This is a genomic window from Aeromonas bivalvium (genome assembly GCF_046078285.1).
GTDB classification, from domain to species: Bacteria; Pseudomonadota; Gammaproteobacteria; order Enterobacterales; family Aeromonadaceae; genus Aeromonas; species Aeromonas bivalvium.
Genome location: NZ_JBGXBV010000005.1, coordinates 111442 through 165896 on the forward strand (window position 1 = coordinate 111442; position 54455 = coordinate 165896).

Annotated in this window: 61 protein-coding genes (2 of these 61 only partly in view); 35 read left to right on the top strand and 26 right to left on the bottom strand. The window is 61.9% G+C overall.

Translation table 11 applies throughout. The annotated features are described in order from the left end of the window. On the bottom strand, positions 1-761 hold the 5' portion of the coding sequence (gene mepM, locus ACEUCR_RS13125) for a murein DD-endopeptidase MepM (protein WP_042002008.1). 577 nt of this gene lie to the left of the window's left edge; 761 of the gene's 1338 nt are visible here — the first part of the coding sequence; the start codon lies at positions 759-761; its stop codon lies off the left edge, out of view. A 259-nt stretch (positions 762-1020) separates the two neighbouring features. Here mepM and ACEUCR_RS13130 point away from each other — a divergent pair, with 259 nt between their 5' ends. Together ACEUCR_RS13130 and ACEUCR_RS13135 are read left to right on the top strand one after the other, a co-directional pair. Beyond that, on the top strand, positions 1021-2322 hold the full coding sequence (locus tag ACEUCR_RS13130; protein WP_408790685.1) for a LapD/MoxY N-terminal periplasmic domain-containing protein: 1302 nt from the start codon (positions 1021-1023) through the stop codon (positions 2320-2322). Then, entirely contained in the window at positions 2319-3260 is a 942-nt protein-coding gene (locus ACEUCR_RS13135; RefSeq protein WP_408790689.1) for a TAXI family TRAP transporter solute-binding subunit, read from the top strand. The genes ACEUCR_RS13130 and ACEUCR_RS13135 overlap by 4 nt, the downstream gene beginning before the upstream one ends. Here ACEUCR_RS13135 and ACEUCR_RS13140 read toward each other — a convergent pair. Both ACEUCR_RS13140 and znuA read right to left on the bottom strand, forming a co-directional pair. Continuing rightward, positions 3255-3929 (bottom strand): transglutaminase-like cysteine peptidase, encoded by a 675-nt coding sequence (locus tag ACEUCR_RS13140; RefSeq protein WP_408790691.1) that lies wholly within the window; start codon positions 3927-3929, stop codon positions 3255-3257. The genes ACEUCR_RS13135 and ACEUCR_RS13140 overlap by 6 nt on opposite strands. A 47-nt stretch (positions 3930-3976) precedes the next feature. Then, entirely contained in the window at positions 3977-4918 is a 942-nt protein-coding gene (znuA, locus tag ACEUCR_RS13145; protein WP_408790694.1) for a zinc ABC transporter substrate-binding protein ZnuA, read from the bottom strand. 93 nt (positions 4919-5011) lie between these two features. Here znuA and znuC point away from each other — a divergent pair, with 93 nt between their 5' ends. After that, positions 5012-5776: a zinc ABC transporter ATP-binding protein ZnuC gene (gene znuC, locus ACEUCR_RS13150; RefSeq protein WP_408790697.1), complete on the top strand. Its 765-nt coding sequence runs from the start codon at positions 5012-5014 to the stop codon at positions 5774-5776. A 20-nt stretch (positions 5777-5796) separates the two neighbouring features. Further along, positions 5797-6576, top strand: coding sequence for a zinc ABC transporter permease subunit ZnuB (gene znuB, locus ACEUCR_RS13155; RefSeq protein WP_042001991.1), 780 nt, complete (start codon positions 5797-5799; stop codon positions 6574-6576). Between the two features lie 118 nt (positions 6577-6694). Here znuB and ACEUCR_RS13160 read toward each other — a convergent pair whose 3' ends face one another. Then, positions 6695-7588: a LysR substrate-binding domain-containing protein gene (locus ACEUCR_RS13160; RefSeq protein WP_042001988.1), complete on the bottom strand. Its 894-nt coding sequence runs from the start codon at positions 7586-7588 to the stop codon at positions 6695-6697. Between the two features lie 90 nt (positions 7589-7678). Between ACEUCR_RS13160 and ACEUCR_RS13165 the strand changes: the two genes are divergently transcribed. Next, the gene (locus ACEUCR_RS13165) at positions 7679-8536 is read left to right on the top strand and encodes a DMT family transporter (RefSeq protein WP_408790701.1); all 858 of its coding nucleotides are present in this window, start codon (positions 7679-7681) and stop codon (positions 8534-8536) included. Here the strand turns inward: ACEUCR_RS13165 and ACEUCR_RS13170 are convergent. Further along, positions 8533-9123, bottom strand: coding sequence for a uracil-DNA glycosylase family protein (locus ACEUCR_RS13170; RefSeq protein WP_408790704.1), 591 nt, complete (start codon positions 9121-9123; stop codon positions 8533-8535). The genes ACEUCR_RS13165 and ACEUCR_RS13170 overlap by 4 nt on opposite strands. A 101-nt stretch (positions 9124-9224) precedes the next feature. Here ACEUCR_RS13170 and rarD point away from each other — a divergent pair, with 101 nt between their 5' ends. After that, positions 9225-10148: an EamA family transporter RarD gene (gene rarD, locus ACEUCR_RS13175; RefSeq protein WP_111873164.1), complete on the top strand. Its 924-nt coding sequence runs from the start codon at positions 9225-9227 to the stop codon at positions 10146-10148. A gap of 42 nt (positions 10149-10190) precedes the next feature. Further along, a complete protein-coding gene (locus ACEUCR_RS13180) occupies positions 10191-10550 on the top strand; it encodes a GIY-YIG nuclease family protein (protein WP_111873163.1) in 360 nt (119 codons plus the stop codon). A gap of 59 nt (positions 10551-10609) precedes the next feature. Here the strand turns inward: ACEUCR_RS13180 and pspG are convergent, their stop codons facing one another. From pspG to ACEUCR_RS13200, 4 genes are all read right to left on the bottom strand, one after another. Next, a complete protein-coding gene (gene pspG / locus ACEUCR_RS13185; RefSeq protein WP_042001975.1) occupies positions 10610-10825 on the bottom strand; it encodes an envelope stress response protein PspG in 216 nt (71 codons plus the stop codon). A gap of 115 nt (positions 10826-10940) precedes the next feature. Continuing rightward, on the bottom strand, positions 10941-11147 hold the full coding sequence (locus tag ACEUCR_RS13190; RefSeq protein WP_111873162.1) for a PspC domain-containing protein: 207 nt from the start codon (positions 11145-11147) through the stop codon (positions 10941-10943). 2 nt (positions 11148-11149) lie between these two features. After that, positions 11150-11812 (bottom strand): phage shock protein PspA, encoded by a 663-nt coding sequence (gene pspA, locus ACEUCR_RS13195; RefSeq protein ID WP_111873161.1) that lies wholly within the window; start codon positions 11810-11812, stop codon positions 11150-11152. A 205-nt stretch (positions 11813-12017) separates the two neighbouring features. Then, positions 12018-12746 (bottom strand): 1-acylglycerol-3-phosphate O-acyltransferase, encoded by a 729-nt coding sequence (locus ACEUCR_RS13200; protein ID WP_408790708.1) that lies wholly within the window; start codon positions 12744-12746, stop codon positions 12018-12020. A gap of 175 nt (positions 12747-12921) precedes the next feature. Here ACEUCR_RS13200 and ACEUCR_RS13205 point away from each other — a divergent pair, with 175 nt between their 5' ends. From ACEUCR_RS13205 to ACEUCR_RS13220, 4 genes are read left to right on the top strand one after another with little or no spacing between them, the layout of a single operon-like run. Further along, a complete protein-coding gene (locus ACEUCR_RS13205) occupies positions 12922-13296 on the top strand; it encodes a hypothetical protein (protein ID WP_111873159.1) in 375 nt (124 codons plus the stop codon). A 50-nt stretch (positions 13297-13346) separates the two neighbouring features. Further along, positions 13347-15389: a protein-disulfide reductase DsbD family protein gene (locus ACEUCR_RS13210; protein WP_408790711.1), complete on the top strand. Its 2043-nt coding sequence runs from the start codon at positions 13347-13349 to the stop codon at positions 15387-15389. After that, a complete protein-coding gene (locus tag ACEUCR_RS13215; protein WP_392441507.1) occupies positions 15386-16117 on the top strand; it encodes a DsbA family protein in 732 nt (243 codons plus the stop codon). The genes ACEUCR_RS13210 and ACEUCR_RS13215 overlap by 4 nt, the downstream gene beginning before the upstream one ends. Before the next feature lie 3 nt (positions 16118-16120). Then, positions 16121-16651, top strand: a complete 531-nt coding sequence (locus tag ACEUCR_RS13220; protein ID WP_408790716.1) for a protein disulfide oxidoreductase — start codon at positions 16121-16123, stop codon at positions 16649-16651. Between the two features lie 68 nt (positions 16652-16719). On the opposite strand, the gene ACEUCR_RS13225 is transcribed toward ACEUCR_RS13220, so the two are convergent. Beyond that, positions 16720-17139, bottom strand: coding sequence for an EF-hand domain-containing protein (locus ACEUCR_RS13225; RefSeq protein WP_042001951.1), 420 nt, complete (start codon positions 17137-17139; stop codon positions 16720-16722). Between the two features lie 287 nt (positions 17140-17426). Between ACEUCR_RS13225 and atcJ the strand changes: the two genes are divergently transcribed. Genes atcJ through atcC form a run of 4 tightly spaced genes read left to right on the top strand, consistent with a single transcriptional unit; the run spans position 17427 to position 19959 of the window. Then, a complete protein-coding gene (gene atcJ / locus ACEUCR_RS13230) occupies positions 17427-17711 on the top strand; it encodes a cold adaptation protein ActJcold adaptation protein ActJ (protein WP_042001949.1) in 285 nt (94 codons plus the stop codon). A gap of 23 nt (positions 17712-17734) precedes the next feature. Continuing rightward, the gene (atcA, locus tag ACEUCR_RS13235) at positions 17735-18265 is read left to right on the top strand and encodes a cold adaptation protein AtcA (protein ID WP_408790719.1); all 531 of its coding nucleotides are present in this window, start codon (positions 17735-17737) and stop codon (positions 18263-18265) included. Between the two features lie 12 nt (positions 18266-18277). Beyond that, on the top strand, positions 18278-19045 hold the full coding sequence (gene atcB / locus ACEUCR_RS13240; RefSeq protein ID WP_408760303.1) for a cold adaptation protein AtcB: 768 nt from the start codon (positions 18278-18280) through the stop codon (positions 19043-19045). Between the two features lie 11 nt (positions 19046-19056). Then, positions 19057-19959, top strand: a complete 903-nt coding sequence (gene atcC, locus ACEUCR_RS13245; RefSeq protein ID WP_408747746.1) for a cold adaptation protein AtcC — start codon at positions 19057-19059, stop codon at positions 19957-19959. A gap of 82 nt (positions 19960-20041) precedes the next feature. On the opposite strand, the gene ACEUCR_RS13250 is transcribed toward atcC, so the two are convergent. Continuing rightward, a complete protein-coding gene (locus ACEUCR_RS13250) occupies positions 20042-20365 on the bottom strand; it encodes a hypothetical protein (protein ID WP_408790722.1) in 324 nt (107 codons plus the stop codon). A 243-nt stretch (positions 20366-20608) separates the two neighbouring features. Here ACEUCR_RS13250 and ACEUCR_RS13255 point away from each other — a divergent pair, with 243 nt between their 5' ends. The 5 genes from ACEUCR_RS13255 to ACEUCR_RS13275 all read left to right on the top strand — a co-directional run bounded on the left by ACEUCR_RS13255 (position 20609) and on the right by ACEUCR_RS13275 (position 24130). Next, on the top strand, positions 20609-20860 hold the full coding sequence (locus tag ACEUCR_RS13255; protein WP_408747802.1) for a hypothetical protein: 252 nt from the start codon (positions 20609-20611) through the stop codon (positions 20858-20860). Between the two features lie 71 nt (positions 20861-20931). Then, the gene (locus tag ACEUCR_RS13260; RefSeq protein WP_408790725.1) at positions 20932-21306 is read left to right on the top strand and encodes a hypothetical protein; all 375 of its coding nucleotides are present in this window, start codon (positions 20932-20934) and stop codon (positions 21304-21306) included. A gap of 69 nt (positions 21307-21375) precedes the next feature. Beyond that, complete coding sequence (locus ACEUCR_RS13265) at positions 21376-21819, top strand: GNAT family N-acetyltransferase (protein WP_408790728.1); 444 nt, start codon at positions 21376-21378, stop codon at positions 21817-21819. A 229-nt stretch (positions 21820-22048) separates the two neighbouring features. Continuing rightward, positions 22049-22846, top strand: a complete 798-nt coding sequence (locus ACEUCR_RS13270; RefSeq protein WP_408790730.1) for a CPBP family intramembrane glutamic endopeptidase — start codon at positions 22049-22051, stop codon at positions 22844-22846. Between the two features lie 552 nt (positions 22847-23398). Then, positions 23399-24130 (top strand): hypothetical protein, encoded by a 732-nt coding sequence (locus ACEUCR_RS13275; protein WP_042001941.1) that lies wholly within the window; start codon positions 23399-23401, stop codon positions 24128-24130. 158 nt (positions 24131-24288) lie between these two features. On the opposite strand, the gene ACEUCR_RS13280 is transcribed toward ACEUCR_RS13275, so the two are convergent. After that, a complete protein-coding gene (locus tag ACEUCR_RS13280; protein ID WP_408790733.1) occupies positions 24289-24501 on the bottom strand; it encodes a hypothetical protein in 213 nt (70 codons plus the stop codon). A gap of 626 nt (positions 24502-25127) precedes the next feature. On the opposite strand from ACEUCR_RS13280, the gene ACEUCR_RS13285 reads away from it, so the two are divergent. Next, the gene (locus tag ACEUCR_RS13285; protein WP_408790736.1) at positions 25128-25916 is read left to right on the top strand and encodes a hypothetical protein; all 789 of its coding nucleotides are present in this window, start codon (positions 25128-25130) and stop codon (positions 25914-25916) included. A gap of 45 nt (positions 25917-25961) precedes the next feature. On the opposite strand, the gene parC is transcribed toward ACEUCR_RS13285, so the two are convergent. Together parC and parE are read right to left on the bottom strand one after the other, a co-directional pair. Further along, positions 25962-28256, bottom strand: a complete 2295-nt coding sequence (gene parC / locus ACEUCR_RS13290) for a DNA topoisomerase IV subunit A (protein ID WP_408790739.1) — start codon at positions 28254-28256, stop codon at positions 25962-25964. A gap of 177 nt (positions 28257-28433) precedes the next feature. Then, the gene (parE, locus tag ACEUCR_RS13295; protein WP_408790742.1) at positions 28434-30332 is read right to left on the bottom strand and encodes a DNA topoisomerase IV subunit B; all 1899 of its coding nucleotides are present in this window, start codon (positions 30330-30332) and stop codon (positions 28434-28436) included. A gap of 291 nt (positions 30333-30623) precedes the next feature. Between parE and ACEUCR_RS13300 the strand changes: the two genes are divergently transcribed. Continuing rightward, positions 30624-31139, top strand: a complete 516-nt coding sequence (locus tag ACEUCR_RS13300; protein WP_111873144.1) for a hypothetical protein — start codon at positions 30624-30626, stop codon at positions 31137-31139. Between the two features lie 64 nt (positions 31140-31203). Then, complete coding sequence (locus tag ACEUCR_RS13305; RefSeq protein ID WP_216823794.1) at positions 31204-31785, top strand: DUF5384 family protein; 582 nt, start codon at positions 31204-31206, stop codon at positions 31783-31785. A 145-nt stretch (positions 31786-31930) separates the two neighbouring features. On the opposite strand, the gene ACEUCR_RS13310 is transcribed toward ACEUCR_RS13305, so the two are convergent. The 5 genes from ACEUCR_RS13310 to nudF form a co-directional block, all read right to left on the bottom strand. After that, positions 31931-32554: an NUDIX hydrolase gene (locus ACEUCR_RS13310; protein ID WP_111873143.1), complete on the bottom strand. Its 624-nt coding sequence runs from the start codon at positions 32552-32554 to the stop codon at positions 31931-31933. A gap of 2 nt (positions 32555-32556) precedes the next feature. Continuing rightward, positions 32557-33144: a YqiA/YcfP family alpha/beta fold hydrolase gene (locus ACEUCR_RS13315; RefSeq protein WP_408790746.1), complete on the bottom strand. Its 588-nt coding sequence runs from the start codon at positions 33142-33144 to the stop codon at positions 32557-32559. A gap of 12 nt (positions 33145-33156) precedes the next feature. Beyond that, a complete protein-coding gene (gene cpdA / locus ACEUCR_RS13320) occupies positions 33157-33975 on the bottom strand; it encodes a 3',5'-cyclic-AMP phosphodiesterase (RefSeq protein WP_111873141.1) in 819 nt (272 codons plus the stop codon). A gap of 27 nt (positions 33976-34002) precedes the next feature. Beyond that, positions 34003-34449 (bottom strand): DUF1249 domain-containing protein, encoded by a 447-nt coding sequence (locus ACEUCR_RS13325; RefSeq protein WP_216991557.1) that lies wholly within the window; start codon positions 34447-34449, stop codon positions 34003-34005. A gap of 99 nt (positions 34450-34548) precedes the next feature. Then, a complete protein-coding gene (gene nudF / locus ACEUCR_RS13330) occupies positions 34549-35190 on the bottom strand; it encodes an ADP-ribose diphosphatase (RefSeq protein ID WP_408790749.1) in 642 nt (213 codons plus the stop codon). 308 nt (positions 35191-35498) lie between these two features. On the opposite strand from nudF, the gene tolC reads away from it, so the two are divergent. Then, positions 35499-36839, top strand: coding sequence for an outer membrane channel protein TolC (tolC, locus tag ACEUCR_RS13335; protein WP_408790752.1), 1341 nt, complete (start codon positions 35499-35501; stop codon positions 36837-36839). Between the two features lie 74 nt (positions 36840-36913). Here the strand turns inward: tolC and ACEUCR_RS13340 are convergent, their stop codons facing one another. Further along, positions 36914-37243 carry an antibiotic biosynthesis monooxygenase family protein gene (locus ACEUCR_RS13340; protein ID WP_111873139.1) on the bottom strand — a complete coding sequence of 110 codons (330 nt, stop codon included), beginning with the start codon at positions 37241-37243 and terminating at the stop codon, positions 36914-36916. A gap of 69 nt (positions 37244-37312) precedes the next feature. Next, on the bottom strand, positions 37313-38740 hold the full coding sequence (gene hldE, locus ACEUCR_RS13345) for a bifunctional D-glycero-beta-D-manno-heptose-7-phosphate kinase/D-glycero-beta-D-manno-heptose 1-phosphate adenylyltransferase HldE (RefSeq protein ID WP_042001903.1): 1428 nt from the start codon (positions 38738-38740) through the stop codon (positions 37313-37315). Positions 38741-38950: 210 nt separating this feature from the next. Here hldE and lpxL point away from each other — a divergent pair, with 210 nt between their 5' ends. Next, entirely contained in the window at positions 38951-39874 is a 924-nt protein-coding gene (gene lpxL, locus ACEUCR_RS13350) for an LpxL/LpxP family Kdo(2)-lipid IV(A) lauroyl/palmitoleoyl acyltransferase (RefSeq protein ID WP_408774817.1), read from the top strand. A 135-nt stretch (positions 39875-40009) separates the two neighbouring features. Then, positions 40010-40489: an energy transducer TonB gene (locus ACEUCR_RS13355; protein ID WP_408790754.1), complete on the top strand. Its 480-nt coding sequence runs from the start codon at positions 40010-40012 to the stop codon at positions 40487-40489. 82 nt (positions 40490-40571) lie between these two features. Here the strand turns inward: ACEUCR_RS13355 and ACEUCR_RS13360 are convergent, their stop codons facing one another. Continuing rightward, positions 40572-41546 (bottom strand): CYTH domain-containing protein, encoded by a 975-nt coding sequence (locus tag ACEUCR_RS13360; RefSeq protein WP_408790756.1) that lies wholly within the window; start codon positions 41544-41546, stop codon positions 40572-40574. A 170-nt stretch (positions 41547-41716) separates the two neighbouring features. On the opposite strand from ACEUCR_RS13360, the gene ACEUCR_RS13365 reads away from it, so the two are divergent. Together ACEUCR_RS13365 and ACEUCR_RS13370 are read left to right on the top strand one after the other, a co-directional pair. Further along, positions 41717-42397: a TIGR00153 family protein gene (locus ACEUCR_RS13365; RefSeq protein ID WP_042001894.1), complete on the top strand. Its 681-nt coding sequence runs from the start codon at positions 41717-41719 to the stop codon at positions 42395-42397. 25 nt (positions 42398-42422) lie between these two features. Beyond that, complete coding sequence (locus ACEUCR_RS13370) at positions 42423-43688, top strand: inorganic phosphate transporter (RefSeq protein WP_042001891.1); 1266 nt, start codon at positions 42423-42425, stop codon at positions 43686-43688. 79 nt (positions 43689-43767) lie between these two features. Here ACEUCR_RS13370 and ACEUCR_RS13375 read toward each other — a convergent pair whose 3' ends face one another. Continuing rightward, the gene (locus ACEUCR_RS13375; RefSeq protein WP_408790759.1) at positions 43768-45009 is read right to left on the bottom strand and encodes a multifunctional CCA addition/repair protein; all 1242 of its coding nucleotides are present in this window, start codon (positions 45007-45009) and stop codon (positions 43768-43770) included. Positions 45010-45154: 145 nt separating this feature from the next. Here ACEUCR_RS13375 and ACEUCR_RS13380 point away from each other — a divergent pair, with 145 nt between their 5' ends. The 5 genes from ACEUCR_RS13380 (at position 45155) to mltC (ending at position 50230) form a co-directional block, all read left to right on the top strand. Then, the gene (locus ACEUCR_RS13380; protein ID WP_408790762.1) at positions 45155-46723 is read left to right on the top strand and encodes an ExeA family protein; all 1569 of its coding nucleotides are present in this window, start codon (positions 45155-45157) and stop codon (positions 46721-46723) included. 49 nt (positions 46724-46772) lie between these two features. Then, positions 46773-47447, top strand: coding sequence for a GspB family T2SS assembly factor variant ExeB (gene exeB / locus ACEUCR_RS13385; protein WP_408790765.1), 675 nt, complete (start codon positions 46773-46775; stop codon positions 47445-47447). Positions 47448-47628: 181 nt separating this feature from the next. Beyond that, positions 47629-48702: an A/G-specific adenine glycosylase gene (mutY, locus tag ACEUCR_RS13390; RefSeq protein WP_408790767.1), complete on the top strand. Its 1074-nt coding sequence runs from the start codon at positions 47629-47631 to the stop codon at positions 48700-48702. Beyond that, a complete protein-coding gene (locus tag ACEUCR_RS13395) occupies positions 48699-48971 on the top strand; it encodes an oxidative damage protection protein (protein WP_042001876.1) in 273 nt (90 codons plus the stop codon). Before mutY ends, ACEUCR_RS13395 begins: the two co-directional genes overlap by 4 nt. A gap of 155 nt (positions 48972-49126) precedes the next feature. Beyond that, positions 49127-50230, top strand: coding sequence for a membrane-bound lytic murein transglycosylase MltC (gene mltC, locus ACEUCR_RS13400; protein WP_042001873.1), 1104 nt, complete (start codon positions 49127-49129; stop codon positions 50228-50230). 60 nt (positions 50231-50290) lie between these two features. On the opposite strand, the gene ACEUCR_RS13405 is transcribed toward mltC, so the two are convergent. Next, complete coding sequence (locus ACEUCR_RS13405; RefSeq protein WP_392441449.1) at positions 50291-50671, bottom strand: YgiW/YdeI family stress tolerance OB fold protein; 381 nt, start codon at positions 50669-50671, stop codon at positions 50291-50293. 219 nt (positions 50672-50890) lie between these two features. On the opposite strand from ACEUCR_RS13405, the gene ACEUCR_RS13410 reads away from it, so the two are divergent. Both ACEUCR_RS13410 and ompA read left to right on the top strand, forming a co-directional pair. Next, entirely contained in the window at positions 50891-51895 is a 1005-nt protein-coding gene (locus ACEUCR_RS13410; protein ID WP_408790771.1) for an SGNH/GDSL hydrolase family protein, read from the top strand. 217 nt (positions 51896-52112) lie between these two features. Further along, positions 52113-53168 carry a porin OmpA gene (gene ompA, locus ACEUCR_RS13415; protein ID WP_042001867.1) on the top strand — a complete coding sequence of 352 codons (1056 nt, stop codon included), beginning with the start codon at positions 52113-52115 and terminating at the stop codon, positions 53166-53168. A 90-nt stretch (positions 53169-53258) separates the two neighbouring features. On the opposite strand, the gene ACEUCR_RS13420 is transcribed toward ompA, so the two are convergent. Continuing rightward, entirely contained in the window at positions 53259-53822 is a 564-nt protein-coding gene (locus tag ACEUCR_RS13420; RefSeq protein WP_408774803.1) for a PqiC family protein, read from the bottom strand. After that, on the bottom strand, positions 53819-54455 hold the end of the coding sequence (gene pqiB / locus ACEUCR_RS13425) for an intermembrane transport protein PqiB (RefSeq protein WP_042001861.1). Its footprint extends 1013 nt past the window's final position; only the last 637 of its 1650 coding nucleotides appear in the window; the start codon falls outside the window, past its right edge — the gene reads right to left on this strand; its stop codon occupies positions 53819-53821. Before pqiB ends, ACEUCR_RS13420 begins: the two co-directional genes overlap by 4 nt.

Here is a 54455-nt window from a genome sequence, read left to right on the forward strand (position 1 = left end):
TGGCTGTTGCCGGTATTCTTGCCCTGGACGGTTTCCTGCTGCATCAGGACCTTGAACTTGTCACCCTTCTTCAGATCGCTGGCAAAATTGAGGCGCCACTGGAACAGGTTTGCAATCTTCTTGATGTGGCTGGCCGGCACCCCGGCGTTGCGCGCACTGACATAGAAGCTGCCATTGATGACACCATCGAAGCCTCGCTTCTGCCACTCCACCGCCTCGGTGATCATGTTGACGCTGTAGTTGTCGTCGACACGCTTGAACTCGAGGGATTGCTTGATATTGAGGCGGATCTTCATCTCTTGCAGGATGTTGTCCTGATCGATGAGCAGCTCTATGTTCTGCCCCGGTTTGAGCCGGGCCAGGTTGTTCTTGCCATCGGCATCGAGCACCTTGTAGAGGGTGGTCGTCGACAGACCCAGGGTGTTGAAGATGGTGGTGAGGTTTTCCCCGTTGCGCACCCGGTAGTCCTGCCACTCGGGACCGGTATCGGCGGGGATGTCATCATCGGGCAGCGCCGGATCCATCAATTCATGGTCCGGGATGGCGTTGAATTCCGTGTTGTCTTCATTGGTGGCGGTGCCGCTGGTCGAGATCGGCAACTCGAGACGCAAGGGGCGCTCCAGAATATCGCCAGGCGCAGGCAATATGGCCACCGCAGACAGGGTTAGCCCCGTCAGCAACAACATGGCATAGAAATGTTTGCGGGGAACCGGGGGTTCCCAGTTGGCAGCACTCGCCACCAAGGGACGAAGACGTTTCATCCGCTTTCCTGTCATTAGTTCTGAGAGTGTTATGGGGTCAATTCGTTGTTATTAATTTGCATAAAGCTGCACATTTGACCCTGCATAACCTGAAAAGTTCACTGCAATTCGCACCAGAATCACATTTTATTCATAACAGGCACGCTTTGGCAGAAAAGATCACCCCCTTTCCGCCATTTTTTCCTACTTTTAAGAACCAGATCAGATCCTGATCGCCTCTGACCCGCCCATGTTGCTTAACCTTGTCCAGGGAGTGGCTATGTCGTTAGCAAAATTGTTAAACGGGATCATCATCATCTTGTTCCTGATTGGCGCCGTGCTCTTGTTCATGCTGGAAATCACCACGGTGCGACAATCTATCCTCGACCAGATGTCGGCCAATCTTGAGACCGCCATTACCGCCCTCGGTCTGGTGCTTCAGGGTACCCTACTCAACGAGGACAAGGTGCTGGCGGAGACCATAGTCAACGCCATGTTCGACGGCGGCTTCGTCAGCGCCATCACCCTGATAGATCCGGATGGCCAGATGCTGTTTCACAAGGTCTTTGCCAGCACCCAGCAGAACGTCCCCGCCTGGTTGCCCCACCTCATCGCCATGCCCCCGGTCAAGGTCGAGCAGGAACTGACCGATGGCTGGCGCATACTGGGCAGCCTGACCCTGGAAGGGCACAGCGGTTATGCCTACCAGCATCTGTGGGGCGCCATCAGCCGCACCGGCCTCGCCCTGCTTGCCGGCCTCCTGGTATTCAGCCTGCTCATCCCCTGGATCTGCCATCGCCTGTTGCGTCCCCTGGTCGAGATCAATCAACAGCTCGATCTGGTGCGCAAACACCACTACGGTTCTGAGCTGCCCACTCCCTGGCTCAAGGAGCTCAAGGCGGTGGCGGGTTCGGTCAACCAACTGGTCTCGGAGCGCAAGCGGGACATGCTGCAGCAGAGGCTCAAGATCGCCCAGCTCGGCAAACAGCAGGAAGCGAGCAGCCATCTGCCGCTGCTCAACCTGCGCCCCCTCGATGAGAGGTGGCAGCAGCAGCATTTCTATTCCACCCAGGGCGACATCTTGTTGTATCGCCGCCTGTTGCCCCTTAAGCCATTCTCGTGCGAGACCTCCATCACGGCACTGCAACAGGCCGTGACTGACTGGCTCGACCGTGGCCATGATGGACTCTCCCTGCCCCTGAGCCTGCTCGCTCATGAAGAGTGGGATCAGCTGGCGACAACCCTGGCCGGGGTGCCCAAGGGACGGGTCATCGACTGGCGCTGGGATCTGGCCACCCTGCCGGCCAATGGGGTCATCGCCTTCATGGCGCTGGAGCGTGCCGGGGTGGCGCAGGCCTTCAGTGCCATTCCCCTCAACAACGAGGTGCTGACCCTGCTCGATCCCGTCAAACCCACCTTCATCAGTCTGGCCGTCACCAACGCCCCTCTCTACTGGAACCTGGTCAGCCAGAACCTGCATGGCTCAGGCTATACGGTGCTGGCCGAGGCCAGTTCCATCACTGACAGCGACATACTGAGAGCCTGGGGTATCGATGGCTATGCCGCGGGAGCATCATCATGAAGATCTGGTCTCTGCTGCCCCTGCTCCTGGCCCCCTCCCTTCAGGCCGCCTCCCCGCTCAAGATAGACACGGGCTCGGAGCAAGGCATTTACTATCAGATGGCCAAGGAGTTTTGCCGACTGGCCCATGAGCAGGATGAGGACATGCGCTGCCAGCCCAATGCGACATCCGGTTCCCTGGAGAATCTGGACCGACTGGCAAGAAAGAAGAGTGATTACGCCATCGTCCAGTCGGACTGGCTGTATCAGGCCAGCAAAGGAGAAGGGGCATTTGCGGGGGCCCCCCAACCCGGGCTGAAGAGCCTGTTTGCCACCCACGCCGAACCCTTCACCCTGATGATACGCGCCGATGGCGATATCACCCGCCTGGAGCAGCTCAAGACGGCTCCTATCGATCTGGGTCTCAAGGGATCGGGCACGCGCAAGACGGCTCTGGCCCTGATGGCCGTAGTGGGATCACGGGAGCAGGATCTCGATCTGAAGAGCGTGGGCAATGTGGCCGAAGCCCTGTGTGACAAGCGGATAGACGCCGTCGCCCTCGTCATCGGCCATCCCAACCGCATGGTGCTCGATGCGGCCAAACGCTGCCCCATCACCTTCATGGCGATCGAGGGGGCTGTGCGTGACCAGCTCATCAAGGGCCGCCCCTATTATCAACCCAGCCGGATCCCGGCGCGGATCTATCCGGGCAATACCAAGCCCGTCCCCACCTTCGCCATCGCAGCGACTCTGGTTAGCCGGGAAGATGTACCGGAAGCTGACGTTTACCGACTCACCAAGGCCATGCTGGGCCAGCAGATCCAGTTCAACGAACAGACCTATGGTTACGCCAACCTGTTTCACCGGGCGCGCAACAAGACGGGCGCCGTGCTGATGGCGCCCCAGCATGCCGGGGCGGCTCGCTACTTCGCCGAGCTCAAGACGGCGGGAAAACTATAGCTGGCGACGGGGGGATCGCAGGTGCTCGCTGGAGAAGCGGCTCTTCATGGAAGTCCATTGTGCCAATCTGTCGGCGCTGCCCGCCAGGGTGCCTTCCCGACGTGACTTCATGACCCAGATGCTCTTGGCATCGAAGCTGTAGACAGGGATCAGGTCGGTGCGCTGACTGCCGGGGAGGATGCGGCCATTGATGTTGTCCAGCACCAGAGGGTCTGACTTGGTCGTCGGGAAGTAAAGCGTCACCATGTGAAACTGGTTGAACTTCACCGCCTTGACATAGGCCAGCCTCAGTTTCTTCTCCTCCACCCCCAGCTCCATCAGGGTGTAATACTTGGCGATGCTGTAATCCTCGCAATCCCCTCCCCTGGCACCGATGAACTCGATCGGGTTGGCCCAATAATCATCCATGCCCCACAGCCTGGGATCCACGCTATAGGTGAGGTTATTGAAGTAATTGTTTACCAAGGTAATTTTCTGTTGATCCGTGGTACCGGCGCGAGGGCTCAACAGGCGGGCATAGGCCTGCGCCCGCTTCACGGCTCCCTGACCATACACATCCGCCAGCTTCGCCTGCAACTGGGGGTCCGCCAGGTAAGTGGATAACTGGGAGGCGTGCAGCGGCGCACTGGCCAGCGCAACCCCCCATAACATCAGAGCAATCCGGTTCATGCACGACTCTCCGCAATAGGGCTGGAGGTCAGTATAGACCCCTGGGTCTATCGGCACTGGCCAAAGGCATCGGCCAATTGCTGCATGAAACTGGGATAGGCATCCGGCCCCAGGGCGACCGTTTCACCCACCTCATCGAGCAGCAGCACCTTGGCGCCGGTATTGCGGGCCACCGACTCGATCACCGCCGGCGAGAATTGCGGTTCGGCATAGATGCAGCTCGCCTGTTTCTCTTCCAGCGCCTTGCGGATCTCCACCAGGGTCCTGGCGCCGGGGCGACGCTCCGGGCTCACGGTGAAATGGCCCTTGGAGCTCATGCCGTAGTGACGCTCCCAGTAACCATAGGCCTCATGGAACACGAAATAACCCTTCTGGTTGACCGCCTTCATCTGCTGGGCGATCACCTTGTCCTTGGCATCCACCTTGGCATCGAACGTGGCCAGGTTGGCGGTGTAGCGGGCCTGATTGGCCGGGTCCAGCTTGCCAAGCTCGGTTGCGATCGCCTTGGCTATCACCTTGGCCTGGGTTGGCCCCAGCCAGAGATGGGGATCCACTCCCTCGTGGTGATGCCCCTCATGGCCTTCATCATAGCCACCGTGCTCATGGGCGGCATGCTCATGCTCATGCTCATGCTCATGCTCGCCATCATGATGGGCGCCCTGAGTCGCGTAGTTGAACAGCGGCATCCCGGGCACCTGGGTCAGGGTCACCACATGGGGATGACTGGCCAGCGGCTTGGCCATGAAGCCTTCCAGCTCAGGGCCGACCCAGACCACCAGATCGGCCTTGTTGATGGTGCGAACATCCGATGGGCGCAGGGAAAAATCATGGGGAGAGGCGCCGGTGGGCAACAATACCTGGGGTTCACTCACCCCATCCGTGATGGCGGCGGCGATGAAGCCCAGGGGTTTGATGGTCGTCAATACTGTGGTGGCGCGCACCGGCAGGCTGACCACGAACAAGGCGGTGAGCAGGGCAAGAATTCGCATAGGGATCTCGTCAGGACAGATGAATGTGATAATATAACAGAAAACCGGACTGTTATATTATAACTCTCATTGCCTGTAAACCCCGGAGCTGTCATGACCCAACTGGTGGAGCTGAAGGAGATCTGTCTCTCTTTCGACGGGCGACTCGTGCTCGACAAGGTCTCCTTTACCCTCAACAAAGGCAAAATCACCACCCTGGTCGGCCCCAACGGCGCCGGCAAGAGCACCCTGAGCAAGCTGGTGCTTGGCCTGCTCAAGCCTGACTCGGGGCACATAGTGCGCCGTGGCAGCCTGCGGATAGGCTATGTGCCCCAGCGACTCTATCTGGACCCCACCCTGCCGCTGACGGTGCGCCGCTTCCTCCAGCTTGGCAAGAATGGTCGCCTCTCCATCGAAGAGGCCCTGAGCCGGGTCGGCGCCCAGGATCTGCTGGACAACCGGATGCAGAAACTCTCCGGCGGCGAGATGCAGCGGGTGCTGCTGGCCCGCGCCCTGCTGGTCAAGCCCGAGCTGCTGGTGCTGGACGAACCGGTCCAGGGGGTGGATATCACGGGCCAGATAGAGCTCTACGCCCTCATCAGCCAGCTGGCCGCCGAGTTTGACTGCGCCGTGCTCATGGTCTCCCACGACCTGCACCTGGTGATGGCCAGCACCCACGAGGTGATCTGCCTGAACGGCCACGTCTGCTGCCACGGCGAGCCCGAGAGCGTGGCCCGTCATCCCGAATTTGCCCGCCTGTTCGGTCGACCAGAGCGGGAGGTGCTCGCGGTCTACACCCATCATCACCACTGCGACGGCGAACACCATCATCATGAGCCGCAGGCCCCCGTCATCCGCCTGCCCGCTCGCAAGCAATAAGCACAGCTAAGGACATTCAAGTGGACAGCTTTCTGTTATATGCCCTCGCGGCCGGCCTCGGCATCGCCCTGCTGGCCGGGCCGCTGGGCAGCTTCGTGGTGTGGCGCAAGATGGCCTATTTTGGCGACACCCTCTCCCATGCCTGCCTGTTCGGCATCGCGCTCGGCATACTACTGCAGGTGGATCTCACCCTGGCGGTGGTGGTCTGCTGCCTCGCCATGGCCATGCTGCTGGTGATCATGAGCCGCAACCAGCAGGTAGCGACCGACACCCTGCTCGGCATCCTGGCCCACAGCGCCCTCTCCCTTGGCCTGGTCACCCTGAGCTTCATGGACAATGTGCGGGTGGATCTGATGGCCTACCTGTTCGGCGACCTGCTCTCGGTGCAGCCCATGGACTTGCTCTGGATCTACGGCGGCGGCGCCCTGGTGCTGCTCACCCTGTGGCGGCTCTGGGATCCCCTGCTCTCCATGACCATCTCGGAAGAGCTGGCCCGGGTGGAAGGGGTGCGGGTGGATGTACTGCGCTGCGTGCTGATGCTGCTGATAGGCCTGGTGATCGCCGTGGCCATGAAGTTTGTCGGGGCGCTGATCATTACCTCGCTCCTGATCATTCCCGCCGCCACCGCCCGCCGCTTCAGCCAGACCCCGGAGCAGATGGCCGGCTTCGCGGCCCTGATCGGCTGTCTGGCCGTGCTGGGGGGCCTGACCCTCTCCTGGTTCCAGGATACCCCTGCGGGTCCGTCCGTCGTGGTCTGCGCCACCAGTCTCTTTATCCTGAGCCAGTTCAAGAAGGCCTGAGCCTGGGGTGGCCTGAACCTCTTTGTCAGGCCACCCCAGATCCAGTCCCCTCGATCGTGGTCTGCGCCACCAGCCTCTTTATCCTGAGCCAGTTCAACAAGGCCTGAACCTTTCCCGTTCAGGGGAGAGGCAGGCTCTGGCGCGTCTCCAGCAGCAGCCACTGGCGCAACCGGCTGATGGCCGCCTCATGGGCTCGCCCCCGCTTGCAGGTGAAGTAGAAGGCATCCCCCGTCTCCAGCTGATGCACCGGCAGGCGCACCAGCTGGGGATCGTCCGGGGGCACCATGTAGTCGTTCACAAAGGTCACCCCCTGACCCCAGGCCGCCGCCTCCACCGCCATCAGCATGTGGCTGAAGTGGTGCATGCGCACCGTCTCCGGCACCCCCATGGCGCCCGCCTCGGCCCAGCGCTGCCAATCCTCCCCCCGGGACTTGTAGATGGATTGCACCGAGAGCAGCGGCAACTGCCAGATGGCATCCGGCCAGTCGCCGCTCGCCTGGGCCAGCAGCTTGCGACTGCAGACGGGGAAGAGCCGCTCCTGATAGATGAGGGTGTGGCTGTAGCCTCGCGCGTTGGGACACACAGTGATGAAGCAGTCCGCGATACGATCCGAGAGCACGGGATCTTCGGCCACCATCTCCAGGCTCAGATCCAGCTCGGGACACTGCTGGCGCAGCCCGGCCAGGCGCGGGATCAGCCACTTGACCGCGAAGGAGCTGTAGACGGCGAGTCGCAACTGCATCTGGGCCCCGCCCCGCAACTGTTCGCTGCTCTGGGCTATCTGGCCGAGCCCGGCGGCGATCCCCTCGAAGTAGAGCTCTCCCTGGGGGGTGAGGGAGAGCAAGCGCCCCTGGCGCAGCAGCAGTCGCTCCCCCAGAAAGTCCTCAAGCAGGCGGATCTGGTGGCTGACCGCGCTCTGGCTGACGTTCAGTTCCAGGGCCGCACGGGAAAAGCTCAGCAGGCGGGCGACCACTTCGAAATATTGCACGGCGCGCAGGGGCGGCAGCTTCATTATCTATAAATCTCATGAATGGTGTTTTTTTATCATTTTACCCAATAGTCAGCGTCCCGCTACCCTGAGTCCATCAAGTGAGGAGACAGTATGAATTCAGTGGCGGCAGGCATGATCTATCTGGTACTCGGCAACCTGGTTGCCGTCTTCTCCGACGCCCTGGTCAAGGTGCTGGAGCCAGATCAGCCCATCTTCCAGTTCGTCTTCTTCCGCCAGCTCTCGGCGGCCTTGCTGCTGGCGCCCTGGCTGCTCTGGTCCTGGCGGCGCAACCCGCCGGTGGCACTCAAGTGGCATCTGCTGCGGGCCCATATCTGGGCGGTCGGCGTCTGCCTCATGGTGGTGGCCCTGACCCAGCTGCCGCTGGCCACCGCCAACGCCCTCTTCTATGCGGCGCCGCTGCTGATGGTGCCGCTGGCGGTCTGGCTGGCGGGAGAAGCGTTGTCACGCCAGAAGGTGGCGACGGCCCTCATCGGTTTCGTCGGCGTGCTCATCGTGCTGCGGCCGACCGAGGTGAACTGGGCCGCTCTGGCGGCGCTCGGAGTGGCGCTCTCCCTGGCCCTCAACAACCTGCTGATCAAGCGGATCCCCCTCAAGCAACCCATCGCCCAGACCCTGTTTTTCACCAATGTGCTGAGCATGCCCTTGATCCTGGCATTGGCCTGGTGGGAAGGGGGCAACTGGCAGTGGCAGATGTGGTGGCCCGCCTTCGGCTCCTCGGCGCTGATCATGGTCTATGCGGGCTTGTGCGTGCTGGCCTATCGCAAGGCGGAGGCGAGCAAGATCGCCTCGGCGGAATACACGGGTCTGCTGGCGGCGGTCGCCATTGGTGCCTGGCTGTTTGACGAGCAACCCGGCCTGCCGCTGCTGCTGGGCTGCCTGTGCATCATCATTCCGCTGGTCGCCATGGCACGCGGCAAGTCAAAACCCCAGGCAGAGCCGGCGCTCTAGCCAGCCGGGTCAAGCAGCGGGGCAACCCGCTGACGCAGATGGGGGACCACCTCCTGCTCGAACCAGGTATTCTTCTTGAGCCAGAGGGTGTTGCGCGGGGAAGGATGGGGCAGCGGCAGCCAGCCGGGGCCGTAATCGCGCCAGCATTGCACCGTCTCGGTGAGGCTCCCTCTGGCCGCCTCCCGCAGGTAGTAGCGCTGGGCGTACTGACCGATGAGCAGGGTCAGCTCGATACGGGGCAGCAGCATCAATACCTTGTCGTGCCAGGTGGGGGCACATTCCGGGCGCGGCGGCAGATCTCCCGACTGGCCGCGGCCCGGGTAACAGAGCCCCATGGGCATGATGGCGATGCGGGATTCGTCGTAGAAGGTAGCCTTGTCCACCCCGAGCCAGTGGCGCAGGCGATCGCCGGAAGGGTCGTCCCAGGGGATGCCGCTGGCGTGTACCCGGGTGCCGGGGGCCTGACCGATGATGAGCAGACGAGCATGCTCGCTGCCGCGGATCACCGGCCTGGGCCCGAGCGGCAGTTGGGCCTCGCACAACCGGCAGGCCCGGATCTGTTCAAACAGGATATCGAGTCGGTTCATGGCGCCGATAGTAACAGAGTTTTCCCCCGCATCCGCTTGTGCAAGTCGTACCGGCTGCCTATGATGCGCCCCAATTTGTTTAATTTAATAAACGGACGACGATGAAAAACGGCTTGGGGACGGGCAGCGCGGCCCTCTCATTCGTGCTGTGGGGCCTGCTGCCCCTTTATTACCAGTTCATGCCCGAGGTCAACATGTGGGAGCTGCTCTCCCACCGGGTGCTCTGGTCTGTTGTGCTGCTGGGCGCCCTCTTCCTGCTGCTCGGGGTACGGATCCCCTGGCCACGCCTGCGCAGCGAGCCCCGCCAGCTTGGTCTCATCCTGCTGGCGGGCCCCGTCATGTCCATCAGCTGGTGCATGTTCACCTGGTGCCTGACCACGGGCCAGGTGCTGGCCACCAGCCTCGCCTTCTTCATGACGCCCCTGTTCAACATCGCCTTTGCGGTGATCTTCCTGAAAGAGCGGCTCACGGTACAGAAACATCTGGCGGTCGCCCTGGCCCTGGCGGGGCTGGCCTACATGCTGTTCTCCTACGGCGAGCTGCCCTGGTTTTCCCTGATCATGGGGGCCAACTTCGCCCTCTATGGCCTGCTCAAGAAGAAGGTGCATTACGGGCCGAGCACCAGTCTCTACCTGGAGTCCCTGGTGCAGCTGCCCCTGGCCCTGCTCGTGATAGGCTGGCTCGGCTGGCAGGGGAACAGCACCTTCCTGGCGGGGGACTGGGCCGATCGCCTGCTGCTGATGGGCAGCGCCCCCGCCACCCTGCTGCCGGTGGGCCTGTTCTGCTACGGCATGCTCAGAACCAGGATGAGCACGGTCGGCCTGCTGCAATACATAGAGCCTAGCCTCGCCTTCCTGCTCGCCCTCTTCTGGTTTGGCGAATCGCCGGATCCGGTGAAGTCGGTGGGCTTCGCCTTCGTCTGGGCCGGCCTGCTGGTGAGCCTGCTGCCCTTGCACAGGCTGCGTCAGGGCAAGGCCTTCCCCCCTGAGGCTGCCCCCTTGCCCGAGGCGCCACAAGATAGATAATGGCCTTCACAGCCCCGCCGGGGCACTTGCACGGGAGCCACAATGAGTCACACCCCGCCCGATGCGCCGCAGGCCGCCGGCGGCCCCTGGTTCATCTACATGGTGCGCACCGGGAGCGGCAGCCTCTACACCGGCATCAGCACGGACCCAGAGCGCCGACTCGGCCAGCACCAGAGCGGTCGAGGGGCCCGAGCCCTGCGTGGCAAGGGGCCCCTCGCCCTGGCCTGGTGGCAAGCGGTCGGGGAGCATGGCGCGGCCCTGCGCCTGGAGTACCGTCTCAAGCGGCAGAGCAAGGCCAGCAAGGAGGCCCTGATCCGGCAACCCGAACGCTGGCAAGCCCTCAGCCAGCAGTGGCTGCTCACCCAGGGAACCGGATCATCAACAGAAAGGCCACCGCCATGATGTGGATCCGAGCGGTGGCCAAGGCAGGACAGGTGTCACCCCAGAAGAGGGATGTCAACTCAGCGATAGCCCTGACTGCGGCGCCGGTTGCCCAGCAGCCAGTAGATGACCAGGCCCAGGACAAGCCAGGGGGCCAGCTTGAACACCAGCCCTATCATGCCCGCCAGGGCGCCAAACAGCATGAAGACCCCACTCACCACCACCATGGCCAGCACGGTGAACCCGGCCATGGCCATCACGATCAGCACGGCCAGCAAGACCAAGCATTCCAACATAGTCACTCCTCGCAGCCGGGCTGCTTCTGGGTAGCCGGGTCAACCGGACTCGGGCAAGGGCCATGGCCCCTGCCCACAAGATGGCGCCTCTGCTGCCGGGCTCGCCGGGAGCCGCTCAATCCAGCCAGCGCTTGAGCTGGTGGCGTGGCGGCATCAGCATCACCGCCAGCAGATAGGCGATCAGGGCGAAGGGGGGCATCAGGATCAGGACCACCAGCGCCACGACCCGCACCGCCACCCGGGAGACGCCAAGCCCCCTGGCAATACCGGCGCAGACTCCGGCCAGCTTGCGATGGGCCAGATCTTTGGGCCAGGGGCTCATGGTTATGCCTCCGCCTTCTGGCCTTTCAGGCGGGCCAGCTCGCGCTCTATCTCGTCATTGAGTTCCAGCTCGCGGAACTGGGCCTCCAGGGACGGATTCTGACCGAAGGTAGCCGCCTCCAGCTGGGCTTCCAGCTGATCCACCCGCCCCTGCACACCGTCGAAGCGGGCCATCAGCTCGTGCATGCGACGATTGTCCAGCTGGGCACGGGCCCGGATCCGGCTGTGGGCGGTCTGCTCGCGCAGGGCCAGCAGCTTCTGCTTCTCGCGAGCCTCGGTCAACTTGGCGCCGAGCCGTTCGCTGTCGGCGGTGAGCTGGGCCAGCACCTCGGCCAGGCGCGCCTGATCCTGTTCGAGCTGCGCGAGCCGCTTGCCCTCGGCCAGCTTCTCGCCAAGGGCGGCGCGGGCCAGATCCTCACGTCCCTTCCCGATGGCGAGCTCGGCCTTGGCCGACCACTCCCGGATCTGGTGGCGCAGCGCCTGTTGATGGCGCTCCAGCTGTTTCTGCTCGGCGATGAGGCGGGCGGCCTGGGTTCGCATATCGACCTGCACCTGCTCCATCTCCTCGATCATCAGGCGCAGCATCTTCTCCGGCTCCTCGCTCTTGTCGAGCAGGCTGTGCAGGTTGGCATTGACGATATCGCTAAGGCGGCTGAATACACTCATGGTCTGGCTCCTTGTTCATGGGGATGGCTATCTCATCCCAAGTCATTACAAGAGCCGTGCCAAGGTTATTTATCCTTTACTTACAGATAGATAAGGATTTTCATTCATATTGCAAGGGGATGAAGTTGGCAAAATACACCAACTAGTTGGTCATTTTAACCAATAAAAAAGGAGCCATTGGCTCCCTTTGCGATCCTGTGTTCCGTCAGGCGGCACGCTGTCGCGCGACGGCCTCGTCCAGCTGTGCCAGCTTGGCTGCCATCTTCTCCCGACAGGTGTCGGAGAGCTCGCGAATGCCGGCAGCGCCATGCTCCTTGCTGCACAGGGGGGGCAGCATCTCCAGCAGCACCTCGCCGTTGTCCCAGCGGTTCAGGTCCACCTGACCGAAGTAGCTGGAGCAGACGATGGGCACCACGGGCACCTCGGCCTGAACGGCGGTATGAAAGGCGCCGGCCTTGAACGGCAGCAGGCCGCGCCCCTGGGAGCGGGTTCCTTCCGGGAACATCCAGATGGAGGTGCCGCGCCCCTTGATGCGGCTCACCACCTGGCCTATGGTGCCGATGGCCCGGGAACGGTTGGATCTGTCGATCAGCACGTTGCCGGAGAGCCAAAAGATGAGGCCGAAGAAGGGCAGCCACAGCAGGCTCTTCTTGCCCACCGCCACCACCCCGGGCATGACGGCGCCGGTCACGGTGAAGATATCGAAGTTGCTCTGATGATTGCAGACATAGACGGCCGGCCCCACCGACTTGACCTCGTCCGCAATGGTGACCCGGACCTTGAGCCCGATGAGGGGACAGACCGCATGGTACATGCGGGCGAAGACATAGACGTTGTTGGGATGACGTGGACGCACCAGACAGAGCAGCAAGGCCAGCACGAACCAGACGATGAGCAGCAGGCCAAGCAGCAGAATACGGGCAAGTTTAAGCATCGAACACCTCTAAGCAAGATTCGGCGCAGTATACTGATCCCCCTTTTAGCGAACAAGCGTTCGCCAGACAGAACCGACCACCCCAACCGGTCCATGTGGTCGCTCGGCTCCTGCTCACTTGCCCAAACCAGGGTTGATCGATAGGATGTGCCCCATTCAACAGGGTAGGACGAGCATGATTTTGCGACAACGCGTGGCGACAAGACTCCTGCTGCTGGTCTGCATCCTGGTGCTCAACTGCGCGGCCCAGCCGCTGGCCAGGCTGGCACAGCTCGACCAGGCACTGAGCTGCCAGATGCAGCCCCTCGCCTCGTCCAGCGTCGATGCCGACGAGGAAACCGCGACGCCCCAGCCCAGCAGTTGCCAGCTCAACGGCAAGTGGCTCAGCGCCGCGAGCCTGCTCTGCGCCGAACAACTCTTCTTCGCCATCGCCTTCGTGATTGCCCTGCTGGCGCCCCTGTCGCGCCGCTCACCCGCGCTCCCTCCCCCCATCAACATCTCGCCCCCAGAACGGCGATTGCATCTCACTCTCTGCGTCTGGCGGGAATGAGTCAGGGGCGGTTTTCTCCACCCTGACTTTCATTTTCAAGAGACGACAACATGTCAAACATCATCAAGACCGCCCTGTTGCTGGGTGGCCTGCTGTGGCAATCCTCTGGGTTGGCCAGCGACACCGGCTGGCTCACCAGCCCCCAGAACGATCACGCCAGGGTGCGGCTGCAAGCCGACACCCGGGATCCCGCCGCCCCCCGGGTGCTGCTCAGCCTGCAGCTTGAATCCGGCTGGAAAACCTATTGGCAGAACCCGGGGGAAGGGGGCATAGCCCCCGAGATCCTCTGGGATGCCCCCCAGCCGGCGGCGCAGTGGCACTGGCCAGTGCCCAGGCGGTTCGACGTCAGCGGCATCTCGACCCAGGGCTACCAGGGGGACGTCAGCCTGCCCATCAGCCTCACCCGCAGCGGCGGCGAGGCACTGACGGGCACCCTGCGCCTCTCGACCTGCAGCAACGTCTGCATCCTGACCGACTACCCCTTCACCCTGGCGCAAGATGGCGCTGCCCCCGAAGGGTTCGACCTGGCCTATGCCAAGGCGATGAGCACACTGCCACAGGCCCTGCCGGGCACGGTCACCCTCGAGGCGGGCTACCGGCAGAACCAGTTGCAACTGACCGCCGACAACCCCCAGGGCTGGCAGGATCCCCAGGTCTTCCTCCAGCGCCTGGAGGGGGCCGAATTTGGCGAGCCCAGCCTGGAGGTACAGGGCAACACCCTGATCGCCCGCATCCCGGTCAGCGATGGCTGGCAGGGGGATGCCCCCGATATCCGGACCCAGCAGCTCGGCTTGGTGCTGACGAGCGGCGAGCAGGCCTGGCAGAGCGAGGTCCGCATAGGTGAGCCCCTGACCCTGCCAAGCGGCGGCCAGTCGCTGCTCTGGCTGCTGGGAGCGGCGCTGCTGGGGGGGCTCATCCTCAATCTGATGCCCTGCGTGCTGCCGGTGCTGGCCCTCAAGCTGGGGTCGGTGCTGCAGCTCGAGAGCCGGGAGCGCCGCCCGGTGCGCCTGCAATTCCTGGCGGCCAGTGCCGGCATCCTGGTCTCCTTCTGGGCGCTGGCGCTCATGAGCACCCTGCTGCGCGCCACTCAGGGGGCGGTCGGCTGGGGCATACAGTTCCAGAGCGTCTGGTTTATCGGCTTCATGGTGGTGGTGACGGCGCTGTTCTGCGCCAACCTGCTGGGGCTGTTCGAGCTGCGACTGCCGAGCAAGCTCAATACCCGCCTGGCCACCAGCGGCGGTCAGGGGCTGGGGGGTCACTTCCTGCAGGGCTGCTTTGCCACCCTGCTGGCCACCCCCTGCTCCGCGCCCTTCCTCGGCACTGCGGTCGCCTTTGCCCTCGGGGCGCCGCTGGGCCAGCTCTGGCTCATCTTTACCGCGCTCGGTGTGGGCATGAGCCTGCCCTGGCTGCTCATCGCAGCCGTCCCCCGCCTCGCGCTCTGGCTGCCGAAGCCGGGCCGCTGGATGGGGCGCCTGCGCACCCTGCTCGGCCTGATGATGCTGGGCTCCAGCCTCTGGCTGCTCAGCCTGCTCGGCAACCACGTCGGCCCCTTCTGGATGCTGATCCTGATGGCCCTGATGCTGACGGCCCTGCTGCTGGCCGTCGTCTGGCGCCACGGCATACGCACGCTGACCCTGGGGCTGGCCCTGGGCTGCCTGCTGGGTGGGGCCCTGCTGCTCGGCGGCGCCTTCACCCTGGACGGCAAGCCCCAGCAGGACAGGGTCGACTGGCAGCCGCTCTCGGAGCAGGCCATCGAACTGGCACTGGCCCAGAACAAGCGGGTCTTCGTCGATGTGACCGCCGACTGGTGCATCACCTGCAAGGCCAACAAATTCAACGTACTGCTGCGAGATGACGTGCAACAGGCCCTGAGCGCCCCCGATGTGGTGGCCCTGCGCGGGGACTGGAGCCGCCCCTCCGACGGCATCGCCAGCTTCCTGCGCCAGCGCGGCAGCGTGGCCATTCCCTTCAACCAGATCTACGGGCCCGGCCTGACGGATGGCGAGATCCTCTCCCCCCTGCTGGACCGATCGACCCTGCTTGCCACCCTGGCGCAAGCCGGTATTGCCCCCTCTCAAGGAGAAACCAAATGAAACCGACCCTGCTCGCCCTGACCCTGCTGGGCTCCCTGTTGACCCCGGCCCTGCACGCCGCCCCCTTCACCCCGGAGCAGGAGGCCCGCATCAAGGAGCTCATCCGCGAGACCCTGGTCCAGAATCCGAAGATCCTGGATGAAGCAGCCGAATCCTGGGAGAAACAGAACGCTGCGGATCAGGCGGCCCAGCTCGGCGACTTCATCAAGGGCAACAAAGACGTGCTGTTCAATAGCGCCACCAGCCCGCGCCTTGGGGCCAAGCACCCCAAGCTGACTCTGGTGCTGTTCACCGATTACAACTGCCCCTACTGCAAGCAGTTCGATCCCCAGGTCACCAAGCTGCTCAAGGCCTACCCGAACGATCTGGGGCTGGTGATCAAGCTGTTGCCGTTCAAGGGGCAGACCTCCGCCAAGGCGGCCCAGTACAGCCTGACCCTGTGGCAGCAGGATCCGGCCCGCTTCCTCCCCCTGCACGACAAGCTGATGAGCAAGCAGGGCATGCTGACCGAGGCGGACATCAACAAGGCGCTGGCCGCCACCGGCAATGTGGCGCTCAAGCCGGGAGACAAGGCCACCGAAGAGCTGCGCAATAGCCTGCGTATCGGCACCTTGCTGGGGGTTCAGGGCACACCGGCGACCCTGATCGGCAACCAGCTGGTGCCGGGCGCCATTCCCTATGAAGAGCTGGAGCAGCTGGTGAAAGCCGAGCTGGCCAAGCGGAGCTAAACCATGTCTGAGGATGCAGTTGTAAAGGCACCCCGCTGGCGCCGCTGGGGCAAGGAAGCGCTCTGGCTGCTGCTGTTTGCCCTGATCATCTCGACCGTGCTGGATCTGTGGCGCAGCCCGGCGCTGCCGGAAGGCAGCCTCCTGCCCGTGCTGACCCTGCAAGATGGCACCCAGGCCGACCTGCAGGCCATGAGCCGGGAGCGGCCGCTGCTGGTCTACTACTGGGCCAGCTGGTGCGCCGTCTGCCGCTTCACCACCCCGGCGGTGGAGCAGATCTGGCAGGATGGTGGCAACGTGCTGACGGTGGCGCTGCGCTCCGGCGACGACGCCAGGTTGCAGCAGGGCATGGCCAGGAAGGGGCTGAGCTTTCCCACCCACAACGATGAACAGGGGACGCTCGCCGCCCGCTGGCAGGTGAGCGTCACCCCCAGCTTCCTCATCATCAAGGACGGCAAGGTGGTGAGCAGCACCACGGGCTGGAGCAGTCGCTGGGGCTTGCAGCTGCGATTGCTGTGGGCCCGCTGGCAGGCTTGAGCCCCATCACAATGAAAAGAGCCCGGTATGACGACCGGGCTCTTTTTTATCTGTAGGCTGGCTACCCCCTATTGCGCGGGCGCCATGGCGCCCTGCCCGAGCCGCCCCCTGGCGCTGGCTCGCTCGGCCTCGTCGATCACGCCGTCGCCATTCTTGTCCAGGCGGGTGAAGAGGGTCTCATGGCGTTCCATGAACTGCGCCTTGGTCAGATCTTGCTTCGGCTTCATGCTGGCCATTCGACCCGGCATGGCCTTGCCTGACTGCTGCATCGCCTCGTGCATCCTGGCCATGGCGGCCTCTCTTTCGGCCACCGACAGGGTGCCATCCTTGTCGCTGTCCTGCCGGGCAAAACGCTGCTCGGCTCTCTCCATGAACTGGGCCTTGGTGATGTCTCCCTTGATGAACATCAGGGGCTCATCGAGGCTCTCATCGGCGGCGATGGCAAGACCGCCCAGCAGTACCATAGGCAGAAGATAAAATTTCAGCATGGCTGTTCATTCCTAAGTAAGGATCCCGGTATGGCCGAGTCCTGCTGAAGATCGCCAAGGCAACCCCCGGCGCCTCCTGTAGTGTAGTCCCGGGGCCCTCCCCCACCGGGAGGCAGATCACAAGGCGCACCGGCCACACTGTCCTCTGGTTACTTTTCTTCCTATTCATGGCGATGGCGGGCGCTTTCCGTTAAAATCTCCGGTTTTTGCCGTGCCTGGTTTGCCGACGTTCCGCCACCAGGCCAGCACAGGATGAATTCCACCATGCCAGTGAGGCAGGATCCGTCATGAACAACTACTTCCGGGTGCTGGGCGTCAAGTCCAACGCCAGTGAAAACGACATCAAGAAAGCCTATCGACGGCTGTCGAACCAGTACCACCCCGACAAGCTGCACGGGGCGAGCGAAGAAGAGAAAGAGCAGGCAGCCATCCGGTTGCACCAGATAAAGCAAGCCTATGAGGTGTTGTCCGATCCGAAACAGCGGGCCGCCTTCATCAAGGATTTCAACAACGTCATCGTGACCGATCCCGCTGCTGCCATGCAGGAGATGTGGGACCAGTTCTACCCCTGAGCCACCAGGCAAGAAGAGCGACTATGCAAAGAAAATGGGACCAGGCACGGCTCAAGGCCCTGCAAAGCGATGCCAGCGAGAATATCGAATCCTATCGGGATCAGGACGACCCCAAGGGACTCGAGCAGTTCACCGACCAGATGAAGGCCCTGCTGCTGGCCGACATGAGCATGCTGGAGTTCATGCCCGAATACCTGCCGCTCGCCCTCCATGGCCGGGTGCAGTTCCCGCCCAAGGCCAAGGGGCAGTGGAACCAGTGGCTCGCCAGCGGCGTACAACCCTCATGGGACGAGTTCAAGGTGAGCGTCGCCTTCAACAACGCCGCCCTGCCGCTGGTGAAAGCGGTGCGGGCCCAGAGCGAAGATCAGCTGATGGAAGCCTGCGCCGTGCTGTTCTTGCTCGACAACCCCCTGCCCCGCGGCAGCCGCGGTGCCGATGACGACCTTGAGCTGCGGGACGCAGAAGATGACGACGGGGAAGACGCCGACGCCGATTATCATGGCGGCAGCGACGACCAGGGCGAGCAGGATATGTACGACGAAGTCCGTTTCTAATTGGGGCAAGGCATGAGCAACAGTCTGATAGAAATTACCGCCATCGAGATCAAAGAGCTGGCCGTGGTCGAACCCAAGCAGGCCAGCGAGAAGTTCGAGCTGATCGCCAAGACAATGTCCGACGACCAGCTGGCAGAAGTGATTGAAAACATTGATATCGTTACCCTGACCCAGATCAACGGCCAGCACGACATCTCCTTCCCCTCCATCATCTCCGAGCTGATGACCCCGGAGCGGATCCGCGACATCGTCTGCCAGCAGCCCCTCTACTGGGAAGAGGCGATCAAGCACAACGCCGACGAGCTGCAACAGCACACCTTCGACTTCCTCAACTACCTGATCCGCACCCAGGAGAGCGAAGCCAAGCAGCGGGAGATCCTCGAATGCGTGGCCGAGGATCCGGCAGGCCTCTTCTACCTCGCCATCCCCTTTATCGAGTTCTATCGCGGCGATCGTTTTGATGAAGACGAAGGTTATCGCGACGTGCTGCACGCCGAGGAGGAGGATCTCGAGGAGTCCCTCGCCTACAGCGAGCGCCAGCAGAGCGAGGATGTCCACGACTACGCCCTGGATGACCCGAGAAGCCTGTTGATGCTCATTCGCGAGCTGGCCCCCGAGGTGGAAAAATCCATCAAGTCGCTGCTGCGCAACGAGCACTCCACCTGGGACGGCATCATCAACAAGTTTGCCGCCGAGCTGGTGATGCAGGCCAAAGAGAAGAACAAGGTCGAGGAAGACGAGTACGGCGACGTCGACGACATGTTCAGCTTTCTGGATTAAGGAGCCCACCCATGCAGTTAGTGATTCGCGATGCCAACCAGGGCCCCTTTTTGACCCAGGTGCTGCGCTTTGGCACGGAGCACGAACGTTTGAGCGAGCAGCAGCTGGCCGCCATCAAGGGCAAGGCGGTGCTGATGAGCCTCAAATTCGCCGACAAGTACTACAACAAGTACAAGATGCACCTGCTGGAACAGGCCGCCCACGACGTCATCGGTGTGGTGAGCCTGGGGTTGCAGGAGCTCTCGGCGCGGGATCCGGCCAAGGCGCTGGCGCTGCTGCAGGCGCCGGAAGGCCCCATCAAGCCGTTCCAGAAGGGCTGGTCCATGCTCATCACCGTCAGCCCCAAACAGACCGGCAACAGCCTCTATGGTGACGTGGATGCGCGCCTGCTGGACAAGATCTCGAGCCCCCCGGACATCGAGGAGTGGCAAGGGTGGCAGGAGTACGAGAAGGCGCTGGCCGAGCACAACAAGAGCCGCCTGATGGAGCTTATCGATCAGCACTTCTTCGCCTGCGAGAGCGACCACCCCACCATGGAGGACAAGCTGGCCGAGGCCCTGCTCTATCGCATCCTGTGCGGCAAGGGCAGTGGCGCCGCTCCCCTCAAGGTGAAGCAGGATCTCAAGCGCAAACTGGCGCGGGAGATTGAGCTCGACGAAAACTGGTATGACACCGACTATCTCGCCGCCCAGCTCACCCTGATGCTGAGCGCGCTGCCTGCCGACATGGCCGCCGCCCTGCGCCAGGAGCTGAGCCCGGGCTTTGTGCCGAACCTGCTGCATACCCTGGGGTTTGTACGCCAGTACCAGCAGTTGCAAAAAGAGGATGCCTCCCCGGAGAAGCTCGACAACATGGAGATGCGCGCAGGTCTCAAGCACCCGCTGCTTGGCTGGCCCCTCTACCACGACTTCTGATGAGGGTCTTTCCCTTCACTCTGTTCCAACGCCCGGCTTGCCGGGCGTTGTCATCTGTGTCGCTCACAGATCGGCGCCGCCCCTATGGGGCAATGGTCCACATGGCGCTCTGCATCCCTGTCTCCCTAAAATCGATCACCACGGGATAGTCGTTGCCACAGCCCGTCACCGTCCAGCGCTCCTGCCAGTAGCGACTGCCCGGCTCCCCCTCGGGGCGTTGCAGCACCACGGGCACGAAGCGCTCCGGTGCGTCACACCCCTTGGTCGCCACCCAACCCGCTACCCCCACCATGGCATCCCGGATCAGCTGCTGATTGGCCAGGGTGCCTTCCTGCACGGGCTCGTTCGGGCTGGCCTCGGCCTGCCACATCAGGGGATAAAGCAACAACAGGGCATAGGGTCTCATCACGCCTCCAGAGGGGTCAGCTTAAAAGTGGTTCGTTCGAAGCTTTCATCATGACCCGAAACGGCGCCAGACAGAAGAGGAGACCAGGGAAAACAGGCGCAGGACCTGGGGCAGCGGCGGCTCTCGCCCAGGGTGGACTACCCCCTAAGCGTCATTGGCCCACATTTTGTCAGGGATATAATGACTCCCCCATACCGACCGCAGGGGAACGCCGTGAGCAGAAAACCGGACCGCATCACCGCCATGCAGCAGATCATCGACGCCGTGAAGGCGGAGTTCCCGCTCTATCAGCCGGATACCTTCAAATGCGGGCCGGACAACAGCTGCATCGGCTGCCCCAAGAAGCTGATGGAGCTGGTGGATACGGACCTCTGCTACTGGCAATATCAGATCGACCGCGGCATGGCGCCCAGCTTCGACGAGCTCAACCGCTTCGGCAAGATGTGCAAGAACATCCGCCGGGCGCTGGTGCGCAACGGCCGCATCCCCGCCTGATGCTTTGCCCCCGCATCTGATAAGGTGTGACCCACAGGCCCGGATCGGGCACAAGCGAGCAGGAGACCAGGATGACCCAGGAGCGGATCCAGACCCGATACAAGCTGGCGGGCCCCTTTGCCACTCAGAGTGAGCTCAAGCAGGCCATAGCCCGGGCAATAGAGCACCACAAGCAGGACTTCTTCCCCCTGCTGGAGCGACTGGTGGACGTGGGGGACACCAGGGTCAACCTGAGCCAGGAGAACCCGATGCGGGTGCTTGGCATAGCGCTCGACGCCGCAGGCACCACGGGCACGGCACAGCTCAACTACGAGTCCAACTTCGCCGAGAGCTGCCTCATCATCAACGAATATGACCAGCACCAGACCAGCGTGCCCTTTCACCTGGAAGGGGATGAGCTTGTCTTCGACCTTGAGCTGCCCATCGCCTGGAATTTCAATAATTAATACTTCGGCGGGGCGATTCACCTTGTATATTGCGCCCTGCAGACTCTTGAGCACTGATAAGGACATTAGATGCATATTCACCAGGCAACCTCGGCTGATATCGAAGACCTCACTCTCTTGTTTGATGCCTATCGCCAATTTTATGGGCAGGCTTCGGCGCCTATGGCCGCAGCCGCCTTCATTGCCGAACGCATTTCCAAAAGTGAGTCTGTTATCTTTCTGGCTCGCAGTGAGACGGGTGAAACCATTGGTTTTGCCCAGCTTTATCCCGCCTTCTCATCCGTTGCGATGAAGCGGATGTGGTATCTCAACGATCTGTTTGTCGCAGCATCGGCCCGCCAGCAAGGAGTCGCGAAAGCCTTGCTGAAACAGGTGGCGACCTTTGCCAGGGAGACGAACGCACTGACGGTCAAACTGGCCACAGCCGTATCCAATCTGCCCGCAAAAGCCCTCTACGAATCGGAGGGATATCAAAAGGTTGTCGCCTTTGATCACTACACCCAACGGGTTTAGCGAGCAAGGGGGAGACGCAACCTCATTGACCATGGCGCGACCCCCGTGGACACAGACAAAGAGTGGAAAGATTGATTGTCCGCTATATTGCGACAACCAAATAGGCAGGCACTCCGAGATAACGGCTAGATGGATGGCCTTTAAATAAAGAGGCTGGCGTGGCTACCCAGGTGCCCCACTTGGTGTAGGGTTGTCTCCATGCCAACTGAATGAACTATCGAGGGTCAGCATGGGTGAGCACCAATCTGCAGCAATGCCGGGATTGAGCGACGGCAATGGCTTTTTTTTCGAGCGTAGAAGTGCCGGAGACTTCCCCTTTTATCGCCAGTCCCAAACTGCCTTGTCTGGCCGCAGCTGGGGGCTGATCCTGCTGGGGGTGGTGCTGGGTTTCGCCGTGCTGACGGCGCACCTTGCATTTTATAACACCACGGCGGGCGGCTTTGTCCCCGCCATCCTGTTCCCTCTCATCCCCCTGGCCGTGCTCGCCATGGTGGCGGGGAAGGCATGGCGAGCCCTGTTTCGAACGCCGACGGGACGGGATTGTCTCTTGATGCTGGCGATCGCCGGCGTCAACATTCTGGTTTCGGTCGCCGTTGCCCTATTGCTGCAGCACCTCTTCAAGATGAGCGCCAACCCGGTCAACGCCATGCTGGCAGAGGCCTCCAATGCGGCGCGCATCCTCTTTTATCTCAAAACCATCCCTCAGCTCTTTGGCGAGGAGGTGGTCTCCATCCTGCCTTTTCTGGCCATCCTCTGGTGTTGTCACACAAAGCTCGGCCTGACGCGCAAGTCCGCCATCATCATCGCCTGGCTATCGACTGCCCTTATCTTCGGAGCCATGCACCTGCCCACTTATGACTGGAATTTTCTGCAATGTTTTCTGGTGATCGGCGCGGCCCGCATCGTGCTGCTCAGTGGCTACATCATCACCAAAAACATCTGGGTATCGACCGGCGCACACATCATCAACGACTGGCTGCTGTTTACCCTCATGGTGGTCCTGCCTGGCGGTCACGCAGGAATCTGACCCAGGAACTCGTGAGCCTCCCGTTTATTGCCCCCCATTCCCCCACAGCAGCAACAAGGCAGAGGGTTGAATCAAGCAGGGCCGATTTGCGAAGCCTGATCGGCTGCACCGCAAGCGCCGTGGCGATGAGGATGGCGGGAAAAGATGGATGTCCCACTATCCCATAGCCATTGGCAGATCAGCACCGGCGACATCCCCTGAAAGCCGCGTCATACCTGATTCATATGAAGAGATGGCAGGCTCGTAAAGGTATCCTTACAGTGGGATAGAGAGATATTCCCTCCCCCAATGACCCGGCTCTCCTGAAGCGAGCCACCACACCGAGAGCCTCATGTAACAGGCTGTTTAATAACGAACTTAAAAGCTTTCACTCCCCTTGAGACAAGTAGTTCTTCCCCCCGGCACAGGCCTGTAATGATAATTTAATCATTTAAATCGCCCCGACATATTGATCCATTTGAAACCCAGCACTAATCTCCCATCCACGTGGAGCGGAAGTCGAGAGGTAGCTACGCGGTATCCCTTACATTTCATCAAGGAAAAGGAAATACCATGGAAAGCATCGCTATTGCAGCATCCCAGCTCAACTGGAACGGCGGACAACGGATCACCCTCAAAGCCGGTGACACTGCAACCTGTACAGTCCTGCGCCCCGATCAGCTGTATGGGATCTTCATCTACAACTCGGCCCAGAATGACAACAATGCCGTGGTAAACGTGGTCTGGAGCAACAGCCAGCCTCCCTGCCAGATCACTGTGCCGGGTACGACGGCCAACGCCGGCCTGGCATCCATGGGTTTCGTGTCCGGCAGTGACACTCAAACCATTTCTGTCTCTCTGCCCAGCAACGGCGGCATAGCGCAAGTGGACCTCTGGCTGGGCAGCGTCAGCATGCCGACCAATACCAGCGGCCTGAACAACCAGCCGTTGCAGGCCAACGGTGACCCGGTGCCGTTCAACAAATACACCCGCTACTATGCGGTGCCCCCGTCAAAATGGATGAATCTGACCATCGCCAGCACCATCACCCAGTTCATTTCGTGCCAGTTCCGGCAGGACAAGGCGACCGTGTTTGTCGTCAATGAAACCTCCAATGGCCTGCTCAAAGGCCAGATCACCAAGATGGGGCCGACCGCCAGTGAAAGCGGTGCTGTGATGATCAGCACATCTCAAATCCAGAGCATTACCGAGAACCTGCAAGGTGACGGTTCGCAGTGGGTCTGGATGGATGCAGACAGCCAGCAGAACTCCCAGAATGCGACCATTGCATTGCAGTCTCTTTAAGCTCAGCCCCAAAATGTAATAAAGAAGGCCCCGGAGAATGGGGCCTTCTGCTATCCGCTCGGCAACCTTACGCTCGCTTCAGCTGGCGCTGGTATCGGGACACCTGATGCAGGCAAAGACGAAGCCCTTGCCGCGCCTTTGCCTGCATCAGGTGGGTATCAGGTGAGATAGTAACGCCACAACCGGACCGGCTCGGCGTATCCGACCCGGATGCAGAAGGGCGCCAGATCGTGATTGGCCTGCTCCAGGCTGAGGGTCTGGTGAGTATCTTCCTGGCACCACTGCACGAACTCGCCGCTGTTGAAGCTGTAGTGATCCCCGTGAAAGACCCCATGGGCCTCGATCAGCCCGATGGCTTTGTCTGTTTCCATGATTGGCCTCCCGGCACTGTGCTGCTCCTTTCAAGCTTAGCGAGTGGGGCGACTTGTGGGACATCACCTGCCACCCCCTTGATCCATGACAATTGGCAAAGGGGAGAGCAAGCCACCACAGCAGAAGCCATCGACCAGCAACAGAGCCTTAAATAAAACAGAGGCAAGTAGGGTCGATTAGCGAAGCGTAATCGGCCGCACCGGTTATCCGGTCGCGAGCAGGCAAAAGAGAAAGGACGTAGGGTGCAATAAGCGAAGCGCATTGCACCGGCAACCTCGCGGATTCAATAGCGGTGCAATTTCATTGCACCCTACGGTTACCTCCCCTCACCCTAGCACTCTCCCAAGGGGAGAGGGGACAGGTGCCTGCAACCTTTGGGCGTAGCTGTCACGCCATTCCAAAATCGCTGCGATCTGCACCCCCTTCTCCCCTCGCGGGAGAAGGGCTGGGGATGAGGGGGCCGTAAAATAAAATTACCGACCACATTGAAGCAATAGGTTTACGCGATCGTCTGATTACGTTTCGCTAATCAGATCTACGGCACTACCACATTTCAATCCTGCTTGATAAGCTGACTACAGTATTTTGAATTTCGAAACCAGTTCAATATTAATTAGGTGGCGGCGTGCAAACATCTGACGAAATGTACAAAAAGCATTCAATACATAGTGATTTAAAATATTACGCAAAGTTTTATGAAATGCTATCTGACTCTGTTATGAGCTATGTCAACGTTGGCACATCAACGATCATGAATATGGATACTTATGTTTTCATGTCGATAAAGTGCACCATCGAGTCAATTGCACTCGTACTGCAAGATGGCAAGGTAAATGATGCATATGCACTTCTCAGAAAATATAATGATGCTGTAATTATAAATGCCTACACAAACTCATATTTACAAGATAATGCTGGTCGTGATGGCTACTATATAGAAGAAATAAATAGTTGGTTAAAGGGATGTAAACCATTACCAAGAATACAAAAAATGGACAAGTATTTAGTCAGCTCCAATAGGATTTCAGATCTATCAAAGCTTCTATCTATCGATAGTAGATATGAACTTATAAGAGATAGATGTAATGACAATGTTCATTACAACAGTTTCTCTTTATTAGTTATGAATGAAGGGCAAGTTTACATGCAGGAACGGATAAAAGTCATTTCCCAGTTACAACAAGATATAAAAGAGATTTTCGCACTAAATCTTTCGTATATGTTTATAATTAGCCCGCATTATATGTGTTCATCAGACTATATTGATTTCTTAGAGTGTGGAATGGAACCGCCTCATGGCTCGCAAGATTGGGTTGCGGACTTTATTCAAGAGGCAATCGATATAGTTCTTAAATCGACTAGATATGATGTGTATTCATTGCTTAAAGAAAAAACAAGCATGCATATATCTTGAATGCCCCAGAATATAGAAGGGCACTTTCGCGCCCTTCTATATTAATTACCCTTCCTGATTTTCCCCAGCTGCCGGTTCGGCGCCGGCCACGGGTTCAATCTCTATCCTGTCCACTCGCTGCAAGCCGCGGGGCAGCTTGGCGCCACGGCGGCCGCGCTCGCCGCGGTAGTAGTCAAGATCGGAGGGTTTCAGGGTCAGCTTGCGCTTGCCGGCAAACAGGGTGACCGACTGCCCCTGCGGGATGACGGCGGCCATCACCACAAACTCCTCCCGTGCCTTCACCCGCGCCGACGGAATACTGATGAGCTTGTTGCCCTTGCCCTTGCCGAGCACCGGCAGAGTGCTGAGCGGGAACAGCAGCATGCGCCCCTCGTTGGAGATGGCCATGCAGAGATCGGTCTCCGGCGCGCCTATCCTCTGGGGCGCCATGACGATGCCCCCTTCCGGCACGGTGAGCAGCGCCTTGCCGTTCTTGTTCTTGCCAATGAGATCGTCATATTTGCAGACGAAGCCGTAACCGGCATCAGAGCAGATAAGGTACGGCTCGCCTTCGTTCCCCATCACCAGATGACGTACCTCTTCACCGGCCCCCAGGGCGAAGCGGCCGGTGAGCGGCTCCCCCTGACTGCGGGCCGACGGCAGAGTATGGGATTCGAGTGCGTAGGTGCGGCCCAGGGTGGAGAGGAACACCGCCTGCTGGTTGCTGCGCCCGCAGGCGTGGGCCAGATAGCCGTCCCCCGCCTTGTAGGAGAGGCCCTCCACGTCCACGTCGTGGCCCTTGGCGGCGCGCACCCAGCCCTTGTCGGAGAGGATCACGGTCACCGGCTCGCTCGGGGTCAGTTCCTTCTCGGTCAGGGCCACGGCGGTGGCGCGCTCCACCAGCGGGGTGCGGCGATCGTCGCCGTACTTCTCGGCGTCCGCCAGGATCTCTTTCTTGAGCAATGTGCTGAGACGGCGCTCGGAACCCAGGATCAGTTCCAGCTTGTCGCGCTCTTCCGCCAGTTCGTTCTGTTCGGCGCGCAGTTTGAACTCTTCGAGCTTGGCCAGGTGGCGCAGTTTGAGCTCGAGGATCGCCTCAGCCTGGGTCTCGCTGATGTTGAAGCGCTCCATCATCACCCGGCCCGGCTCCTCTTCGGTACGGATGATCTCGATCACCTCGTCGATGTTGAGGTAGGCGATCAGCAAGCCTTCGAGGATGTGCAGGCGGGCCAGCACCTTGTCGAGGCGATACTGCAGGCGGCGACGCACCGTCTCACGGCGGAAGCTCAGCCACTCGGTAAGGATGGTCTTGAGATCTTTCACCTGGGGCCGGTTGTCCAGACCCAGGATGTTGAGGTTGACCCGGTAGTTCTTCTCCAAGTCCGTGGTGGCGAACAGGTGGGCCATCAGCCCCTCCACGTCCACCCGGTTGGAGCGCGGCACGATCACCAGACGGGTCGGGTTCTCGTGGTCAGATTCATCGCGCAGATCGGTGACCATCGGCAGCTTTTTGGCCACCATCTGGGCGGCAATCTGCTCCATGATCTTGGCGCCGGAGGCCTGATGGGGCAGCGCCGTGATGACGATGTCGCCATCCTCCTCGCTCCACACCGCCCGCTGCTTGATGGAGCCCTTGCCGGTCTCGTAGATTTTGCGGATGTCGTCGCGCGGGGTGATGATCTCGGCGTTGGTCGGGTAGTCCGGCCCCTGCACATGGGCCATCAGGGCATCCAGGCCGGCATTGGGGTTATCCAGCAGTTCCACGCAGGCGTGGGCCACTTCCCGCGCGTTGTGGGGCGGGATATCGGTCGCCATGCCTACCGCGATGCCGGTCACCCCGTTGAGCAGGATGTGCGGCAGGCGGGCGGGCAGCACCACCGGCTCTTTCATGGTGCCGTCGAAGTTCGGCGTCCACTCCACCGTGCCCTGGCCCAGCTCGGAGAGCAGCAGCTCGGAGAAGCGCGACAGCCGCGCCTCGGTATAACGCATGGCGGCAAAGGATTTGGGATCGTCCGGCGCCCCCCAGTTGCCCTGACCGTCCACCAGCGGGTAGCGGTAAGAGAAGGGCTGTGCCATCAGCACCATGGCTTCGTAACAGGCGCTGTCGCCGTGGGGGTGGTACTTACCCAGCACGTCACCCACGGTACGGGCAGATTTCTTGTGCTTGGACAGCGCCGACAGACCCAGCTCGCTCATGGCGTAGATGATGCGCCGCTGCACGGGCTTGAGGCCGTCACCGATATGCGGCAAGGCCCGATCCATGATGACGTACATGGAGTAGTTCAAGTAAGCCTGCTCGGTAAAGGTGCGCATTGGCTGACGCTCCACCCCGTCCAGACTGAGCTCGATAGCATCACTCATATGTTTTTCTCTTGCTATGGCGCGCCCCTGGAGGGCACGCCGGAAATGCGGGTCGGCAAGGGGCCGACGGTGAATCACAAGACCCCCTCCCAACCTCCCCCTCCATGAGGGGGAGGAGAGACTTGGCCCCCTCCCCTTGCGAAGGGGAGGGCCGGGGTGGGGTACTTGCGACTCGCTTTAGATGATGGCGAGGTTGCCCTTCTCTTCCAGCCACTCGCGGCGATCGCTCGCTCGCTTCTTGGCCAGCAGCATGTCCATCAGCTGCAGGGTCTCATCCCCCTCATCCCCTTCCGCACCCATGGTGAGTTGCACCAGGCGGCGGGTGTTGGGATCCATGGTGGTTTCCCGCAGCTGTTTCGGGTTCATCTCACCCAGGCCCTTGAATCGGGTCACCATCACCTTGCCCTTCTTCTTCTCGGCTTCCACCCGCTGCAGCACGCCGTTCTTCTCGTCCTCGTCGAGGGCGTAGTAGACCTCCTTGCCGATATCGATCCGGTAGAGAGGCGGCATGGCCACATAGACATGGCCCTTCTCCACCAGGGTGCGGAAGTGCTTCACAAAGAGCGCGCAGAGCAGGGTGGCGATGTGCAGACCGTCCGAGTCCGCATCCGCCAGGATGCACACCTTGCCATAGCGCAGGCCACTGAGATCGTCGGAGTCCGGGTCGAGCCCGATGGCCACCGAGATGTCGTGCACTTCTTGCGAGGCGAGCACCTGACCGGCCTCCACCTCCCAGGTGTTCAGGATCTTGCCGCGCAGGGGCATGATGGCCTGAAACTCGCGATCCCGCGCCTGCTTGGCACTGCCGCCCGCAGAGTCACCCTCCACCAGGAACAATTCGCCTTGCATGGGGTCGGCGCAGCCGCAGTCGGTGAGCTTGCCGGGCAGCGCCGGGCCTTGCGTTATCTTCTTGCGCACCACCGTCTTGGCGGCGCGCATCCGGCGCTGGGCGCTGCTGATGCAGAGCTCCGCCAGCTGTTCGGCCAGCTCGGTGTTGCTATTCAGATAGAGGCTGAAGGCATCCTTCACCACGCCGGAGACAAAGGCCGAGCTCTGGCGGGACGACAGCCGTTCCTTGGTCTGACCGGCAAACTGCGGATCCTGCATCTTGATGGAGAGGATGTAGGCGCAGCGATCCCAGATATCTTCCGGGGTCAGCTTGACCCCGCGCGGCAAGAGGTTGCGGAACTCGCAGAACTCGCGCATGGCGTCGAGCAGCCCCTGGCGCAGACCGTTGACGTGGGTGCCGCCGAGCGCCGTGGGAATGAGGTTCACATAGGATTCGGCGAGGCACTCGCCCCCTTCCGGCAACCAGCACAGGGCCCAGTCCACCGCCGATTGCTCGGAGCTGAAGGAGCCGACGAAGGGCTGTTCCGGCAGGCAGGTGAACTGCTTGACCGCATCGATGAGGTAATCCTTGAGGCCGTCTTCGTAGCACCACTCAAGCTTGATGCCGGTGTTCTTGTCGAGGAACTTGATGGTGAGGCCGGGGCAGAGCACGGCCTTGGCCTTGAGCAGGTGCTCGAGCTTGGAGACCGAGAAGCGCGGGGAGTCGAAGTAGTGGGCTTCCGGCCAGAAACGCACCCGGGTGCCGGTGTTGCGGCGCCCGCAGGTGCCGGTGATGGTCAGATCAGATACCTTGTCACCCCGCTCGAAGGCGATGTCATAGACCTGGCCGTCCCGGCGCACCGTCACCTCGACCCGATCGGACAGGGCGTTCACCACAGAGATCCCCACCCCGTGCAGACCACCGGAGAACTGGTAGTTCTTGTTGGAGAACTTGCCCCCCGCGTGCAGCTTGCAGAGGATCAGCTCCACGCCGGAGACCCCTTCCTCCGGGTGGATGTCCACCGGCATGCCGCGACCGTCGTCGATCACCTCGAGGGACTGATCCTCGTGCAGGATCACCTCCAGATTGCGGGCGTGACCCGCCAGCGCCTCGTCGACGCTGTTGTCGATGACCTCCTGGCCGAGGTGATTGGGCCGGGTGGTGTCTGTGTACATGCCGGGGCGGCGACGCACCGGTTCGAGGCCATTGAGGACCTCAATGGCATCCGCATTGTATTGAGTGGACATGGAGGGCCTTGCGAATTGACGTTTGGGGGGAATCTTACTCGCTGGGGGTGATGATAACAAATGGCCCGAAATCCAGGCCAACCCACCCGGTGGCTAACCAGCAGACCCAAGAGGTTGATTTTCAAGCCATATAAAACATTTTCATCAAAGGTAGATCAGATATCAACCCAACGCTCGTCAGCAGAGTGACAGGTGTCACATAAGTCCCTAAATCAATAAGCTTTTTTTGAGACCCTATGTTTCAATGGCGCCCCATTTTTCGGGTATATAAGAATCAAAAGGCACCACTCAATGAAATATGCTACCAAAACGTTACTTTGCACTCTGCCATTGGCAATGGTTCTGGCTGGCTGCCAGGCTACTGGCAACAAATATGCGGGCAATGTTTATGACACAGCTCAGGTGAACCAAAAGCAGGAAGCCAGAACAGTCAAGATTATCTCTGTCATGCCAGCCAAAGTCGCCGTAGATAATACCGAAGCCAAAAAAGCAGCCAATACCTTCGGCGCATTATTAGGCGCCGTTGCTGGTGGCGCGATTGGCTATAACAGCGGCTCAGGCAAGAGTGCGGCCGGCACAGCAGCTGGCGCTGTCGGTGGTGGAGTATTGGGTGCTGCGACCGGCCAATTGGTTGATGATACCGTTCTTGTTGATGGTGTGACGTTAGCTTATTCGGAAGATGATAAAATTTTCTCGTCCACACAGGTCGGAAAACAGTGTGAATTCCAACCGGGTATCGCACTGATCGTATCTACTGCTGAGAATGAAACCCGCATTCAGCCCAACACCGCTTGCCCCGAAGCCTGATAATAGATATGGCGGAGATCCAGTATCCAAATTGGGTCTCCGCATCTCGTATAGGATATTCCAGATGAAAAAATACATGCTTCTCGGCCTGTGTGCCGCTCTGCTGACACCTATATCAATGGTTCACGCCAACACATTGCAGGATCAACTGTCAGCCATCGCACAAGCGGAGAGTGAGGGCAAAGCTCGGCAAGATGCCAAAGTCGCGGCAGAAAAGGCTGCCCGTGAAAAAGCATTGCTGGAAGAAAAACTCAAACGAGAAAGAACCATAGCCGCAGCTGAACGTAAACGAGCTCAACAAATTGCGAGTGCTGAAAAACGTAGAGCACAACAGCAGGCAGAGGCCAAAGCGATCAGAGAGGCCGCGGAAAAAGAGCGACTTCAAGATAAGGGACGCGACCAAAGCTATGAAGACCAGCTACGTGAACTGCAACTGGCGAAAATGAAGCTAGAACTTGAGAGTCAATCCAAACGTGTCAAGCGTGAGGATGACTTTATCGACGCAGAGCTAAAGCGTGAGAATGCTCGTACAGATGTCATTCAATCTGATGCTGATTCAAATCGCGCCATTTCGACCGGGGCAAAGGAACTGATGCAAAGCGAAGGCAGGGCCAGCGAGACCAAAGCAGGCAAGTGGTTCAATTAATACAGATCAATGGTACGGTTCTAGTGATCACCTGACACCGGCCTCAAACCGGTGTCTTGTTTACGCTAATTTGGTGCACACTTCCTTCGGTATCTCTTTCAGGCCCTTCTTGAGCATGCCATAGAATATCTTTCCTTCCATCTGGTCAGTCGAACAGGGTATCTTGCCGCCCCTGCCGCACATGGTCGTGCAGGCTTCGCAGCTGGGACGCGACCACCCGGTGGCGGGAGAGCTCGGGCAGGGCGTCGATGGGGAAGTACCCCGCCCCTTTGGTTTCATCGGTGTCGGTGAGCAGAGCGCCGCCCGTCACCTCGCACAGGAAGAAGGCCTTGTGGGCATGGGGCAGTTGCGGGGGATGGGGATGCTTGAGCTTGTCGAACAGGGCCAGCAGCTGCACCGCACGGCACTCCAGGCCGGTCTCCTCGCTCACTTCCCGCACCACGGCGCCCGCCGGCGAGTCGCCGATGTCGCACCAGCCCCCCGGCAGGGTCCAGCGCCCGTCGCTGCGCTCCTGCACCAGCAGGATATGGCCCGCGTCGTTCTGAATGAAGGCCCGCACATCCAGCTTGGGGGTGGGATAGCCGCTATCGAGGGCAATCCAGTCATTGATGGCCTCGGGGGCCAGCGTGCTCTGGCTGGCGATGAGGGCCACAGTGGCCGCCCGCAACGCCTCGAAACGGCCGATATCGAAGGGATCCTGGGAGTAGGTGAGGCCAGCTTGCGCCGTGGCCAGCACCTGTTCCAGGAAGGCAGCCAGCGGCGGTTGCACGGCTAGAGCCCGAGGAAACGAATGATCTGGGCCGGATAGCGCTCGAAGCCTGTGAAGGCATGATCGCCACCGCACTCCAGGGAGAGACGGGCAAAGCGGTATTCGTCCAGCGCCTTGCGATAGTCGAGCACCTCGTCCTCTTGCTGTTGCAGCACCCAGAGCCGCTCGGGGGCGCACACCGGCACCGCCAGCGCTCTCAACTCGTCCATGTGCCCGGGCAGCAGTTCATAGCGCTCGCCGCTGTAGGGGTTGGTCTGGGGGCCCAGGTAGTCGCAGAGCAGCTCGTGGGGACGCACCGCCGGGTTGATCAGCGCCGCGCGACAACCATGCAGCTCGCTCACCCGGGTCGCCATAAAGCCGCCGAGGGAGCTGCCCACGGCGCCCAGTCGCAGGGCGCTGCCGTGGCGGGCCTTCAGGTCGGCAATGACCTGCTCGATGGCAGACCAGGCAGCCGCCGGGGTGTTGGGCTGGGCCGGGATCGCCACCTCGATGTCGGGTCTGTGTTCTGCCACCCAGGCCGCCATCTGCTGCGCCTTGGCCGAGCCGGGGGATGAATTGAAACCATGCAGGTAGAGGAGAACCGACTTCATGCAATGCTCTCCTCAATAACCGGTGGCATCGGGGTCTGGCACGAACTGCCCCAGGGGCAGGCGCCACACCTGGCTGGCGATGCGACCATCCGGGTGCAGGGTGAGATAGCGCCAGCCCGGGCCGGACTCGTCCAGGGCGAAACCGTCGGAGAGCGGCTTGAACTGGATGCAGGTGGAGGGACTGGCGATCAGCCGCACCCCACGGTGCACCTCGTCAAACTCCTGATGGACATGGCCGAACAGGATTGTCTTCTGCTGCGGGTGGCGAGCCAGCACGGCGAAGAGGTCGTCGGCATTCTTGAGATTGTGCTGATCCAGCCAGGCGCAGCCCACCGGCACCGCCTGATGGTGCAGGGCGATGAGGGCGTGGCGCTCGGGATGCTGGCGCAGCGCCTGATCCAGCGCCGCCAGCTGGTGATCGCCGAGCACCCCATGGGGTTTGCCGCGCACCTGGGTGTCCAGCAGGATCACCTGCCAGTGGTCTCCCACCAGCTGCTTGGCCTCGCTGATCCCGGCCGCATGCAGGTATTCGGTCATCAGGGGGCCGTCGTCGTGGTTGCCGGGCAACCAGTAGATGGGGCGCGCCAGGGGCGCCATCATGGAGGCGAAGCGCTGGTAGGACTCCGGGCTGTGATCCTGGGAGAGATCCCCGGTGGCGAGGATAAGATCGAACGGGTGCGCGTTGGCCTGCACCTGCTCCAGCACGGCGGCCAGGCTCTCTGCGGTTCGCACGGCCAGCAGTCGTCCCTCGGCACTGGCGAAGAGATGGGTATCGGTAATCTGTAACAGGCGCACACTGCCGTCCGGCGCCTGAGGTAGCTCTGTTTCCAAAATCACGCTTCTTTTTTATAAGTTCGACTAGAGGATGTTGATCAGGCTGGTGCCGTGTTTGAGACAAAATCTTAGCCAATCGGCCAGGAATAGATTTACCTGCTCTTTTTCATCCCTGTGGTGCATTTTTTGATTGGGATAATCATAACGTGGTTGCAACATCGAAATCTGTTGCGCCGCACACACTTCCGCCATCCGCACATCGTGATACAAACGAATCTCGATGCGAGCCTGCAAGTAGCTCGGCAACTCGGGATTGTGCTGGGCCAGGATCACCTGGCTGGTGAAGCGGCTCTCCTCGCTGACGGTGAGCTGGAACTGAAGGCCGTTGCCCACCTGATAGCGGCGCTCCGCCCCCACACTGCCGCCGGGGGGCAACAGCTTCATCAAGGCCATGTAGTTCACCTCGCAGGTGCGCTGCAAGGACATCAGATCAGGCACATAACGTTTCATCGGGCTCTGGACTAATGGCATATCTCGGCTCCATCAATCAGGGTCCATGAAGGGTGGACCCGCTGCGTGATGATCAAGTAGGACACACGGTACCTAGCCCAGGCCTGAACGAGCGCCATCTCAGCGCTCCGCCAGCCAGCGGGCACGCAGCTCGCCGTGGTTCAGGGCCAGCCACTGCAGGGCGATGACGGAGGCGGCGTTGTCGATGCGCCCCTCCTTGAGCCAGGCATAGGCCTGCTCGCGGCTCACCCTGTGCACCCGTATGTCCTCCCCCTCCTCAGCAAGGCCGTGGATCCCTTCGGCCCGGCTCGCATCCACCTCGCCCACGAAGACCTCGATGCGCTCGGTGCTGCCGCCCGGGCTCACCAGGTAGCTGATGGCGTGCTCGCAGCGCCCCACCTCGATGCCCGCCTCTTCCACCGCCTCGCGGCGCACCACGGCCTCGGCGGTCTCCCCTTCATCTATGATGCCGGCCACCAGTTCCAGCAGCCAGGGGGTGGGGCTGGTCTCGATGGCACCGATGCGAAACTGCTCCACCAGCACGATTTCGTCCCGAACCGGATCATAAGGCAAGAGGGCGGCGGCATGGCCGCGCTCGAACAGCTCGCGGACGATGGGCTCATTCCAGCCCCCTGCAAATAACTTGTGCTGCAGGCGATAGACATTCACCTTGAAAAATCCGTTATATCCAACTGATTTTTCGATGATTTTTACATCTCCCACACCGTAGTGGCCGGTTTCTGGCAAGGCTTGCTGCGACATCCGCGACTCCCGTCGGCTTGACTTGGCCCGGTTAGACCATAAAATCCGAGTTCATGAATGAACATTCATTCACTCACGCTCGGCATCGATGAGCGATGGATTTTAGCAGTCACAGGGCATTTGGCTAGGCGTTCGCGGGAGAAACTCCCCCCGGGATCTGCAGCCTGCCTCCTCGACCAGAACCGGATGGCTTTCGTTAAATTTTGCGGATAGTGACTCGATTAAGCTGAAATCCGGCTTGGTTGATGACAATATCTTTCCTACATCCAGCGGCAGCTTCGAGTTAATACATAAGGTTAAGAGAATCTATGAACAGAACACTCCTGTCAGTCATGGTCCTGCTCGGCCTCAGCGCCAGTGCCCAAGCTGAAAACTTGCTCGATATCTATACCCAGGCGCAGCAGAAAGATACCCAGCTGCGGGAGTCCAAGGCCGTTCGCGATCAGGCATTCGAGAAGATCAATGAATCCCGCGCCGCCCTCTTGCCCCAAATCAACCTGGGCGCCGGCCTCAACTACCTGAACAACAAGAACGACACCCAGACCAACAGCAATGCCACCGGCAGCCTGTCTCTGGATCAGTCCGTCTATCGTCGCAGCAACTGGGTCAACCTGGATCTGACCGAGAAGAGTGCCACCCAGTCCGACGTCGCCTACAACCTGACGGTGCAGCAACTGATGGTGCGCACCTCCCAGGCCTATTTCAATGTGCTCAAGGCCCAGGACACCCTGGAGTTCGTGCGCGCCAACAAGGCGGCGGTCGAGCGTCAGCTGGAGCAGACCCAACAGCGTTTCGAGGTGGGTCTGACCGCCATCACGGACGTGCATGAAGCGGAAGCCTCCCGCGACCAGGCCCTGGCCGACGAGATCAGCGCCGAAAACACCCTGGACAACAGCTACGAAGTCCTGCGCGAGCTGACCGGGGTCGATCATCGCAATCTGGACGTGCTCAATACCGAGCGCTTCACGCCGCAGAAGACCGCCTTTGGCTCCGACAAATGGCTGGAACTGGCGCTGGACAAGAACCTGGAACTGCACAGCGCCCGCATCGGCAAGGACATCGCCAAGGAGCAGATCGATCTGGCCAAGACCGGCCATGAGCCGACCCTGGATCTGGGCGCCGGTCTGAATACCGGTTATTACGACTACAAGGACGAGATCCGCAACTCGGACGGCAACGACAACCAGGCCAGCGTAGGGCTCACCTTCAAGCTGCCGCTCTATACCGGCGGCGCCACCACTTCCCAGGTCAAACAGGCCCAGTACAACTATGTGGCCGCCAGCGAGCAGCTGGAGCGCAGCTTCCGCTCGGTGCAGAGCAGCGTGCGTTCCTCCTACAACAACGTCAACGCCAGCATAGGGTCGGTGCGTGCCTACACCCAGTCCGTCATCTCGGCCGAGAGCGCCCTGAAGGCGACCGAAGCCGGTTACGAGGTGGGGACCCGCACCATAGTCGACGTCCTCGACTCCACCCGCAAGCTGTACGACGCCAAGCAGAAGCTCTCCGAGGCACGTTACAACTACATCCTCAGTATCCTCAACCTCAAGCAGGCCGCCGGCGTGCTGGAGCAGAAGGACATAGAGGATATCAACCAGGGGCTGATGCTGGCCCCGGCGGATGCCCCCAAGAGCAGCAATCGCAGCTACTGATCCGGCTCCTCTGTGAAAAAGGCGACCCCAGGGTCGCCTTTTTGCATGCTCGAGCCTCGATCTTGGCCAGGCCATCACGTCATGCCATATTCCCGCTCCACCAGGGCGATGCGTACCCGATAGGCGCTGTACCAGTCCTGACGCCCCCGCCGCTGGGCCACACCGTGGTCGACCTGCCCCTTCCACTGGCGGATGGCCTCCAGGCTCTGCCAGTAGGAGACGGTAATGCCGAGCCCGTCCCTGGCCGATTCCATCCCCAGAAACCCGGGCTGCTCCCGGGCCAGGGCGACCATCTGCTCGCTCATGGCGCCATAGCCCGCATCCCCCTCCCGGCGCAGGGAGCTGAAGATCACCGCATAGTAGGGCGGGGTCAGGGCCAGCAGACCGGTTTCACTCTCGCTCATCGCTCACTTCCTCTCTCCTTGATAAAAGCGGGTCATAAAAAAACCCGGCCGAAGCCGGGTCTGGTTGACTCATCCGCGCTCGCGGATGGTCTTGATGATGTCGCTGGTGGAGCAGCCATCCTCGAAGTTGAGGACCCGCACCTCGCCGCCGTTGGCGGTCACCTCGTCGTAACCGGCGATCTCTTCGGGCTGGTAGTCACCGCCCTTGACCAGCAGATCCGGCAGGATCTCGGCGATGAGGCGCTGAGGAGTGTCTTCGCCAAAGGGCACGACCCAGTCCACGGCCCCCAGGGCCGCCAGCACGGCCATGCGGCGCTCGGTCGGGTTGACCGGGCGACCCGGCCCCTTGAGGCGGCGCACCGACTCGTCGGTATTGACCGCGACGATCAGCCTGTCCCCCAGCTTGCCGGCATTGGCCAGGTAGGAGACATGACCGGCGTGCAGTATGTCGAAGCAGCCATTGGTCATCACCACCTTCTCGCCACGGCGACGGGCGGCATCGACCGCAATCTTGAGCTGCTGCTCGGAGAGCACGCCAAAGCCGGTCTCGTGCTCGTTGTAGAGGGCATTGGCCAGTTCGACCGGGCTGACGGTGGAGGTGCCCAGCTTGCCGACCACGATACCGGCGGCGGTATTGGCCAGGGCGCAGGCTTCGTCCAGGCTCTTGCCCGCGGCCAGGGCGGTGGCCAGGGTGGAGATGACGGTGTCACCGGCACCGGTCACGTCATACACCTCGTGGGCCTGGGCCGGCAGGTGCAGCTCGTCCTGGCCGGCGCGGATCAGGGTCATGCCGTTCTCGGAACGGGTCACCAGCAGGGCATCCAGTTCGAAACGCTCCACCAGCGCCAGGCCACGGCTGACCAGCTCCTGCTCGCTCTTCACCTTGCCCACCACCGCCTCGAATTCGGACATGTTGGGGGTGAGCAGGGTGGCGCCACGGTACTTCTCGAAATCCGTCCCCTTGGGATCCACCAGCACGGGAATGCCGGCGGCGCGGGCGCGGGCTATCATGCCGGGCACGTCGTTGAGGGCACCCTTGCCGTAGTCGGAGAGGATCATCACATCGGCCTGGGGCAGCGCCTGCTCCACCTTGCTCATCAGCAGGGCAGGGTCGACGGCGTGGAAGCCCTCCTCGAAATCGAGGCGCAGCAGCTGCTGGTTGCGTGACAGCACCCGCAGCTTGGTGATGGTGGGGTAATCCCCCAGGCGCACGAAGTCGCAGGCGACCTTGACCCCGGCCATCTGGCCCGCCAGTGCGTCGGCGGCCTCATCCTGCCCGGTCAGGCCCAGCAGCACGGCATGGGCGCCGAGCGCAGCCGAGTTGAGCGCCACGTTGGCCGCGCCACCCGGGCGCTCCTCTATGTGCTCCACCTTGACCACGGGCACCGGCGCCTCCGGGGAGATGCGGCCGGTGGGGCCATGCCAGTAGCGATCCAACATGACATCGCCGACGACCAGGACGCGGGCTTTTTCAAAATCGGGCAGGGTGATCTTCATCTGTATCGACTCTCAAAACCTGAAAAATCAGCAGGGGATTTTATCACACTCTCCGCCGCCGTGTTAAAAAAGCCATGGGGCGCACCATTCGCCAGCGGCACGGCTTTTCGGCTAGAATCCCCCGATTGCGAGTGACCCATTCGCACGGGCGCCTATCCCCCGTGCCGGCTGGGCTCCCCTAAATGTGCATTTGCGAGCGAGAGATTTTTCATGGCCCAAGACAATGTTCCCCGCCTCACCCCAAGGCTGTTTCATCCCCGCTACTGGGGCAGCTGGCTTGGCCTGGGCCTGCTCTGGCTGCTGGTGCTCCTTCCCTGGCGCAGCCAGATGTGGCTCGGTCGCCAGCTCGGCACCCTGGCTCGCCACCTATTGAAATCCCGCGTCAAGATTGCCCGCCGCAATCTGGAACTGGCCCTGCCCGAGCTCAGCCGCGATGAACGCGAAGCCCTGCTCAGGCAGAACTTCGAGAGCGTGGGCTGTGCCATCTTCGAAGTGGGCATGGCCTGGTTCTGGCCCGACTGGCGCATGCGCCAGCTGATGACGGTCAAGGGAGAAGAACATGTGCAGGACGCCGTGGCCCGAGGCCAGGGCATGCTGCTGCTCTCCTGTCATTTTCTGACCCTGGAACTCAATGCCCGCTGCTTTGGCCTGGTGCGACCCGGGGTCGGCGTCTATCGTCCCAACACCAATCCCGTGCTGGAATACGCCCAGTACCACGGGCGCTGCGCCTCCAACAAATACCTGGTGGATCGCACCGACGTGAAGGGCATGATCAAGGCACTGCGCAACGGTGACGCCCTCTGGTATGCGCCGGATCACGACTATGGCAGCCATGCCAGCGTGTTCGTGCCCTACTTCGCGGTGGAACAGGCCGCCACCATCACCGGCACCGCCACCCTGGCCCGGGTCAAGAACACAGTCACCCTGCCCTGCTACAACATCCGCACCCGCCATGGCTATGAGCTGCACATAGGGGCGCCGCTGGCCGACTATCCCAGCGGTGACGAGGTGGCGGACGCCACCCGGGCCAACCGGGAGATAGAAGCCGCCGTGCGCCTGGCGCCGGAGCAGTACATGTGGCTCCATCGCCGCTTCAAGACCCGGCCCGCCAAGGGTGATCCCAGCTATTACTGATGGCTTTAATGCTAAAAAAACCGCCTCGGCGGTTTTTTTTTAACATTTTTAGCCGCAAGAGGTTTTCAATCACAGCCTGATATTTTATTAATAATCAAAATGATAAGCAGGGTACCTGCCCACGAAGGGAAGCAAATGCACATGATGAAAAACCTGTTTCTAAGCACCGCCACCCTGATGGCCTGCGCCTGCAGCCAGCAGTCTCCCCCCCTGGATCTCGGCCCAAGAGCACTGAGCACCCCCGCCGAGATTGCCGCCAACTGGCAACCCAGCCGCAAGGTAGAGCCCCGCTATCCCAGGGATGCGGTCGCCGCCGCCGAGATGGGCTGCGCCACCCTGGAGTATCTGATCACCCCGACCGGCGAGGCCGCCCAGGTGCGCATCGTATCGCGCAGTGACGAGCGCTTCTCCGACGCCGCCATCGAGGCGCTCACCCGCTGGCAATGGCAGGCGACCGAGTTCAACAAGAGCCATCAGGCTCTCAAGGGCCAGACCCGCTTCGACTTCTGCATCGAGGTCAATGGCCAGCCCTGCGAACAGGCGCCCCTCGCCCAGACCTGCCAGGGGAGCGACCCCGTCATCAGCACGGCCAGGATCTATACCCAGGTGCGCTGAACGCCGGATGCGGAAAACAAGAGCGCGGGGCCCTGAGCCCCGCGCTTGTTTCATTCCAACCTTGCCTGCCCCCAGCCGTCGCCTATTGCCACAACCAGGCGATGATGGCGAGCTGCAACACCACATAATCAGCCCGGGCCAGCCAGCGGCGACGCCCCGCCTCATCGAGCTGTGCCAGCTCGGCCAGCAGCGGCGCCATCGCCTTGTTCCACTCGGGGGCGGGCTCGCCCATGGCGACGCTATGCTCCAGCGCCTGGGCTATCAGTGCCAGACCCGCCACCAGGTCGGGCCAGGCGGCCATATCCTGTTGCAGCACGCAGATCTGCTCGTGATGCTGCCACTGCTCCAGCCCCAGCGCGATTTGCTGGCGCGGCGAGAGCCCATCGAGATCGCCCCGCTGCGGCAAGGGCCTGGCCACCAGGGCCTTGCCGAGCCCGGCCAGCCGATAGCCCCGCTGCGCCTTGGATTGCACCCCCAGCCGCAACCCGGGCATGGCCCCCAGACTCTCAGCCAGGGTGAGCAGGGCCGCCGCTGAACCGCGCTTGAGCTCCAGCTCCAGCTCGTCGATGGCTTCGCGCCCCTCCTGGCCGACTATCTCTCCCCTGTCCCAGGCCAGCTCTATCTCGGCCCCCTCCCAGGCGATCAGCCAGTGCCGACGCAGGAAATCGGTGCGAAACTGAGGCACCAGAGCCGCCTGCAACGCCGCCAGATCCTCCCCCTGGGGCCAGATGGTGGCGGGAAAATCCGCCAGACAGGGGAGCTCACCTCGCACCGGCCCATTGTATTCTGGCCTGGCATGCAGGCCGCCCAGCCCCTCTCCCCGGCACTTGATGGTCTGTTCGGCAAAATCATTGCTGCGACGAATGCGCAGCCCCATGTCGAGCCGGCGCAGGGCCAGATCCCGGGTATCGAAATAGATGTTGCCGAGTTCGACCTCGGAATGGTCAACAACAGTGAGTGAATTCAAGAAGATATCCAGCTTGTTCGCCATGCTGTCGGCAGGGTCGCCGAGGGCGGGATCGGCGACGAGGAATTTGATTTCAATCTCGGTTTGCATAGGTTTTCCGGGCGAAAAAGGAGTTTGGGGAGGCGATGGCCACAGGGCGCGGATATAATGCCTGCGTGACGTTAAGATGAAGTTCGCTGTTTTATTGGTCGCGCAGTTCGGTTACCATGCGCGCCTCATAGAATCGTATCGAGTGTTTTTTCACCGACACAGGTTTGACCATGCCAGTAAATACTATTTTGGGCCTTTTTGCCAAGTCACCCATCAAGCCGCTGCAAAAGCACATAGTGAAAGTTCACGAGTGTTCCCAGCAGCTTATCCCCTTCTTTGACGCCATCGCCGATGGTCGTTGGGACGATGCAGAGCGGATCCGCCAGCAGATCTCCCAGCTGGAAAAAGAAGCCGACATCCTCAAGCGTGAAATTCGTCTGAAACTGCCCCGTGGCCTGTTTCTGCCGGTGGCGCGCACCGACTTGCTGGAGCTTTTGACCCAACAGGACAAGATAGCCAACCGTGCCAAGGATATTTCCGGGCGCATGCTGGGCCGTCATATGGAATTCCCCTCCGAGATGCGTGCCGACGTCATGGCCTATCTCAAACGCTGTATCGATGCGACCGCCCAAGCCGAGAAAGCCATCGGAGAACTCGATGAACTGCTCGAAACCGGCTTCAAGGGACGTGAAGTGGAGATGGTTGCCGAGATGATCCATCAGCTGGATCTGATCGAGGACGATACTGACACCATGCAGATTGGTTTGCGGCAGAAACTCCAGACCCTGGAGCACAACTACAATCCGATCGACGTTATTTTCCTGTACAAGATCCTCGAATGGGTAGGTGATCTGGCGGATCAGGCCGAGCGCGTTGGCGCCCGCCTGGAACTGATGCTGGCTCGTTCCTAATCGACTGACTGGGTAAAAATTACTAATGGACATTATCGCGAATTACGGCACCACTCTGGTGCTCGTGGCGGCCTTGTTCGGCTTTTTGATGGCGTGGGGCATAGGCGCAAATGACGTCGCCAATGCCATGGGCACATCGGTCGGCACCAAATCCCTGACCATTCGTCAGGCCATCATCATCGCCATGATCTTCGAGTTCGCCGGGGCCTATCTGGCCGGTGGCGAGGTCACTGCCACCATACGCAATGGCATCATAGATACCACCGCCTTCACCGACAGGCCGGATATCCTGGTGCTCGGCATGATCGCCTCCCTGCTGGCGGCCGGTCTCTGGCTGATCCTGGCCTCCTACTTCGGCTGGCCCGTCTCCACCACCCACTCCATCATAGGGGCCATCGTCGGCTTCGCCGTGGTGAGCGTGGGCCCGGAAGCGGTGCAATGGAGCAAGTTCGGCGGCATCGTCGGCTCCTGGGTGGTCACGCCGGCCCTGTCCGGGGTCATCGCCTACTTCATGTTCATCAGCGTGCAGAAGCTCATCTTCAACACAGATGATCCCCTGACCAACGCCAAGCGTTACGTGCCCTTCTACATGTTCCTCACCTCCCTGGTGATCTGCCTGGTGACCATCAAGAAGGGGCTGTCCCACGTCGGTCTGCACCTGAGCAACGGCGAAGGGATCCTGCTCTCAGTGGGCATCTCGGTGGCCGTGGCCATCGCCGGCTGGTTCTACATCCGCGGTCAGAACTACAACCCGGTCGATGACAACAAGATGCACTTCGCCAACGTGGAGAAGGTGTTCGGCATCCTGATGGTGATCACCGCCTGTGCCATGGCCTTCGCCCACGGCTCCAACGACGTGGCCAACGCCATCGGCCCTCTCTCCGCCGTGGTCTCCACCGTCGAGAGCGCCGGCCAGATCACGGGTCAGTCCTCCATCGCCTGGTGGATACTGCCGCTGGGCGGCATCGGCATCGTCATCGGTCTGGCGACCATGGGCGAGAAGGTGATGGCGACCGTCGGTACCGGCATCACCCACCTGACCCCGAGCCGTGGCTTCGCCGCCCAGCTGGCGACCGCCGCCACCGTGGTCATCGCCTCCGGCACGGGTCTGCCCATCTCCACCACCCAGACCCTGGTCGGTGCCGTGATGGGCGTGGGCCTGGCCCGCGGCATCGCGGCCCTGAACCTGGGGGTGCTGCGCAATATCGTGGTCTCCTGGGTCATCACCCTGCCCGCCGGCGCCATCCTGGCCATCGCCATCTTCTACGTGCTGGAAGCCTGCTTCTCCTGATGCCGCCAAGCCAGCCAGCAAAAAGCCCGGGTCACTGACCCGGGCTTTTCTTTATCCGTTCCCCTCCCTCGCCACGGGGTCACGCCTCGCCGAGGAAGGTCCACTCATCGCGCACCCGGCTGATGGCATCGAGCCGCCGCTTGGCCAGCTGCTGGCGGATCTCCTCCCCCTTGAACCCCGCCGCCACTATCTCCTGCACCGGCACCGCCTGAGCGGCAGCCAGGGCCGCCGCCACATAGTCGGGTTCGGCATAGACCCGCTCCTCGAAGCCGGTACGGCCATGGAAGTCGGCGCGGCAGGCATCCAGCAGCTGGGCGAACCGCTCGGGTCTGCGCCAGGCATCCGCCTTGTCGAACACCTTGAGCAGGGTGGCCGGCTTGAGCTCGAAGGCGATGTGGATATGGGTGTGCAGATCGCTCACCAAGAGCGCCAGATCCCGGCAATCCCCGGGCACCTTGAAGCGCGCGCAGAAATCACGGATGAGGGGCAGGCCCTTCTGGCCATGGCCGTGGTGACTGGGCCAGAACGCGGGCGGGGTCAGCCCCTTGCCAAAGTCGTGGCACAGGGCGGCGAAGCGTACCGCCAGCGCGGGGGAACGCTGGCAGGCCTGCTCAAGCACCATCAGGGTGTGGATGCCGGTGTCGATCTCCGGGTGCCACTTGGCGGGGGCCGGCACCCCGAACAGGGCATCGAGCTCGGGGAAGAGGGCCTTGAGGGCGCCGCATTCGCGCAGCACCTCGAAGAAGACCGCGGGTGTGGGCCCCATCAGCACTTTCTCCAGCTCCTTCCAGACTCGCTCCGGGGTCAGGTGAGCCAGCTCGCCGGCCTCGGTCATCTCCCGCATCAGCCCCAGGGTCTCGGGCGCCACCACGAAGCCCTGACCGTGGAAGCGGGCGGCGAAGCGGGCAACCCGCAGGATCCGCAGGGGATCCTCGCTGAACGCCGGGGAGACGTGGCGCAGCAGGCGCGACTCGAGATCCGCCAGGCCGCCATAGGGGTCATGGAGGTTGCCCTGTTCATCCTCGGCGATGGCGTTGATGGTGAGATCCCGGCGCAACAAATCCTGCTCCAGGGTCACATCCGGCGCCGCGTGGCAGACGAAGCCGGTATAGCCCAGGCCCTGCTTGCGTTCGGTGCGCGCCAGGGCGTACTCCTCATGGGTCTCGGGGTGGAGAAACACGGGGAAGTCACGACCGACCTGGCTATACCCCAGCGCCAGCATCTGGGCCACGGTCGCCCCCACCACCAGGTGATCCTGATCGCCCCCGGGCAATCCCAACAGGCGATCCCGGATCGCTCCCCCTACCAGATAGATCTGCAAATCGACTCTCCCCTCATGGATGCAGTCCCGATTATATCGGCTTTGTCCCCCGGGTACGATGACCCCCACCAGATAGGGTTTCCGGGTCTTTGACATAACCCCGGTGAGGCTTTAACCTGCCGCCATCACAATGGAATGGATCCTTATGTACACACAGTTCTTCGGTCTGTCGGAAGCGCCCTTTTCCATCTCCCCCAACCCCAGGTATCTCTACATGAGCGAGAGACACGGGGAGGCGCTTGCCCATCTCAACTACGGCCTGCAAGAGGGCGGCGGCTTCGTGCTGCTCACCGGCGAGGTGGGAACCGGCAAGACCACTGTGTCCCGCTGCCTGCTGCAACAGCTGCCCGCCGACACCGAGATCGCCTACATCCTCAATCCCTCTCTCACCGAGCGGGATCTGCTGGCGGCCATCTGTGACGAGTACCAGCTCCCCTATGACAAGGATGCAAGCCTCAAGACCCTGTTCGACCTCATCCGCGATCACCTGCTCGCCAACCTGGCGGCGGGCAAGCGCAGCGTGGTGCTGGTCGACGAGGCCCAGCACCTGCTGCCCGGTGTGCTGGAGCAGTTGCGTCTGCTCACCAACCTGGAGACCGACGAGAAGAAGCTGCTGCAGGTGATCCTGATAGGCCAGCCCGAGTTGCAACAAATGTTGCGCCAGCCCTTGCTGCGTCAGCTGGCCCAGCGCATCACGGCCCGCTACCACCTGCTGCCCCTCTCTGCCGGGGATCTCGATGCCTATGTCCGCTTTCGCCTGCAGGTGGCCGGCTGCGTGCAACCCATCTTCACCCCCAAGGCCATCGCGACCCTGCACCGGCTCTCCGGCGGCATTCCCCGCCTCGTCAACCTCATCTGCGACCGCGCCCTGATCGGCGCCTTCGCCCGCGCCAGCCACAAGGTGAGCCACAAGGACATCGCCGTGGCCGCCTATGAGGTGAGTGGCCTTCGCGACGAAGGGAGCTGGCAATCCGGTCTGGCGGTGGCCCTGGCGGGAGCCCTGCTGGTCGCCCTCGGCTGGTGGGGCTGGCAGCTGGTTGGCGTCTTCCCCGAGCGCCCCCGCATCAAGGTGGAGGTGCCGGTGACGGTCGATGACACCGCAGAGCAGCAGGAACAGCTGACCCGCGCCATCAATCAGGCGCTGGAGCCCGAGGTCGCCATGCAGAATCTCTACAAGGTGTGGGGTTATCAGACCAGCCGCGAGGAGGCCAGCTGCGACAACGCGCCCCGCGCCGGGTTGCGCTGTCTGGAAGAAGAGGGCTCCCTGGCCGATCTCCAGGCCCTGCAATACCCGGCCCTCATCAGTCTGAACGACGAGCTGGGCGGCCTCTATTACGCCACCCTCACCCAGCTCGGGCCCGACAAGGCCTCCCTGCTCATCGGCAAGCAGAGCTGGCAGGTGGAGCGCCAGTGGCTGGAAGACAACTGGGGCGGCAGCTACACCCTGCTCTGGCGACTGCCCAAGGGAGGGGTGGCCCTCATTGGCAGCAATGCTGGCGCCGAACAGGTGCAGTGGCTCGACACGGCCCTGAGCCGCGCCCTGCAGCAGCCCGAGCGCAAGGTGCGCCGCTTCGATGCACAGCTAAAAGCCAAGTTGCAGCAGTTCCAGCGCGAGCAGGGGTTGACTCCGGACGGCATCGCCGGCAGCAATACCCTGCTGCGCCTCAACGTGATGGCGGGGGAACCCATGCCCAAGCTGGAGGAGACCTCCTGATGCCAAGCCCGTTTCGTCCCCTACGTTCGTTTGCTGGAGTGACCGCCTGATGTCGACCCTGCTCAAGGCCCTGCGCCGGGCCGATGCGCCCCAGCACGCCCCCCACATTCCCGCCATGGGCCTGCCGGTCAGCCGGGAGGAAGAAGCCGATCGCCCCTGGCTCTGGTGGGCACTGGTGCCCCTGGCCATCGTCATGGGGGCGGCGGCCAACTACGGTTGGCATCTGCTCCATAACAAGCCCATCGAGGAGCGGGTCGAGGTCGAGGAGCGGGTGACGGCCCCCTTCATGCGGGTCGAACCCAGGGCCATGGTCACCCGTCCCCTGCCGCCGCCCCTGCCCGAGCCCGTGGTCAAGCCCAAACCGGCCAAGGCCCAGACGAGTCAGACCAGGGACAGCCAGGATCTCGCCCAGCTGCTGCAAAACGCCCTCAACAATGTGCCCCTGGCCCCCGAGCCCAGCCGCCCAGCGGCGGCGCCCCAGGTGATGCCCATCGCGGCCCTGCCGGCAGAGTTGCGCCAGCAGGTGCCCCGGCTCGCCTATGGGGCCCACCTCTACTCCTCCAACCCGGCCAAGCGCAGCGTGGTGATCAACGGCCGCGAGGTGCGGGAGGGCAATGAGGTGGCGCCCGGGGTACAGCTCCAGGCCATCGCCCAGGATTACATAGTGCTGGGGGTGGGCGGCCAGTCCGTCAGCCTCAAGGCCCTGCAGGACTGGCCGGGCTGATCCCGAGGCGGCCAAGCCACCCGCCGCCCCCGATGACAAGAGAGGAGAGGGAGCCCGAGAGCTCCCCTTTTTAATCAACAAGATGAGAGCCAATATGAGTCAGTTGCGCCACCAGCCGCCCCGGTTACCCGGGGCCCGGCCATGACCAGATTGGGCTTTCACGCCATGACATGAGCACAACGTGAGCAATTCGAGCAACGCCACCTTCGCCAGCCGCATCCTGGACTGGTATCAGATCCATGGGCGCAAGACCCTGCCCTGGCAGCAGGAGAAGACCCCCTACCGGGTCTGGGTCTCCGAGATCATGTTGCAGCAGACCCAGGTCGCCACCGTGATCCCCTACTACGAGCGCTTCATGGCCCGCTTCCCCGATGTGCTGGCCCTGGCCGATGCCCCCGTCGACGAGGTGCTGCACCACTGGACCGGCCTGGGCTACTACGCCCGCGCCCGCAACCTGCACAAGGCCGCCCGGCAGATCCGCGATGACCATGGCGGCCTGTTCCCGGAGCGGCTGGAGGAGGTGATGGCCCTGCCCGGCATAGGACGCTCCACCGCGGGCGCAGTGCTCTCCCTCTCCCTCGGCCAGCCCCACGCCATCCTGGATGGCAACGTCAAGCGGGTACTGACCCGCTGGCTGGCGCTGCCGGGCTGGCCCGGCCAGAAGCAGGTGGAGAACGATCTCTGGGAGCTGGCGACCCGCCTCACCCCAAGGCTCGGGGTCGCCCAGTACAACCAGGCCATGATGGACATGGGCGCCACCGTCTGCACCCGCAGCAAGCCCGCCTGTGACCGCTGCCCAGTGCAGAGCGATTGCCAGGGGTTGTCGCAGGGCAACCCCACCGCCTACCCCCACTCCAAGCCCAAGAAGAGCATCCCGGCCCGCAGCGGCATCATGCTGATGATCCGCCAGGGCGACCAGCTGCTGCTGGAAAAACGCCCGCCCCAGGGGATCTGGGGCGGGCTCTACTGCTTCCCCCAGGTCGATACCCTGGAGGCCGTCACCCCCTGCCTGAGCCGTCTTGGCCTGAGCGAGCAGCCTTATCGGGAACTGGCCGGTTTTCGCCATACCTTCAGCCACTTTCACCTGGATGTTCGCCCCCTGCTCATCGAGCTGACGGCGCCTCCGCCCGCCTCGCTCATGGAAGCCGATACCCGACTCTGGTATAACTTGTGCCATCCCGACGAGGTCGGTCTGGCCGCCGCCACCGCGCGTCTGCTGCGCTATCCCGACTTGCAACCACAGAGGTCAACATGAGCCGTACCGTATTTTGCCAACGCCTGAAAAAAGAGGCCCCCGGCCTGGATTTCCAACTCTACCCGGGTGAGCTTGGCAAGCGCATCTTCGACAACATCAGCAAGGAAGCCTGGACCGAATGGCAACGCAAGCAGGTGATGCTGATCAACGAGAAGAAGCTCAACATGATGAACGTCGAGCATCGCCAGCTGCTGGAAAAGGAGATGGTGAGCTACCTGTTTGAGGCGGGTGAAGTGGACATCGAAGGCTACACCCCTCCCAGCCAGTAACCAGGCGCCAACCCCGAGAGTGAGCCGGGTCGCCCCATCCGGGGCGCCCCCGGCCACGACCGACAAGCAGTACCGTGAGCCAGGACGAGGCGGCGCCTCTGCCGGCTCGCAGCCGATGCGTGACGGGCGGCCTGACCGCCCATTTTGAGGATCCTATGGGCCGAATTTTTTGGTTGCTGTGCGCCACCTTGCTGCTTTTTGCCTGCTCATCCAGCCCCAAGCCCGGCGGCGACAAGGATGAGGATCTGGTCAATGGCAAGGATGTGCGCGGCTTCGAGCACATGATCAGCGCCCTCTCCCATAACGTGAACGAGATATGGGGTCGGGAGGCGCTGTTTGCGGGCAAGTTTGACTACGTCAAATACACGGACGAATACAAGAGCCGGGCCCACATCGACTTCTCCAGCGGCCACATCATGGTCGAGACCGTCTCCGGGCTGGATCCCAAGGCCCACCTGCGCCGCGCCATCATAGAGACACTGCTGACCCCGGATGATCCGGCGGAAGTTGACCTCTATTCGGATCGGGAGATACTGCCCGGCGGCGAGCCCTTCCTCTATGGCCAGGTGCTGGACAACCAGGGTCAGCCAATCCGCTTCGACTGGCGCGCCGAACGCTACGCCGACTACCTGCTCAGCACCGCCATGAAGAAGCGCACCCTGGGCATTCGCAACATCTTCTACGTCGATATCCCCATGGTGGCGAACCACGAGGACAAGCGCGGCTACAAGTACGCCAGCATCATACGGGAGGCGTCGCGCAAATACGGGGTCGCCGAGAGCCTCATCTATGCGGTGATCAAGACCGAGAGCAGCTTCAACCCCTATGCGGTCAGCCACGCCAACGCCTATGGCCTGATGCAGGTGATCCCCGCCACCGCGGGGCGGGACGTCTACATCAGGGTCAAGGGCAAGAATGGCCAGCCCACCCGGGAGGATCTGTTCAACCCGGCCTACAACATAGACGTGGGCACCGCCTACCTGCACCTGTTGCAGACCGTCTATCTGGCCAATATCGAGGATCCCCGCTCCCGGCGCTACGCGGTGATCTCTGCCTACAATGGCGGCGCGGGCGGGGTGCTCAACACCTTCTCCCGGGATCGCAAGGCGGCGCCCGGCATGATCAACCGCCTCTCCCCCGAGGCCGTCTACCAGATCCTGACCGAGCAACACCCCAAGGCGGAGGCCCGTCGCTACCTCTACAAGGTCAATCAGGCCGAGAAGGGCTTCAAGCGCGCCGGCATCAGACGCGCCGGTTGACGGGACAGAGATGGCAAAGAGGGCGCTCCAGGAGCGCCCTCTTCTTTCAGCCAAGGCCCATTAGTTGGCGATGAAGCCGCCCTTGCTCTGGGGCGCCGCCCCCACCTTCTCCAGGTGCTCGACCTCGACCTCGGTCTTGTTCCAGCTGTGGTCCACTTCGCCCCGGATACGGATCAGGTCGTTCGGGCCCACCTCGATGCCGCGCCACACGTCCCCGTCCACTTCCACCTCCACCTCGCCGCTGTCATCGCGGAAGCTGTAGTTCTCGCCACCCAGATGCTTGACCAGCTTGCCCTCCAGGGTCACCCACTGATCATCGGCCACGTCTTTCAACTGGGCGACCGAGACCTTGTTCTGCTCCTGGGGGCCGGTATAGGCCGCCATGGCGAAGGAAGAGACGGACATCAGGGCCGCCAGGCCAATTACCTTTGCTTTGTTCATTTCATGCTCCTGTGGTTTCAGCAATGACCCCGTCAGTGGGGGTATGGGCCAAGGATGTCAGAGGAAGCGTGAAACGAACGTGAAGCACCCCATTTGGGTGAAGCGGCCATGAGCGCAATCGCTTTCGGGCTAAACGGTGATTGTTGAATCAAATTCGGCAAGGTTACCATTCTCAAATGACTCGCCACTCTGGCGGGTCCCTGCCCGATGAGATACTCCATGATAAGAGCCTGCTTTATCTGCCTGCTGGGTCTGCTGGCCCAGACGGCCCATGCGGCCGAGCCGCCCGCCTTTTCCCGCATCGTCATGTTCGGCGACAGCCTGTCCGACACCGGCAAGATGTATGGCAAGATGCGCGGTTACCTGCCGTCCAGTCCGCCTTACCACGAGGGACGCTTCTCCAACGGCCCTGTCTGGCTGGAGCACCTGGCGACCTATTTTCCCGGCCTGAAGATAGCCAATGAGGCCGAGGGCGGCGCCACCGCCGTGGCCTACAACAAGATCTCCTGGCATCCCAAGTACCAGGTGATCAACAACCTGGATTACGAGATCACCCAGTTCCTGCAAAAGGATGCGCTCCAGCCGGACGATCTGGTGATCCTCTGGGTCGGCGCCAACGACTACCTGGCCTACGGCTGGAACACGGAGCAGGATGCCAAGCGGGTGCGCGATGCCATCAGCGATGCCGCCAACCGCCTGGTGCTCAATGGCGCCAAGCAGATACTGCTGTTCAACCTGCCGGATCTGGGCCAGAACCCCTCGGCCCGCAGCCAGCAAGTGGTCGAGGCCGCCAGCCATGTCTCCCGCTACCACAACGAGCTGCTGCAAAACCTGGCGCGTCAGCTCGCCCCCACCGGCCTGGTACGCCTGTTCGACATCGACAAGCAGTTCGACGAGATGCTGCGCGAGCCGCAGAACTTCGGGCTGAGCGACACTGAGCACGCCTGCTATGACGGTGGCTATGTCTGGAAGCCGTTCAGCGCCCGCAGCGCCGCGAGCGACGGCCAGCTCGCCGCCTTCGCGCCCGCGGAGCGCCTCGCCATCGCCGGCAACCCCCTGCTGGCCCAGGCGGTAGCGAGCCCCATGATGCGCAAATCGGCCCCCCTGAACTGCGAAGGCAAGATGTATTGGGATCAGGTCCATCCCACCCGGGTGGTTCATGCCGCCCTCGGCGAGCGGGCCGGTGCCTTCATCGAAAGCCAGTACGAATTCATCCCCAGATAAGCCCTCCCCCCCGGGCAGGGGCCAGCCCCCTGCCCGCCTCCGACTTCCCCTCAGCCCCTCACCTGCCGCCACGGGAAAATAACTATTGTTATTTCAGTCAGTTGAAACCTTTTCAAAAGCGACTAACTTTAAATGCGTCCTACGGCCATGACCGCCGGACCACAAAGGGAAGACCATGACGGCATGCTTCCTTCATATGAAATTGCAGAGGCACGATATGAACAAATCATTGATTACATTGATTGTTTCTGGATTGCTGGCGGCAAACGCCCAGGCGGCAGGACAAGACAACACCTGGTATGCCGGTGCCAAACTGGGCTGGTCCAACTTCTATGGCGCCGATCACAACGACGCCATCAAGGATGCGGCCGACATCAGCAAGGAAGATGATGACGATCTGGGGGCCGGAGCCTTCGTCGGCTATCAGGTCAATCAGAATGTCGGATTCGAGCTGGGCTATGACTGGCTCGGCAAGTACCGCTACGAGGTCACCGACAAGCTGGACCCCACCATGAAGGACAAGGATGACGTGAGCGCCCAGATGGCGCAGCTGACCATGAAGCTGGGCTTCCCGGTCGCCGACAGCCTGGATCTCTATGGCCGGCTCGGTGGCGGCTACGCCTGGACCGACAGCCGGGAGCTGGACCATGATCGCGGCGCCGTCTTCGTCGGTGCCCTCGGCGCCGAATACGCCATCGATCGCAACTGGGCCGCCCGCTTCGAATATCAGTACACCACCCCCCTTGGCGACATGGATCTGGACCAGACCGGGGTCGAGCTGGACAACGGCCTGCTCGCGGTCGGCATGCTCTACCGCTTCGGCCAGGAGGCGCCGCTCCCGGCCGTGGTGCCGCCCCCGCCCCCCATGCCGCAACCGGTCGAGCATACCTTCAGCCTGAGCTCGGACGTGCTGTTCGACTTCAACAAGGCGACCCTCAAACCCGAGGCCAGCCAGGCTCTGGATACCCTCTACTCCCAGATAGAGGCCGCCAGACCCACGGACGGCATGGCCACCGTCATGGGCTACACGGACCGACTCGGCTCGGACAGCTACAACCAGCAGCTGTCCGAACAACGGGCCCGGACGGTCGCCGACTACCTGGTCGGCAAGGGGCTGCCTGCCGACAAGGTGCAGGTACAGGGCATGGGCGAGAGCAATCCCGTCACCGGCGACAGCTGCGCCAGCGGCAGCAAGCGCGAGCTCATCGTCTGCCTGGCACCGGATCGCCGGGTCGAGGTCAAGGTGGAAGGGGTCTCGGAGATGGCGCAGTAAACGGCGGCCCATCGGCCATACAACAACGGGAGGCCTGGCCTCCCGTTTTTCATGGTCGCGCTCGGCCGGGCTGGCGCCGGCCTCGGCGCCTCACCCCTTGCGCAGCTCGGCGGCAATCTGGTCGAGCAGCTGCTGCCAGCCCAGGCCAAGCTCGCTCACCAGGGTGCCGTATCCATCACTGGGCAGCACTCGCTCCAGGTGGAAGGGGGTATCCTGCAGCACACGGCCATCCTCGGCCAGCAGACGCCAGCGCCCGCTCAGCACGGCGCGGCCGTCGAAGCGCCCCTGAAAACGCTGGAGCCAGATGGTGAGCACTGGCCCCTGGCGGGCTCCGTCCTGGCGCACCACCCAGCCCGGCAGACGGGCGGAGAGGCCATTTTGGGTCAGCTGGTTGAGCTGGCCATCCAGGGAGCCGGCCCAGCGCTGGTACTCGGTGAAGTAGAGCTCCTTGCCCTCCATCTGATAGACCAGCTTGCTGGCGTCCAGCTCATCCGAGAGGGCGACGGGACGCAGCACCAGCTGATGCTGGGGGCGGCTGACGGGCGCCGCCTGGGCCGAGCCGTCGGCATCCAGGGAGTAGTAGTGCAGCGCCGGGGCGCTGCTGCACCCGGCCAGCAGACCGGTCAGGGCCAGGGCCGTGATGAGTCGTTTCATTGGGTACCTCGCTTGGGTTCAGGATCCTTGGGTCGGGCCCGATCGAAGATGAGTGAACTCGGCTGCTCGTTGAGGGAGTGCACCAGAGGTTGCAGTTCACGCATCAGCTGATTGAGAGACTGCACGGACTGGCGCAGCTCCTGATTGGTCTGGGAGGCACCGTCATAGCTGCGCAGCGTCTCCTTGAGCTGGAGCAGGCTGGCGTTGAGGGAGGCCGGCAGCTGCTGGGTCGCCTGCTGGCTGGTGAGCTTGTCCAGATTGGCGCTGAGGGAACTGACGTTCTTCATGGTCTTGTCCAGGTTGGCCAGGCTGCTGTTGACCTGGGCCAGGGTGGTTTCCATGTCCATGTCGACAAACTTGTCGAGGATGAGGTTCACCTTGCGTTCTATCTGATCCAGGCCCCCCTGGGTAGTGGGGAAGACCTCGGTGCCCGCCATCCGGCGCGCGGCGAACGCAGGGGCATCCGGATAGAAGTTGAGATCGATCACCTTGCCCCCAGTCAGCAGACTCGCGGTCTTGAGGGTGGCCCTGAGCCCTTCCTGGAACTGCTTGCTGAACAGCTTGCGCCACTGCTCCCGTTCCGCACTGGCATAACGATGGGAGATCCGCTGCACCTCGATACGCGCCAGCACT

Coding starts and splice junctions, on each gene's coding strand:
- ACEUCR_RS13130 (WP_408790685.1), top strand. CDS start 1,021: ATGTCGTTAGCAAAATTGTTAAACGGGATCATCATCATCTTGTTCCTG.
- ACEUCR_RS13135 (WP_408790689.1), top strand. CDS start 2,319: ATGAAGATCTGGTCTCTGCTGCCCCTGCTCCTGGCCCCCTCCCTTCAG.
- ACEUCR_RS13140 (WP_408790691.1), bottom strand. CDS start 3,929: ATGAACCGGATTGCTCTGATGTTATGGGGGGTTGCGCTGGCCAGTGCG.
- znuA (WP_408790694.1), bottom strand. CDS start 4,918: ATGCGAATTCTTGCCCTGCTCACCGCCTTGTTCGTGGTCAGCCTGCCG.
- znuC (WP_408790697.1), top strand. CDS start 5,012: ATGACCCAACTGGTGGAGCTGAAGGAGATCTGTCTCTCTTTCGACGGG.
- ACEUCR_RS13160 (WP_042001988.1), bottom strand. CDS start 7,588: ATGAAGCTGCCGCCCCTGCGCGCCGTGCAATATTTCGAAGTGGTCGCC.
- ACEUCR_RS13165 (WP_408790701.1), top strand. CDS start 7,679: ATGAATTCAGTGGCGGCAGGCATGATCTATCTGGTACTCGGCAACCTG.
- ACEUCR_RS13170 (WP_408790704.1), bottom strand. CDS start 9,123: ATGAACCGACTCGATATCCTGTTTGAACAGATCCGGGCCTGCCGGTTG.
- rarD (WP_111873164.1), top strand. CDS start 9,225: ATGAAAAACGGCTTGGGGACGGGCAGCGCGGCCCTCTCATTCGTGCTG.
- ACEUCR_RS13180 (WP_111873163.1), top strand. CDS start 10,191: ATGAGTCACACCCCGCCCGATGCGCCGCAGGCCGCCGGCGGCCCCTGG.
- pspG (WP_042001975.1), bottom strand. CDS start 10,825: ATGTTGGAATGCTTGGTCTTGCTGGCCGTGCTGATCGTGATGGCCATG.
- ACEUCR_RS13190 (WP_111873162.1), bottom strand. CDS start 11,147: ATGAGCCCCTGGCCCAAAGATCTGGCCCATCGCAAGCTGGCCGGAGTC.
- pspA (WP_111873161.1), bottom strand. CDS start 11,812: ATGAGTGTATTCAGCCGCCTTAGCGATATCGTCAATGCCAACCTGCAC.
- ACEUCR_RS13200 (WP_408790708.1), bottom strand. CDS start 12,746: ATGCTTAAACTTGCCCGTATTCTGCTGCTTGGCCTGCTGCTCATCGTC.
- ACEUCR_RS13205 (WP_111873159.1), top strand. CDS start 12,922: ATGATTTTGCGACAACGCGTGGCGACAAGACTCCTGCTGCTGGTCTGC.
- ACEUCR_RS13210 (WP_408790711.1), top strand. CDS start 13,347: ATGTCAAACATCATCAAGACCGCCCTGTTGCTGGGTGGCCTGCTGTGG.
- ACEUCR_RS13215 (WP_392441507.1), top strand. CDS start 15,386: ATGAAACCGACCCTGCTCGCCCTGACCCTGCTGGGCTCCCTGTTGACC.
- ACEUCR_RS13220 (WP_408790716.1), top strand. CDS start 16,121: ATGTCTGAGGATGCAGTTGTAAAGGCACCCCGCTGGCGCCGCTGGGGC.
- ACEUCR_RS13225 (WP_042001951.1), bottom strand. CDS start 17,139: ATGCTGAAATTTTATCTTCTGCCTATGGTACTGCTGGGCGGTCTTGCC.
- atcJ (WP_042001949.1), top strand. CDS start 17,427: ATGAACAACTACTTCCGGGTGCTGGGCGTCAAGTCCAACGCCAGTGAA.
- atcA (WP_408790719.1), top strand. CDS start 17,735: ATGCAAAGAAAATGGGACCAGGCACGGCTCAAGGCCCTGCAAAGCGAT.
- atcB (WP_408760303.1), top strand. CDS start 18,278: ATGAGCAACAGTCTGATAGAAATTACCGCCATCGAGATCAAAGAGCTG.
- atcC (WP_408747746.1), top strand. CDS start 19,057: ATGCAGTTAGTGATTCGCGATGCCAACCAGGGCCCCTTTTTGACCCAG.
- ACEUCR_RS13250 (WP_408790722.1), bottom strand. CDS start 20,365: ATGAGACCCTATGCCCTGTTGTTGCTTTATCCCCTGATGTGGCAGGCC.
- ACEUCR_RS13255 (WP_408747802.1), top strand. CDS start 20,609: ATGCAGCAGATCATCGACGCCGTGAAGGCGGAGTTCCCGCTCTATCAG.
- ACEUCR_RS13260 (WP_408790725.1), top strand. CDS start 20,932: ATGACCCAGGAGCGGATCCAGACCCGATACAAGCTGGCGGGCCCCTTT.
- ACEUCR_RS13265 (WP_408790728.1), top strand. CDS start 21,376: ATGCATATTCACCAGGCAACCTCGGCTGATATCGAAGACCTCACTCTC.
- ACEUCR_RS13270 (WP_408790730.1), top strand. CDS start 22,049: ATGGGTGAGCACCAATCTGCAGCAATGCCGGGATTGAGCGACGGCAAT.
- ACEUCR_RS13275 (WP_042001941.1), top strand. CDS start 23,399: ATGGAAAGCATCGCTATTGCAGCATCCCAGCTCAACTGGAACGGCGGA.
- ACEUCR_RS13280 (WP_408790733.1), bottom strand. CDS start 24,501: ATGGAAACAGACAAAGCCATCGGGCTGATCGAGGCCCATGGGGTCTTT.
- parC (WP_408790739.1), bottom strand. CDS start 28,256: ATGAGTGATGCTATCGAGCTCAGTCTGGACGGGGTGGAGCGTCAGCCA.
- parE (WP_408790742.1), bottom strand. CDS start 30,332: ATGTCCACTCAATACAATGCGGATGCCATTGAGGTCCTCAATGGCCTC.
- ACEUCR_RS13300 (WP_111873144.1), top strand. CDS start 30,624: ATGAAATATGCTACCAAAACGTTACTTTGCACTCTGCCATTGGCAATG.
- ACEUCR_RS13305 (WP_216823794.1), top strand. CDS start 31,204: ATGAAAAAATACATGCTTCTCGGCCTGTGTGCCGCTCTGCTGACACCT.
- ACEUCR_RS13315 (WP_408790746.1), bottom strand. CDS start 33,144: ATGAAGTCGGTTCTCCTCTACCTGCATGGTTTCAATTCATCCCCCGGC.
- ACEUCR_RS13325 (WP_216991557.1), bottom strand. CDS start 34,449: ATGCCATTAGTCCAGAGCCCGATGAAACGTTATGTGCCTGATCTGATG.
- nudF (WP_408790749.1), bottom strand. CDS start 35,190: ATGTCGCAGCAAGCCTTGCCAGAAACCGGCCACTACGGTGTGGGAGAT.
- tolC (WP_408790752.1), top strand. CDS start 35,499: ATGAACAGAACACTCCTGTCAGTCATGGTCCTGCTCGGCCTCAGCGCC.
- ACEUCR_RS13340 (WP_111873139.1), bottom strand. CDS start 37,243: ATGAGCGAGAGTGAAACCGGTCTGCTGGCCCTGACCCCGCCCTACTAT.
- hldE (WP_042001903.1), bottom strand. CDS start 38,740: ATGAAGATCACCCTGCCCGATTTTGAAAAAGCCCGCGTCCTGGTCGTC.
- lpxL (WP_408774817.1), top strand. CDS start 38,951: ATGGCCCAAGACAATGTTCCCCGCCTCACCCCAAGGCTGTTTCATCCC.
- ACEUCR_RS13355 (WP_408790754.1), top strand. CDS start 40,010: ATGCACATGATGAAAAACCTGTTTCTAAGCACCGCCACCCTGATGGCC.
- ACEUCR_RS13360 (WP_408790756.1), bottom strand. CDS start 41,546: ATGCAAACCGAGATTGAAATCAAATTCCTCGTCGCCGATCCCGCCCTC.
- ACEUCR_RS13365 (WP_042001894.1), top strand. CDS start 41,717: ATGCCAGTAAATACTATTTTGGGCCTTTTTGCCAAGTCACCCATCAAG.
- ACEUCR_RS13370 (WP_042001891.1), top strand. CDS start 42,423: ATGGACATTATCGCGAATTACGGCACCACTCTGGTGCTCGTGGCGGCC.
- ACEUCR_RS13380 (WP_408790762.1), top strand. CDS start 45,155: ATGTACACACAGTTCTTCGGTCTGTCGGAAGCGCCCTTTTCCATCTCC.
- exeB (WP_408790765.1), top strand. CDS start 46,773: ATGTCGACCCTGCTCAAGGCCCTGCGCCGGGCCGATGCGCCCCAGCAC.
- ACEUCR_RS13395 (WP_042001876.1), top strand. CDS start 48,699: ATGAGCCGTACCGTATTTTGCCAACGCCTGAAAAAAGAGGCCCCCGGC.
- mltC (WP_042001873.1), top strand. CDS start 49,127: ATGGGCCGAATTTTTTGGTTGCTGTGCGCCACCTTGCTGCTTTTTGCC.
- ACEUCR_RS13405 (WP_392441449.1), bottom strand. CDS start 50,671: ATGAACAAAGCAAAGGTAATTGGCCTGGCGGCCCTGATGTCCGTCTCT.
- ACEUCR_RS13410 (WP_408790771.1), top strand. CDS start 50,891: ATGATAAGAGCCTGCTTTATCTGCCTGCTGGGTCTGCTGGCCCAGACG.
- ompA (WP_042001867.1), top strand. CDS start 52,113: ATGAACAAATCATTGATTACATTGATTGTTTCTGGATTGCTGGCGGCA.
- ACEUCR_RS13420 (WP_408774803.1), bottom strand. CDS start 53,822: ATGAAACGACTCATCACGGCCCTGGCCCTGACCGGTCTGCTGGCCGGG.